50 protein-coding genes (2 of these 50 running past the window's edge) are annotated in these 56,217 nt (G+C 69.0%); 21 read left to right on the plus strand and 29 right to left on the minus strand.

The genetic code is table 11. The features are described from left to right. From sucC to C7416_RS09460, 5 genes are all read left to right on the plus strand, one after another. Positions 1–537, plus strand: the 3' portion of a protein-coding gene (gene sucC / locus C7416_RS09440; RefSeq protein ID WP_092307810.1) for an ADP-forming succinate--CoA ligase subunit beta. The gene continues 630 nt to the left of window position 1, outside the view; 537 of the gene's 1,167 nt are visible here — the last part of the coding sequence; its start codon lies off the left edge, out of view; it ends in the stop codon at positions 535–537. A gap of 88 nt (positions 538–625) precedes the next feature. Continuing rightward, positions 626–1,507 (plus strand): succinate--CoA ligase subunit alpha, encoded by an 882-nt coding sequence (gene sucD, locus C7416_RS09445; RefSeq protein ID WP_018008860.1) that lies wholly within the window; start codon positions 626–628, stop codon positions 1,505–1,507. A gap of 245 nt (positions 1,508–1,752) precedes the next feature. Continuing rightward, the gene (locus tag C7416_RS09450) at positions 1,753–2,448 is read left to right on the plus strand and encodes a TerC family protein (RefSeq protein ID WP_111518471.1); all 696 of its coding nucleotides are present in this window, start codon (positions 1,753–1,755) and stop codon (positions 2,446–2,448) included. Between the two features lie 312 nt (positions 2,449–2,760). Further along, positions 2,761–3,258 carry a pilin gene (locus C7416_RS29370; protein ID WP_111518473.1) on the plus strand — a complete coding sequence of 166 codons (498 nt, stop codon included), beginning with the start codon at positions 2,761–2,763 and terminating at the stop codon, positions 3,256–3,258. Between the two features lie 96 nt (positions 3,259–3,354). Beyond that, entirely contained in the window at positions 3,355–5,172 is a 1,818-nt protein-coding gene (locus tag C7416_RS09460) for a PglL family O-oligosaccharyltransferase (RefSeq protein ID WP_111518475.1), read from the plus strand. Between the two features lies 1 nt (position 5,173). On the opposite strand, the gene C7416_RS09465 is transcribed toward C7416_RS09460, so the two are convergent. The 3 genes from C7416_RS09465 to moaC all read right to left on the minus strand — a co-directional run bounded on the left by C7416_RS09465 (position 5,174) and on the right by moaC (position 6,862). Then, a complete protein-coding gene (locus tag C7416_RS09465; protein WP_092307818.1) occupies positions 5,174–5,689 on the minus strand; it encodes a hypothetical protein in 516 nt (171 codons plus the stop codon). A gap of 14 nt (positions 5,690–5,703) precedes the next feature. Next, complete coding sequence (locus C7416_RS09470) at positions 5,704–6,147, minus strand: hypothetical protein (RefSeq protein ID WP_111518477.1); 444 nt, start codon at positions 6,145–6,147, stop codon at positions 5,704–5,706. Positions 6,148–6,382: 235 nt separating this feature from the next. Further along, on the minus strand, positions 6,383–6,862 hold the full coding sequence (moaC, locus tag C7416_RS09475) for a cyclic pyranopterin monophosphate synthase MoaC (protein ID WP_018008866.1): 480 nt from the start codon (positions 6,860–6,862) through the stop codon (positions 6,383–6,385). 118 nt (positions 6,863–6,980) lie between these two features. Here moaC and C7416_RS09480 point away from each other — a divergent pair, with 118 nt between their 5' ends. Next, the gene (locus tag C7416_RS09480; RefSeq protein WP_111518479.1) at positions 6,981–8,801 is read left to right on the plus strand and encodes a beta-barrel assembly-enhancing protease; all 1,821 of its coding nucleotides are present in this window, start codon (positions 6,981–6,983) and stop codon (positions 8,799–8,801) included. Between the two features lie 10 nt (positions 8,802–8,811). Here the strand turns inward: C7416_RS09480 and C7416_RS09485 are convergent, their stop codons facing one another. The 6 genes from C7416_RS09485 to C7416_RS09510 all read right to left on the minus strand — a co-directional run bounded on the left by C7416_RS09485 (position 8,812) and on the right by C7416_RS09510 (position 13,400). Then, positions 8,812–9,402 (minus strand): DUF2946 family protein, encoded by a 591-nt coding sequence (locus tag C7416_RS09485; RefSeq protein ID WP_111518481.1) that lies wholly within the window; start codon positions 9,400–9,402, stop codon positions 8,812–8,814. A 37-nt stretch (positions 9,403–9,439) separates the two neighbouring features. After that, positions 9,440–10,519, minus strand: a complete 1,080-nt coding sequence (locus C7416_RS09490; protein ID WP_111518483.1) for a YheT family hydrolase — start codon at positions 10,517–10,519, stop codon at positions 9,440–9,442. A gap of 40 nt (positions 10,520–10,559) precedes the next feature. Next, a complete protein-coding gene (locus C7416_RS09495; protein WP_012351840.1) occupies positions 10,560–11,000 on the minus strand; it encodes a YybH family protein in 441 nt (146 codons plus the stop codon). A 48-nt stretch (positions 11,001–11,048) separates the two neighbouring features. Beyond that, complete coding sequence (waaF, locus tag C7416_RS09500) at positions 11,049–12,071, minus strand: lipopolysaccharide heptosyltransferase II (RefSeq protein ID WP_111518485.1); 1,023 nt, start codon at positions 12,069–12,071, stop codon at positions 11,049–11,051. A 118-nt stretch (positions 12,072–12,189) separates the two neighbouring features. Next, a complete protein-coding gene (locus C7416_RS09505) occupies positions 12,190–12,384 on the minus strand; it encodes a zinc-finger domain-containing protein (RefSeq protein ID WP_010812205.1) in 195 nt (64 codons plus the stop codon). 95 nt (positions 12,385–12,479) lie between these two features. Then, positions 12,480–13,400, minus strand: a complete 921-nt coding sequence (locus C7416_RS09510) for a branched-chain amino acid transaminase (RefSeq protein ID WP_111518487.1) — start codon at positions 13,398–13,400, stop codon at positions 12,480–12,482. Positions 13,401–13,563: 163 nt separating this feature from the next. On the opposite strand from C7416_RS09510, the gene C7416_RS09515 reads away from it, so the two are divergent. Together C7416_RS09515 and C7416_RS09520 are read left to right on the plus strand one after the other, a co-directional pair. After that, positions 13,564–16,581, plus strand: coding sequence for a DEAD/DEAH box helicase (locus C7416_RS09515; RefSeq protein WP_111518489.1), 3,018 nt, complete (start codon positions 13,564–13,566; stop codon positions 16,579–16,581). A 198-nt stretch (positions 16,582–16,779) separates the two neighbouring features. Beyond that, complete coding sequence (locus C7416_RS09520) at positions 16,780–17,796, plus strand: Bug family tripartite tricarboxylate transporter substrate binding protein (RefSeq protein ID WP_111518491.1); 1,017 nt, start codon at positions 16,780–16,782, stop codon at positions 17,794–17,796. Between the two features lie 58 nt (positions 17,797–17,854). Here C7416_RS09520 and C7416_RS09525 read toward each other — a convergent pair whose 3' ends face one another. Next, on the minus strand, positions 17,855–18,991 hold the full coding sequence (locus C7416_RS09525) for a helix-turn-helix transcriptional regulator (RefSeq protein WP_111518493.1): 1,137 nt from the start codon (positions 18,989–18,991) through the stop codon (positions 17,855–17,857). Between the two features lie 99 nt (positions 18,992–19,090). After that, entirely contained in the window at positions 19,091–20,194 is a 1,104-nt protein-coding gene (locus C7416_RS09530) for a helix-turn-helix transcriptional regulator (protein WP_111518495.1), read from the minus strand. Between the two features lie 415 nt (positions 20,195–20,609). Here C7416_RS09530 and C7416_RS09535 point away from each other — a divergent pair, with 415 nt between their 5' ends. From C7416_RS09535 to C7416_RS09565, 7 genes are all read left to right on the plus strand, one after another. After that, the gene (locus tag C7416_RS09535; RefSeq protein WP_111518497.1) at positions 20,610–21,806 is read left to right on the plus strand and encodes a phosphoglycerate kinase; all 1,197 of its coding nucleotides are present in this window, start codon (positions 20,610–20,612) and stop codon (positions 21,804–21,806) included. 91 nt (positions 21,807–21,897) lie between these two features. Continuing rightward, positions 21,898–23,334, plus strand: a complete 1,437-nt coding sequence (gene pyk, locus C7416_RS09540) for a pyruvate kinase (RefSeq protein ID WP_111518499.1) — start codon at positions 21,898–21,900, stop codon at positions 23,332–23,334. A gap of 50 nt (positions 23,335–23,384) precedes the next feature. Next, on the plus strand, positions 23,385–24,449 hold the full coding sequence (fba, locus tag C7416_RS09545; protein ID WP_018008879.1) for a class II fructose-bisphosphate aldolase: 1,065 nt from the start codon (positions 23,385–23,387) through the stop codon (positions 24,447–24,449). Between the two features lie 163 nt (positions 24,450–24,612). Further along, positions 24,613–25,521: a phosphoribosylaminoimidazolesuccinocarboxamide synthase gene (locus tag C7416_RS09550; protein ID WP_111518501.1), complete on the plus strand. Its 909-nt coding sequence runs from the start codon at positions 24,613–24,615 to the stop codon at positions 25,519–25,521. 82 nt (positions 25,522–25,603) lie between these two features. Further along, positions 25,604–26,101 (plus strand): 5-(carboxyamino)imidazole ribonucleotide mutase, encoded by a 498-nt coding sequence (gene purE, locus C7416_RS09555; RefSeq protein WP_111518503.1) that lies wholly within the window; start codon positions 25,604–25,606, stop codon positions 26,099–26,101. 41 nt (positions 26,102–26,142) lie between these two features. Continuing rightward, the gene (locus C7416_RS09560) at positions 26,143–27,387 is read left to right on the plus strand and encodes a 5-(carboxyamino)imidazole ribonucleotide synthase (RefSeq protein WP_111518505.1); all 1,245 of its coding nucleotides are present in this window, start codon (positions 26,143–26,145) and stop codon (positions 27,385–27,387) included. An 18-nt stretch (positions 27,388–27,405) separates the two neighbouring features. Then, on the plus strand, positions 27,406–28,395 hold the full coding sequence (locus tag C7416_RS09565) for an L-threonylcarbamoyladenylate synthase (RefSeq protein ID WP_111518507.1): 990 nt from the start codon (positions 27,406–27,408) through the stop codon (positions 28,393–28,395). Positions 28,396–28,598: 203 nt separating this feature from the next. Here the strand turns inward: C7416_RS09565 and C7416_RS09570 are convergent, their stop codons facing one another. The 7 genes from C7416_RS09570 to C7416_RS09600 form a co-directional block, all read right to left on the minus strand. Then, a complete protein-coding gene (locus C7416_RS09570) occupies positions 28,599–28,925 on the minus strand; it encodes an AzlD domain-containing protein (RefSeq protein ID WP_111518509.1) in 327 nt (108 codons plus the stop codon). After that, positions 28,922–29,758 carry an AzlC family ABC transporter permease gene (locus C7416_RS09575; protein ID WP_111518511.1) on the minus strand — a complete coding sequence of 279 codons (837 nt, stop codon included), beginning with the start codon at positions 29,756–29,758 and terminating at the stop codon, positions 28,922–28,924. The genes C7416_RS09570 and C7416_RS09575 overlap by 4 nt, the downstream gene beginning before the upstream one ends. A gap of 177 nt (positions 29,759–29,935) precedes the next feature. Continuing rightward, complete coding sequence (gene dacB, locus C7416_RS09580; RefSeq protein WP_111518513.1) at positions 29,936–31,549, minus strand: D-alanyl-D-alanine carboxypeptidase/D-alanyl-D-alanine endopeptidase; 1,614 nt, start codon at positions 31,547–31,549, stop codon at positions 29,936–29,938. Positions 31,550–31,600: 51 nt separating this feature from the next. Further along, the gene (locus C7416_RS09585) at positions 31,601–32,188 is read right to left on the minus strand and encodes a MarR family winged helix-turn-helix transcriptional regulator (protein WP_111518515.1); all 588 of its coding nucleotides are present in this window, start codon (positions 32,186–32,188) and stop codon (positions 31,601–31,603) included. Further along, positions 32,185–33,336, minus strand: a complete 1,152-nt coding sequence (locus C7416_RS09590) for an ABC transporter substrate-binding protein (RefSeq protein ID WP_111518517.1) — start codon at positions 33,334–33,336, stop codon at positions 32,185–32,187. The genes C7416_RS09585 and C7416_RS09590 overlap by 4 nt, the downstream gene beginning before the upstream one ends. Before the next feature lie 43 nt (positions 33,337–33,379). Continuing rightward, a complete protein-coding gene (locus tag C7416_RS09595; protein ID WP_111518525.1) occupies positions 33,380–34,633 on the minus strand; it encodes a flavin-dependent oxidoreductase in 1,254 nt (417 codons plus the stop codon). 153 nt (positions 34,634–34,786) lie between these two features. Then, positions 34,787–35,251, minus strand: coding sequence for a PACE efflux transporter (locus tag C7416_RS09600; protein WP_111518527.1), 465 nt, complete (start codon positions 35,249–35,251; stop codon positions 34,787–34,789). 108 nt (positions 35,252–35,359) lie between these two features. On the opposite strand from C7416_RS09600, the gene C7416_RS09605 reads away from it, so the two are divergent. Continuing rightward, on the plus strand, positions 35,360–36,262 hold the full coding sequence (locus C7416_RS09605; protein WP_111518529.1) for a LysR family transcriptional regulator: 903 nt from the start codon (positions 35,360–35,362) through the stop codon (positions 36,260–36,262). Here the strand turns inward: C7416_RS09605 and C7416_RS09610 are convergent. The 4 genes from C7416_RS09610 to C7416_RS09625 are packed head-to-tail and all read right to left on the minus strand — an operon-like array spanning position 36,259 to position 45,703. Beyond that, on the minus strand, positions 36,259–37,752 hold the full coding sequence (locus tag C7416_RS09610) for an efflux transporter outer membrane subunit (protein WP_111518531.1): 1,494 nt from the start codon (positions 37,750–37,752) through the stop codon (positions 36,259–36,261). The genes C7416_RS09605 and C7416_RS09610 overlap by 4 nt on opposite strands. Before the next feature lie 17 nt (positions 37,753–37,769). Beyond that, entirely contained in the window at positions 37,770–41,069 is a 3,300-nt protein-coding gene (locus tag C7416_RS09615; protein WP_111518533.1) for an efflux RND transporter permease subunit, read from the minus strand. Positions 41,070–41,071: 2 nt separating this feature from the next. Then, positions 41,072–44,194 (minus strand): MdtB/MuxB family multidrug efflux RND transporter permease subunit, encoded by a 3,123-nt coding sequence (locus C7416_RS09620; protein ID WP_111518535.1) that lies wholly within the window; start codon positions 44,192–44,194, stop codon positions 41,072–41,074. A gap of 9 nt (positions 44,195–44,203) precedes the next feature. Next, complete coding sequence (locus C7416_RS09625; RefSeq protein ID WP_111518537.1) at positions 44,204–45,703, minus strand: MdtA/MuxA family multidrug efflux RND transporter periplasmic adaptor subunit; 1,500 nt, start codon at positions 45,701–45,703, stop codon at positions 44,204–44,206. A gap of 344 nt (positions 45,704–46,047) precedes the next feature. On the opposite strand from C7416_RS09625, the gene C7416_RS09630 reads away from it, so the two are divergent. Then, positions 46,048–46,791, plus strand: coding sequence for a response regulator (locus C7416_RS09630; protein ID WP_111518539.1), 744 nt, complete (start codon positions 46,048–46,050; stop codon positions 46,789–46,791). A 26-nt stretch (positions 46,792–46,817) separates the two neighbouring features. Next, positions 46,818–48,089 (plus strand): ATP-binding protein, encoded by a 1,272-nt coding sequence (locus tag C7416_RS09635; RefSeq protein WP_111518541.1) that lies wholly within the window; start codon positions 46,818–46,820, stop codon positions 48,087–48,089. A 140-nt stretch (positions 48,090–48,229) separates the two neighbouring features. Here C7416_RS09635 and plsY read toward each other — a convergent pair whose 3' ends face one another. From plsY to C7416_RS09665, 6 genes are all read right to left on the minus strand, one after another. Continuing rightward, entirely contained in the window at positions 48,230–48,838 is a 609-nt protein-coding gene (plsY, locus tag C7416_RS09640) for a glycerol-3-phosphate 1-O-acyltransferase PlsY (protein ID WP_111518543.1), read from the minus strand. A 124-nt stretch (positions 48,839–48,962) separates the two neighbouring features. After that, positions 48,963–49,454 (minus strand): aminoacyl-tRNA deacylase, encoded by a 492-nt coding sequence (locus C7416_RS09645; protein WP_111518545.1) that lies wholly within the window; start codon positions 49,452–49,454, stop codon positions 48,963–48,965. Between the two features lie 19 nt (positions 49,455–49,473). Then, entirely contained in the window at positions 49,474–50,412 is a 939-nt protein-coding gene (xerD, locus tag C7416_RS09650) for a site-specific tyrosine recombinase XerD (protein ID WP_111518547.1), read from the minus strand. Next, positions 50,409–50,888 (minus strand): methylated-DNA--[protein]-cysteine S-methyltransferase, encoded by a 480-nt coding sequence (locus C7416_RS09655; protein WP_111518549.1) that lies wholly within the window; start codon positions 50,886–50,888, stop codon positions 50,409–50,411. Before C7416_RS09655 ends, xerD begins: the two co-directional genes overlap by 4 nt. A 105-nt stretch (positions 50,889–50,993) precedes the next feature. Continuing rightward, on the minus strand, positions 50,994–51,962 hold the full coding sequence (locus C7416_RS09660) for a tripartite tricarboxylate transporter substrate binding protein BugE (RefSeq protein WP_018008901.1): 969 nt from the start codon (positions 51,960–51,962) through the stop codon (positions 50,994–50,996). A 103-nt stretch (positions 51,963–52,065) separates the two neighbouring features. Beyond that, the gene (locus C7416_RS09665; RefSeq protein ID WP_111518551.1) at positions 52,066–52,749 is read right to left on the minus strand and encodes a chalcone isomerase family protein; all 684 of its coding nucleotides are present in this window, start codon (positions 52,747–52,749) and stop codon (positions 52,066–52,068) included. A 157-nt stretch (positions 52,750–52,906) separates the two neighbouring features. Between C7416_RS09665 and C7416_RS09670 the strand changes: the two genes are divergently transcribed. Then, positions 52,907–53,800 carry an AEC family transporter gene (locus C7416_RS09670; RefSeq protein ID WP_111518553.1) on the plus strand — a complete coding sequence of 298 codons (894 nt, stop codon included), beginning with the start codon at positions 52,907–52,909 and terminating at the stop codon, positions 53,798–53,800. Between the two features lie 21 nt (positions 53,801–53,821). Here C7416_RS09670 and queG read toward each other — a convergent pair whose 3' ends face one another. Beyond that, on the minus strand, positions 53,822–55,036 hold the full coding sequence (gene queG / locus C7416_RS09675) for a tRNA epoxyqueuosine(34) reductase QueG (RefSeq protein ID WP_111518555.1): 1,215 nt from the start codon (positions 55,034–55,036) through the stop codon (positions 53,822–53,824). A 16-nt stretch (positions 55,037–55,052) separates the two neighbouring features. Between queG and tsaE the strand changes: the two genes are divergently transcribed. Beyond that, positions 55,053–55,565 carry a tRNA (adenosine(37)-N6)-threonylcarbamoyltransferase complex ATPase subunit type 1 TsaE gene (gene tsaE, locus C7416_RS09680; protein ID WP_026164566.1) on the plus strand — a complete coding sequence of 171 codons (513 nt, stop codon included), beginning with the start codon at positions 55,053–55,055 and terminating at the stop codon, positions 55,563–55,565. Continuing rightward, positions 55,559–56,217 carry the start of an N-acetylmuramoyl-L-alanine amidase gene (locus C7416_RS09685; RefSeq protein WP_111518557.1) on the plus strand. 856 nt of this gene lie beyond the right edge of the window, so 659 of the gene's 1,515 nt are visible here — the first part of the coding sequence; its start codon is at positions 55,559–55,561; its stop codon lies beyond the right edge, outside the window. Before tsaE ends, C7416_RS09685 begins: the two co-directional genes overlap by 7 nt.

A 56,217-nucleotide genomic window follows, 5' to 3' on the forward strand; every position in this document is an offset into this window, starting at 1 on the left:
GCGCTCGACGCCAAGTTCAACTTTGACTCGAACGCGCTGTTCCGCCATCCGGAAATCGTTGCCTACCGCGACCTGGATGAAGAAGACGCCAACGAAATCGAGGCCTCGAAATTCGACCTGGCTTACATCTCGCTGGATGGCAACATCGGCTGCCTGGTGAACGGCGCCGGCCTGGCCATGGCCACCATGGACACCATCAAGCTGTTCGGCGGCGAGCCGGCCAACTTCCTCGACGTGGGCGGCGGTGCCACCACCGAGAAGGTGACCGAAGCCTTCAAGCTGATGCTGAAGAACCCGAACGTGCAGGCCATCCTGGTCAACATCTTCGGCGGCATCATGCGTTGCGACGTGATCGCCGAAGGCGTGATCTCCGCTTCCAAGGCCGTGCATCTGACGGTGCCGCTGGTCGTGCGCATGAAGGGCACCAACGAAGAGCTGGGCCGCAAGATGCTGGCTGACTCGGGCCTGCCGATCATCTCGGCCGACACGATGGAAGAAGCCGCCCAGAAGGTCGTGGCTGCCGCCGCCGGCAAGTAAGCCGAGGCGCCGTTACCCAATACAAGCGAACTTCGGCAGCGCGCGTGGCCTTTGCCCGCGCTGCCAGAGTCAAGCAAAGGACGAAAGCATGTCGATTCTGATCAACAAAGACACCAAAGTCATTACCCAGGGCATCACCGGCAAGACCGGCCAGTTCCATACCCGTGGCTGCCGCGACTACGCCAACGGCAAGAACGCCTTCGTCGCCGGCGTGAACCCGAAGAAGGCCGGCGAAGACTTCGAAGGCATTCCCATCTACGCCAGCGTCAAGGACGCCAAGGCCCAGACCGGCGCCACCGTGTCGGTGATCTACGTGCCGCCCGCGGGCGCCGCTGCCGCGATCTGGGAAGCCGTTGACGCCGACCTGGACCTGGTGGTCTGCATCACCGAAGGCATTCCCGTGCGCGACATGATGGAAGTCAAGGACCGCATGCGCCGCGAGAACAAGAAGACCCTGCTGCTGGGACCGAACTGCCCGGGCCTGATCACGCCGGACGAAATCAAGATCGGCATCATGCCGGGCCACATCCACAAGAAGGGCCGCATCGGCGTGGTGTCGCGCTCGGGCACGCTGACGTACGAAGCCGTGGGCCAGCTGTCCGCTCTGGGCCTGGGCCAGTCGTCGGCCGTCGGCATCGGTGGCGACCCCATCAACGGCCTGAAGCACATCGACGTGATGAAGATGTTCAACGACGATCCGGAAACGGACGCCGTGGTCATGATCGGTGAGATCGGCGGTCCGGACGAAGCCAACGCGGCCAACTGGATCAAGGACAACATGAAGAAGCCGGTGGTGGGCTTCATCGCTGGCGTGACCGCGCCTCCGGGCAAGCGCATGGGCCACGCCGGCGCGCTGATCTCGGGCGGTGCCGATACCGCCCAGGCCAAGCTGGAAATCATGGAAGCCTGCGGTATCAAGGTGACCAAGAACCCGTCGGAAATGGGCCGCCTGCTGAAGGCAATGCTGTAACAGGCAGTCCAGCGCTTTTTCCGCCGCGGCGGAGAAAGCCCCGGCTTGAAATGCCCCCGCCCTGCGGGGGCATTGTCATTTCCGGCCCTCGAAGTGGTTCGTTTGCCACGCCTGACCCGAAGATTACAAAATTGAAATCTAATCGAAAGGTTGATGCGTTAAACAGTCATGTCTGCGCTTTCAGACATCCAAAATCCCGTCGGATGACGGGGCGCACCACCACATAGAACTCGAGGAGCCTCCCCGTGGAACTGCTGTCTTCCACCACTTTCTGGATTGCGTTGGGATCGATCATCCTGACCAATATCGTCCTGTCCGGCGACAACGCGGTAGTGATCGCGCTCGCCTCGCGCAACCTGCCGCCGGCCCAGCAGAAGAAAGCCATCTTCTGGGGCAGCGCCGCCGCCATCATCATGCGCGTGGTATTGACCGTGGCCGCGGTCAAGCTGCTGAGCCTGCCCTACCTGAAGATCATCGGCGCCGTGTTGCTGGTCTACATCGGCGTGCAGCTGCTGACCGGCGAGGACGACGAAGACGGCCATGACGCCAAGGACAATATCTGGGCCGCCATCCGCACCATCCTGATCGCCGACCTGGTGATGTCGCTGGACAACGTGGTCGCCGTGGCCGCCGCCGCGCAGAAGGGCCCGGAAGGCAGCCAGCTGCTGCTGCTGATCGTCGGCCTGGGCCTGTCGATCCCGCTGATCGTGTTCGGCAGCACCCTCCTGCTCAAGGTGATGGAGCGCTTCCCGGTCATCATCGTGCTGGGTGCCGCGCTGCTCGGCTATCTCGCCGGCGAAATGCTGGTCAGCGACCCGGTCGACGCGGCCTGGTTCGAAGTCCACGTGCCGCACGCCCACCTGGTCTTCGGCGCCGCCGGCGCGATCCTGGTTGTGATCATCGGCAAGCTGCTGAGCCGCCGGTCGGCACAGACGGCCTGACGCGTCAACATGAAGGGAAGGGCGGCCAGCTGGCCGCCCTTTTTCGTTGTGAGCGGCGCGCGCGTGTCGGTGCCCGCGCCAACTAACTCATGTGAGTGATCGCACTTTTTGTCGCGCTTGCCTGTGATAGCGGTCCCGGGTGACAATTTTTGGCGCAACCGGCAAGCCTCACCCCGACGGGTGACGAAATTTGTCGCTTTTCACCCCCTACCGATGGGGGATGCGCCTGGCACACTTGCTGCTCTATCGTCCCCGCGTCACGAAACCGAAGACGTGCAACGCTTAACCAAAATCTCTTCGAGGGGTCAAATCATGCAACGGGTACAACAACTGAAAAAGCTGGGCCGCCGCGTCCAGAAGGGCTTTACGCTGATCGAACTGATGATCGTGGTGGCGATCATTGGTATCCTGGCGGCGATTGCGATTCCGCAGTATCAGGATTATGTGACGAAGTCCAAATGGCAGAACAACATTTCGGACCTTGCGGCACTAAAAACGGCCGTGGCTCAATGTCTTCAGGTCAACGCCGGTGACGGCTCGCTGTGTGATACGGCTACCGAACTGAACATCACGTCCTTGCCGACGCCCAAGTATGCAACAGCCGCAGTTGCCCTGACTGGTACCGCTGCAACCGCTGGCCCGCCGGCCGCCCCTGGCAAAGTGAACGTGAAATTTACCGGCAAGGGTGAAGTCGGCGGCTATATCTACGAAGCCGACTGGGCCCCCGATGCAACTGGCACCCAGGTTACTTACACCAAGATCAACACGGACAATATTCCGACAAATATTATGCCCGCCACCAACCGCTAACCTGTAGCGATGAATCCGACATAAAGCGCCTTCGGGCGCTTTTTCTTTGCCCATCGCCCAAGCTATCATGCGCCTTTCCCATGAACAGGCGCCTAAATGCCGCCGTCCCGGACAACCCTTCCGTCGGCTGCCCTCATCGCAGCAATCGTCATCCCGCTGCTGGTCTCCCGGCACACGCTGCCACTAGCCACGTTCTACGGCGAATGGGCCGCCGCGCTGTGCAGCATTGCCGCGGTCGCTGCCGTTGCATTTCGAGCGACCCGCCGGCCGGTGACGACGATCGCCACGTCATCCGCATCGCTACCGCTAATCTCACTGCTATTCCCCTGGCTTGTCCTCGTCAGCCTGATCTTCGCGAGCCTGGGACACACCGACTTTTCCGGCAGCCGCCTGATGACTGTGCTGACGCTTTCGCTCGGCGCAGCCGTGGCCTCTGCCGCATGGTGGTACCGCAGCACGCAGTCTGGCAGCGAAGCGGAAACCGGTGACGCCCTCGCCGTTGCGGCCCTGATCGCCGGCCTGCTAGGCACCGTGTCGCAATGGGTGCAGTTGTTCCACCTGGAACCCCGCTCCTTCGGCCTAGTCTCCACCTACTTCTACGACACCAACCGCCGCCTCTGGGGCAACCTCAACCAGCCCAACCACCAGGCCACCGTACACGGTCTGGCACTGGTCGCATCAGTGTGGCTGGCCTCGCGTGGGCGTTTGCACTTTCCGATGTGGCTGGCGGCAGTGGCCTTGCTGGAAAGCGGTATCGTGCTGTCCGGCTCGCGTACCGGCGTGCTGCATGTTGGCCTTGCCGCGAGCTACGCAATGATCGCAGCGTGGCTGGCGCGAGGCGAGCGCCGCGGAGCGGATCCGATGCAGCGTCCGGTCGGGCTCGTGGTCGCTGCCGCTGCCATGGTGGCGATGCTCTTGATACTGCAACCCGCCATCAAGGCCGCAGGGCAGGCCTTCGACTGGCGCCTGTTCGACACCATCGCCCAGCTCGAAGCCGAAGACCAGATCTCAGCGCGCGGCGCGCTGTGGGCGCACGCCATCGCCATGTTCCGCGCCCATCCCTGGTTCGGCGTCGGCTGGGGCGAGTTCGGCTGGGCGCAGTTCCAGCAGCTCGATCAGGTCGGTGTGAAGGTCGAGATGTCCCTGCACGCCCACAACGCGATTCTCGATCTGCTGGCGAAGACCGGGATCGTCGGCACCACCGGCGTCGGCGTGATCTTGCTGGCGTGGCTGTGGCGCGTGGTGCGGGTGCGCTTGTGGCATGGCGATGCCGAAGAGCGCAGGCAAACCGTGCTGGTGCTGACCTGGCTGGCGATGCTGTGCGCGCATTCGATGCTGGAATACCCGCTGCATTACCTGTATTTCTTCCTGCCGTTCTGCTTCATGCTCGGCTGGCTGGAGCCGTCTGGCTTCGGGCGCTGGCGTCTTCCGTTACCGTTGGCGCGGGGACTAGTGCTCGCCTTTGTCGCGGTGGCCGCGGTGGTGCTGGGCACCATGTGGCAGGACTATCGCCGCGCGGAAGCGCGCGAGTATGCCAGCAGCGAAGGCCGCCAGGCCTTGCCGATGCCGCGCTTCTGGTTCCGCCAGCATGCGCAGGCCGATGCGGCCGGGCAGGCCGCGATCACGCCGGAGAATGCCGCGGCGCTGTTGCCCGTGCATATCGCGGCGGTGCATCTGCTGCCGACGCCGACCATGATCGCGCGCACGGCATGGCTGCTGGCGCTGACGGGCGATGCCGCGCAAGGCCGGCAGTGGATGGAGCGCCTGCGCTGGTACTACCTTGGCGACGAGGCCACGCAGTACGCGACGATCGCGCAGGCGTGCCGCGGCGTGACGGCGGACCAGCGCCCGCAGGCGTTCTGCGGCTGGGTGGTCGACCGCTCGCGGCGGCTTGCGGAGCTGGGCCGGGACTGACCTAGTAGTACGGATACGGGCTGTAGTAGACCGGCGGCGGGGGCGGCGGATAGTAGTACCGCGGCGCCGGCGCCGGGACGGCGGCCACGCGCCCCGGCACGGGCACGCGATTGCCGCTGGCGTACATGCACTGCACGTAGGCGGCGTCGTATTGCTGCTGCGTGCCATAGCCGGCGTATTGCGCATTGCCGGCGCCGACTGCCGCGCCCGTCAGCAGGCCGATGCCCGCGCCCACGGCAGCGCCCGAGCCACCGTTGAAAGCCGCGCCCGCCGCGGCGCCCAGTGCGGTGCCCACCGCGGCGCTGCCCAGCGCGGCGTTGTTGGCCGCCTGGGCCGAAGACACCCCGCCGACGCGCCCGAAGGCGAATTGCCGGCAGTTGTAGTCGTCGGCGCGGAACTGGTCGAAGTTCTTGCCGGTGCCCGGCAGCGCCATCACGCTGGGTCCGGACGGCAGCACGGCGCAGGCGCCGAGGGCGAGGGTGGCCACGGCCAGCGTGGCACGGATCAGGGCATGCATGGTGTCACCCCGTGTCAGGAATTGGCCGGCGGCTGTGCCGGCACGCGTTGCCAGCCGCCGGGGCAGGATGCGACGTAAGGGTAGTAGCCTTCCGGCTGGCTGCAGTGGTACCACCAGCCCTGCTGCGGCATGACGCCGTCCGGGCCGGGGGCCGGCACCGGGCCGTTCGGGCCTTGCTCGATGTACTGCGGTGGCGCCGCGGGTACCGCGACCACGGCGGGCGGATAGTAGTACGGAGCGGGGTAGCCGTAGGGATAGCCACCGTAGAACGCGCCGGGCCCGAGATAGATACCGACGCCTACGCTGGTGCGCGTCTTCACCATGCCGTCGCGCACATTGCCGACATTGCCGCCATGCCAGGCGGCATCATGGAGATCGGCCCGCCCGGCAAGGGCGGCGCCGCTGGCGGCCGTGGCCGCGAGTGCCAGGGCGATCTGGCTTAGCATGCGCCCGTTCATGGTATCCACCTCATCCCCGCGCGCGTCGCGGACAGGGTCACCCGGCCGCCATCCCGGGCGGCCCGCAATCATATTGAATACCAAATTGTCGCGCGCGGATGGCGCCGACGGCGCGTGTGGAAATGCGGCGTTACCTTTATTACCAGAGAAGGAATATGGCGTAAGAAGAGGCCGCGTGCGCCCTCGCCGGGCGTACCGCGGGCATCACGTAAGCGCCGTGCCGCGACGGCTGGGATCAACCGGCCGCCACCCAATCCCCCGACTTGCCGCCATGCTTCTCCAGCAGCTTCACATTGCCGATCACCATCCCCCGGTCCACCGCCTTGCACATGTCGTAGATCGTCAGCAGCGCGACCTGCACCCCGGTCAGTGCCTCCATCTCCACGCCGGTCTGGCCGCGGGTCTCGGTGCGCACGGTGCAGGCGACGGTGGCGCTGGCCTCGTCCAGCGCGAACTCGACCGCCACCTTGGTCAGGCCGATCGGGTGGCACAGCGGGATCAGGTCGGCGGTGCGCTTGGTGGCCATGATCGCCGCCACGCGGGCGATGCCGATCACGTCCCCTTTCTTGGCGCTGCCGTCGCGCACCAGGGCGAAGGTGGCGGGCTGCATGGTGATGGTGCCGGTGGCCACCGCGACGCGATGGGTGCTGGCCTTGTCGCCGACGTCGACCATGTGGGCTTGTCCGGCGGTGTCGAAATGGGTGAGCTGGGTCATGATCGAGAGCTTCGGGCGAACTGCGTGCATGGGGCCGCCGGTGCCGCCAGTGTCGCCCCGAAGGGTCCGACCGACGCGTCCGATGGGAACGGCCACGGGAGGCCGCTATCATAGCAACATGCCAAAACACCCATCGCTTCGCAGGTCTGCCGCATATGGCCGTGGCGCCGTGGCGGATGCCGTTCCTGCCGGTTCCGCGTCACATCGCGAAGCCGGCAGCCGCCGTGCCGGTGGCGCCTGGGCGCCATGGCGACGGCCGCTGGCGGCGCTGCTGGCGCTGACGTTCGCGGCACCGGCCTGGCCACAGGGTACGCCGCGCCCGGCAGCGGCACCAGCGACGCCGGTGGCTGCGCCCCGTGCGCCGGCGCCGGCCACCTCGGCCGAGGCCGCGGACCAGGTCTACGACAACCTGAACCGCAGCGTGAAGGCGGGCCAGAAATCCGAGTTCGGCCTGCGCACCAACAACGCGGTGGTGGAGGCCGGCGGCGTGCAGCTGCCGGATCTGGGCGACCCGTCCACTGCATCGCTGTCGCCCGATATGGAAAAACGCTTGGGCGATCGCATCATGCGCGATATCCGGCGCGATCCGCTGTACGTGCCCGATCCGCTGCTGTCCGACTACCTGAACGCGCTCGGCTACCGGCTGGTGCAGGCCGCGCGGCGCCAGAACATCTCAGGCTCGACCGGCGCCGGCACCTTCGCCACCGGCTTCGACCTGTTCGCGGTGCGTGACCGCAGCATCAACGCCTTTGCGCTGCCGGGCGGCTATATCGGCGTGCACACCGGGCTGCTGGTGCAGTCCGATACCGAATCCGAACTGGCCTCGGTGCTGGGCCATGAAATCGGCCACGTGATGCAGCGGCATATCGCGCGCGGCATCACCCAGCAGGACCAGTCGATGTGGATTGCGCTGGCGTCGATGGTGCTGGCCGGGCTGGCTGCGACGCGCAGCCCGGATGCGGCGGCGGCGCTGGCGATGGGCGGGCAGGGCGCCGCCATTGCCAACCAGCTGTCGTTCTCGCGCGGCGCGGAGCGCGAGGCCGACCGGGTCGGCTTCCAGATCCTGACCGCGGCGGGCTTCGATCCGCAGGGCATGCCCGATTTCTTCATGCGGCTGCAGCGCGCATCGGGCACCGCCGAGAACTCGGTGCCGTCCTATGTGCGCACCCACCCGCTCACCTCCGAGCGCATCGCCGACATGCAGGACCGCGTCAGCCATGCCAGCCAGCGCAAGGTGCCCAACACGCCCGAATACGAGTTCGCGCGCATGCGCGCCCGAGTGATCCAGGAAGCGTCGCCGAGCGACCTGCAGAACCTGCGCGCGGCGCTGCGCACGCAGCTGGCCGGGGCGTCGGCGCTACGCGCGCCGGCGGTTCACTACGCGCTGGCGTTCGTCGAGCAGCGCCTGCGCCGCTATCCGGCCGCCGAACAGGAGCTGGCCGAAGCCCGCCGCCTGTACGGCAACATCCCCGGCGCCAGTTCAGGCAGCCCCATGCTCGACGTGATGGCCGTGGAACTGGCACGCGCGCAGGGCCGCGTGCCCGAGGCGCTGGCGCAGGCCAGCGCGTCGATGAAGGCGTTCCCGCTTTCGCACGCGGTGGCGGTAGCCTACGCGGAGACGCTGATCGGCTCCGGCCGCCATGACGAAGCGGTGCGCTTCCTGCGCGAGCGCACGCGCCAGGAGACCGGCCGCAGCGAATGGTGGGAGATGCTGGCGCGCGCCTACGCCGGCCAGGGCAAGCGGCTGCAGCAACACCAGGCGCTGGCCGAGAAATATGCGATGGATGGCGCCTACCAGGCCGCCATCGAACAGCTGCAGATCGCGCGCAAGGCCGGCGACGGTGATTTCTACACGCTGTCCGAGGTCGATGCGCGTCTGCACCAGCTGGAGCGCCAGTACCGCGAGGACAAGCAGGACAACAAGGGCATGCCTAACTGATGGGGGCAGCTCAGCCGGCCGGCGCCGCCGGCTGGCGCACGAAACCAAAGCGCTTCGGCACCTCGCTCTCGGCGATCGGCTCGATCGGCAGGTCGCGGCCATCGTGGTGGAATGCGCCCAAGTCGGCGCCGCAGGCTTCGCCATGCCAGGTGCTGGCGCCGCTGAACTGCTCCAGGTCGTGGTCGTGCAGCAGCGCCGCCTGCAGCGCCGGCGCGGTGCCCGGTGCTATGCCGGCGACGGTGCCTGCCAGCACCACGTTGCCGTGCTCGTCGGCAAAACACGCCTGCGGCGAGAACGCCTGCCCCGTGGTGGTCTGCAGCGCGCCCTGGTGCAGCCGCACGATCCAAGGCGCATAGCCCAGCGTCACGAAGACGCGCTGCGGCCCGTTCTGGAAATACCAGCAGCCGCGTTCGTCGCACTGGTAGTTGCGTTCGATAAAGCCGATCAGCGCCTCATGGCGGATGGGGTCGCCCGAGAGCCCGTGCTGCTGCGCATATTCATTGCGCAGGCGCCACTGCCCGCGGCGGTCCAGCGTGAGCCAGCCGTAGGCATTGGGCACGTTGGGCCAGCGTGCCATGGCCTGCCTGACGATGTCGTCCATCTCTGTCTCCCCGGCGGGCGGTCGGATCGGTGCCCGCCTACTTCATGCTGTCGAAAAATTTCAGGATCCGCGCCGGCAGCCATTCGATATGGCCGCCGAAGCGTCCGTCGGCCTGCAGCGGCAGGTGCCGGCGCCAGCCCGCGGGCGGGGTCATGAAGCCGACATGGCCGCCGTGCTCGGGCTGTTCCAGCCAGACCTGCGCGCTGGCGTCGGCAGGGCCGGGCAGGTGCCGCGCGGGCAGGAAGGGATCGTTGCGCGCGTTGAGCACCAGCGTGGGCACGGCGATGTCGCGCAGCACGGGTTTGCTGGCGGCGCGGCGCCAGTAGTCGTCGGTATCGGCAAAGCCGTGCAGCGGCGCGGTAACGACATTGTCGAAGGCGTACAGGTCGCGGCTGGCCAGCATGGTGTCGCGGTCGAACAGGCCCGGGAACTGCTGCAGCTTGGCCAGCGACTTGCGCTTGAGCGTCTGCAGGAACATGCGCGTGTAGACCAGGTTGAAGCCTGCCGACAGCGCGGCACCGCCGGCGGCGAGATCCAGCGGCGCGGAAATCGCCGCGGCCGCATGCACGTAGCCCGCCTGGCTGCCGTCTTCGCCCAGCATGCGCAGCAACGCATTGCCGCCCAGCGAGATCCCCACCACCAGCAGCTTGCGGCCGCCGGCGCAGTGGTGCTGGCGCATGCGCTCCAGCACCCAGCGGATCTCGGCCGAATCGCCGGAGTGGTAGAAGCGTGGCGCCAGGTTGAGTTCACCCGAGCAGCCGCGGAAATGCGGGATCACGCCCTGCCAGCCGCGCAGCGACAGCGCATGCATCAGCGCCTGCGCGTAGTGGCTGCCGGAGTCGCCCTCGAGGCCGTGAAACATCACCACCAGCGGCGTATCCGCCTGCACCGCGTGGGTGGTCCAGTCGAGGTCGATGAAGTCCTGGTCGGGCGTGGCCCAGCGTTCGCGGTGAAAGCCGACGCGCGGCGGGCGGCGCGTGAAACGCGCGGGGATGATGGTCTGGGCGTGGCCGCCGCGCAGCCACCAGGGCATCGGCGTGTCGTCGCCATAGCCGTGCGCGCCGACGGGATCTGCCTGGACGGCGTAGGGCAGGCGGTGGTGCGGAAGCTGCGTCATGCCGGCTTGTGTTGCAGCAGGCCGCTGCGCGGCCGCGGGTTCAGTGCAGCGCCTGGCCCGGCGTGGCGGCCACGGCGGCAACCTGTACCGCGTTGGCGGGGCTGCAGTGGATGTGGGCCAGGCGCCAGCCTTCGTGGTTCTGCATCAGCACGTAGGTGGTGTGCACGTACAGGTCGGCCTCGACGCGGTCGCTGCCGAAGCGCAGCGCCTCGGTCACGTCGAAGATCGACACGGCCATCGACGCATGGCTGCTGGTCTCGATGGCGTCGACCAGCACCGGCTGTTCTTCCAGCAGCTGCGAGAAGGCCTGGCGCAGCTGCTCGTGGCCGATCAGGCGCTGGCCGTCGGGCAGCACGCAGGTGATCGAGTCTTCGTCCAGCCACAGGCGCAGCGCGCCTTCGGCGTCGCGCAGCTTCAGCGCTTCGCGGAAAGCGTCGACGATGTCTTCGGCGGAATCGAACAGGCGGGCAAAGCGAGGCATGTTGGCAATGGACGTGGCTAGGGCAGGGGCGTCAGGGACGTCAGGCGGTCAGGGCCGGTGCAGCAGCTTGCGCAGCTCGACGAACACCATTTCCGGTTCGATCTCTTTCAGGCAGCGCAGGTGGCCCAGCGGGCACTCGCGCTTGAAGCACGGACTGCACTCCAGCTGCAGCCACATGATACTCGCTGCCTGTGACAGCGGCGGCGTGTGGCGCGGATCGCTCGAGCCGTACACCGCCACCTGGGGCCGACCCAGCGCCGCGGTCACGTGCATCAGGCCCGAATCGTTGCAGACCGCGGCTTCGGACAGCGCCAGCAGGTCGACCGCGTCGTCGAGCGAGGTCTGGCCGCACAGGTTGCGCACGAACGGCGCCTCGCTGTCGATCTCGGCGGCGATCTCGGCGTCCTTGGCCGAGCCCAGTGTGATCATCTGCGCGTACGGATACGAGCGCCGCAGCATCTGCGCCAGTTTGGCGAAATGGGCCGCGGGCCAGCGCTTGGCAGGGCCGAACTCAGCGCCCGGGCAGAACGCGATCACGCGCGTGTGCGGCGCCAGGCCAAAGCGCTCGGCGGTGGCGGCCACGCGCGCCGGGTCCACGCGCAGGCGCGGCTCGCTCAGGTTCTCTGGCAGGCGCCCGCCGGGCTTGAGTGCCAGGCGCGCGTAGTGCTCCACCATCGGCGGGCGGTGGTCGCGCGGCGGATTGGCGTGGCGCACGTTGAGCATGCCGAAGCGCGCTTCGCCGCGGTAGCCGATGCGCAGCGGAATGCCGGCCAGCCACGGGATCAGCGCCGACTTGAGCGAGTTCGGCAGCACGTAGGCGAGGTCATAGCCTTCGTTCTTCAGCTGCTGCGCGAACATCAGCCGCGCCGACAGCTGCAGCTTGCCGTGCGCAAGGTCCGACGGGAACACGCGGCCGATTTCCGGCATGCGCGCGAGCACCGGCGCGACCCACTTGGGCGCGAGGGCATCGATGACCAGGCGCGGATGGCGCGCCTTGAGCAGCGCGAACAGCGGCTGCGCCATCAGGGCGTCGCCGATCCAGTTGGGGGCGATGACGAGGGCTTTCTTCATGGAAGGGGCGCAAGGAGCCGGCACGGGCGCAGCGGCGCGGGCGCCGGCAACGCCAACGCTCCGGGGCGCCAGTGGGCGGCCCGGAGCGTCAGGGAGGTGCGATGGCAGGCGGCTCGGGTCAGTGGTGGCCCTTCAGCACGGTGCCCGGCTTGAGCTTGTACACGGTGCCGCAGTACGGGCACTTGGCTTCGCCGGTGTCGGCCACGTCGAGAAACACGCGCGGATGGTAGTTCCAGGCCGGGGTGTTGGCGGTCGGGCAGTGCAGCGGAATGTCTTCGGCGCCGATTTCGATGATGGTCGCGGTTTGCGTCATGGTGTTGCAGGGAATAAAACGTATTGTTCGTCAAAACAAGGCGCGTGCCGCGCCCGCACGGGCGGGCGACTGGCACGCGGGCTGCCGGCCGGTGCTTACACCAGCGTCAGCCACTTCTTGTACTTTTCGTCGGTGCCGCCGACGGCGGCAAAGAAGGCGTCCTGGATCTGCTTGGTCACCGGGCCGCGGCGGCCTTCGCCGATGATGCGGTCGTCCAGCTCGCGGATCGGCGTGACCTCGGCGGCGGTGCCGGTGAAGAAGGCTTCGTCGGCGCAGTACATCTCGTCGCGGGTGATGCGCTTTTCGCGCACTTCGATGCCCAGGTCGCGCGCGATGGTCAGGGTGGCGTCGCGGGTGATGCCGTCCAGGCACGAGGCCAGGTCCGGGGTGTAGATCACGCCGTTGCGCACGATGAAGACGTTCTCGCCCGAGCCTTCGCTGACGTAGCCGTCGGTGTCGAGCAGCAGCGCTTCGTCGTAGCCCAGGCCGGTCGCCTCCTGGTTGGCCAGGATCGAATTGATGTAGTAGCCGCTGGCCTTGGCGCGCACCAGCGACACGTTGACGTGGTGGCGGGTGAACGACGAGGTCTTGACGCGGATGCCGCGCTCCATGCCTTCCTCGCCGAGATAGGCGCCCCACGGCCACGCCGCGATGGCGACATGGATGGTGTTGCCCTTGGCCGAGACGCCCAGCTTTTCCGAGCCGATCCACACGATCGGGCGGATGTAGCAGGATTCCAGGTTGTTGGCGCGCACCACTTCGCGCGTGGCGGCTTCCAGCGTGGCCTCGTCGAACGGCATCGCCATCTGGAAGATCTTGGCGGAATTGAACAGGCGGCGGGTGTGCTCCTTCAGGCGGAAGATGGCGGTGCCCGCGGGGGTCTTGTAGGCGCGCACGCCTTCGAACACGCCCATGCCGTAGTGCAGCGTATGCGTCAGCACGTGGATCTTGGCGTCGCGCCACTCGATCAGCTTGCCGTCCATCCAAATCTTGCCGTCGCGATCCGCCATCGACATGTCTGTTCTCCCTGCGCCGTGGAAATAGCAAAAACGATATTGTAAGCCCCGGGGGCATGGGTCACAACGCGGCGCGGGCGCCGCGGCGGTCTAGAATGCGCTTTTTCACGTCATCGTCGCTGCACTGGCGGCGGCGTGCCGCCCGTCGACCTTCCTGCAAGCCGTGCCTTCGAGCCCACATTCCAGCCCCGATCGTCAGCCTGACGCGCCACCGGACGCCCCTGGCGCGCCGCAGGCCGGCTGGCAGAAGGCGCTGGACGCGCTGCGCGCCCTTGCCGGCACCGACCCGGTCACCGCGCAAGGTGCGGCGGCACCGGCCCGGCGCCTGCTGTGGGCGCTGACGCTGGACGCCGACGGCGCGCCCGGCACGATCGAGCCGCTCGAGCAGGTGCGCGGCCCCAAGGGCTGGGGCAAGCCGCGCCCGGTGCCGCTGGCGCGCATCGCCGAGGACGAGCGGCTCGAGCCGTGGGATGCGCGCGTGGCGCGCGCCATCCGCCGCGATGCCTCGCACCACCGCCGCTACGTGCTCGACCGCGCCATGGCCCTGATGGCGCTGGCCGGGCACCCGGGCGTGGTGCTGGCCCACGCGCCCACGCAGACGCTGGACGTGGTCGAGGACGCGCCCGCGCTGGAGGCCGTGCGCAGTGCCGGCCGCTACGTGCTGCGGCTGTTCCCGCCGGTGCGCGAGGCGCCGGCGCTGGAGGCGCTGCTGCCCGCCGCCGCGCGGCAGGAGGCCGAGGCGCTGCGCCAGTTCACGCTGCTGCGCGACGGCCCGCACCGGCTGCGGCTGGTCCGCTATACCCCCGCGCAGTTCGAGGCCGCGCGGCTGATCGGCAACGGCCTGGCCGTTCCCGAGGAAGGCCACGCCCGGCTCGACCAGACCCTGCGCGCGCTGGCCGGCCAGTTCCAGATCCAGGCCGATGCCGCGGCCGGCACGCGCGCGGTCGAGGCCGAGGCACGGCTGCGCGCCGAAGTGGCGCCGGTGGGGCGCGGCATCTCGCTGCGGCTGGTGGTGACGCCGCTGGGCCCGCTCGGGCCGCGGCTGGCGCCCGGCGCCGGACGCGAACGGCTGATGGCGACGGTGCGCGGCGAGACCCTGTCCACGCAGCGCGACCTCGACGCCGAGCTCGCCAGCGTGGCCGAAGTCTTCGCCGCGCTGCCGCAGCTGGTGGCGCTGTCGCCGCCGGGCGGCGAGTACACCTGGACGCTGGACGATCCCGAGGATGCGCTCGCGGTGGTCGAGGCATTGCCCACGCTGCCTGCGGTGCAGGCGGTCGAATGGCCGCGCGGCAAGGAATTGCGCGTGCTGCCCGCCGACCTGCCGCAGCTCGGGGTGCAGATCGAGAGCCGCGGCGCCTGGTACAAGCTGGCGGGCGAGCTGCGCGTGGCCGAGGGGCTGGTGCTGGAACTGGGCAAGCTGATCGACTGGACCGGCAGCCATGCCGGGCGTTTCGTGCCGATGGGGCAGGGCGTCTACGTGGCGCTGACGAAGATGCTGCGCGGCCGGCTGCGCGATCTTGCCAGCGTGGCCGAACCGGTGCCCGACGGCATCCGCGTGCCGCAGATGGCGACGCCGTGGCTGGACGACGTGCTGGCCGGCGCCGGCGTCGATCCCGACGCGCACTTCCGCACGCGCATCGCCCGGCTGCGCGCCGCGCGCGAGAGCGAAATCGCGCTGCCGGCCACGCTGGCGGCCGAGCTGCGCCCGTACCAGGAAGCCGGCTACCGCTGGGCCATGACGCTGGCCGCCTCCGGCCTGGGCGCCTGCCTGGCCGACGACATGGGCCTGGGCAAGACCCTGCAGGCGCTGGCGGTGCTGGTCGCGCGCGCCGCCGGCGGCGCGGCGCTGGTGATTGCGCCGACCTCGGTGTGCGGCAACTGGGCCGCCGAGGCGCGGCGCTTCGCGCCCACGCTCAACGTCCACGTCTATGCCGAGGGCGATCGCGACGCGCTGCTGGCGCAGGCCGGGCCGCATGACCTGGTGATCGTCTCGTACACGCTGCTGCAGCAGGCCAGCGACGATTTCTGCGTGCGCGCCTGGCATACCGTGGTGGCCGACGAGGCCCAGGCCTTCAAGAATGCAGTCACGCGGCGGGCGCAAGCGATGTTCGCGCTGCCGTCGGACTTCCGCATGGCGCTGACCGGCACCCCGGTGGAAAACCGGCTGGCCGAGCTGTGGTCGGTGATGCGGTTCTGCAATCCGGGCCTGCTGGGCTCGCTGGCCCGCTTCAACGAGCATTTTGCCAACCCGATCGAACGCGCCGGCAGCCGCGAGGCGCGCCTGCGGCTGCGCCGCATGATCGCGCCGTTCGTGTTGCGCCGGACCAAGGCGCAGGTGCTGGACGAGCTGCCGCCGCGTACCGAGCTGGTGATCCGGGTCGAGCCCGAGCCGGTCGAAGCCGCGCACTACGAGGCGCTGCGCCGCCAGGCCCAAACCGAAGCCGAGGCCGCGCTGGCCCGCGTCGAAGCCGCGCGCAAGGCCACCCGCGATGCGCCCGCCGGCGCCAGGGCGCGCGCGCTGGCGCAGGCCCAGCACCAGGCGCAGGCGCGCCTGCATGTGCTGGCGCAGCTGATGCGGCTGCGCCGCGCCGCCTGCGATCCGCGCCTGGTCACGCCCGAAGTGGGCGGGCAACTGAGCGGCCAGCTGAACGAAGGCGCCAAGGTGCGCGCCTTCGTCGAACTGGCCAGTGGACTGGCCGCCAGTGGCCACAAGGCCCTGGTGTTCAGCCAGTTCGTCGATTTCCTGCAGCTGCTGCGCCAGGGGCTGGAGCGCGCCGGGCTGGCGCTGCAATACCTGGACGGCGCCACCCCCCCGGCCGAGCGCACGCGCCGCGTGGCCGCGTTCCAGGCGGGCGAGGGCGATGTCTTCCTGATCAGCCTGAAGGCCGGCGGCTTCGGCCTGAACCTGACCGCGGCCGACTACGTGATCATCGCCGACCCCTGGTGGAACCCCGCCGCCGAGGACCAGGCCATGGGCCGCGCGCACCGCATCGGCCAGCAGCGCCCGGTTACGGTGTACCGGCTGATCAATGCCGGCACCATCGAGGAGCGCATCGTCGAGCTGCACCGCGACAAGCGCGCGCTCGCCGACGGCCTGCTGGAGGCCGACGACGATGCCGCCGCGGGCACCGGCGCGCCGCTGCCGGACGTCGACGAACTGGTGGGGCTGCTGCGGCGCTGAAGCGCAAGCCGCGCCGAGGCGGGTTGCCATATGCCCGCACGGCATACCTTCAGGCAAACTCAGTCGTTTGGTTTTGGCAGGAACCTTGCTATCTTGTTGCGCTGGCCCGGGGCTCAGATCCCGGCCATTGCTCAGGTCCGCCGCGAAGTCCGCCGCGCCGGGCCGCTTCCTTGTGACATTCACCCGACGGTGCCCCCCATGCCCAACTCGTCCCGCCTGCTTCCGCGCTTGTCCTTCCGTTCCGCCGCCCGCGTGGCCGCGCTGTGCGCCGCCGCCATCGGCACGGCCAGCCTGCCCGCCCACGCGCAGGGCGAATGGCCGACGCAGCCGGTGACGATCCTGATGGGCTTCACCGCCGGTTCCGGCGTCGACATCGTCGGCCGCACGCTGCAGGAATCGCTGCAGAAGTCGCTGAAGACCACCATCGTCTATGACTACCGGCCGGGCGCCGGTGGCAACGTTGCCTCCGAGGTGGTGGCGCACGCCAAACCGGACGGCTACACGCTGCTGCTCGGCACCGCCGCCACGCACGGCATCAACCCGGCGCTGTACAAGACCCTGCCGTTCGATGCCGACGCCGATTTCACCCCGATCGCGCCGCTGGTCGAGGTCTCCAACGTGCTGACCGTCAACCCGGCGGTGCTCGACGTCAAGTCGGTCAAGGAGTTCATCGAGAAGGTCAAGGCCAATCCCGGCAAGTACAACTTTGCCTCCACCGGCAACGGCACCGGCACCCACCTGGCGTTTGCCGAGTTCAATGCGCGCGCCGGGCTGGACATGGTGCACGTGCCCTACAAGGGCGGCCCCGATGCGCTGCAGGCAGTGGTGAAGGGCGAGGTCTGCTGCATCTTCAACCAGGTGCAGAGCGTGCTGCCGCAGTTCCGCGCCGGCAAGGTGCGCCTGCTGGGCGTGACCACCAAACAGCGCGTGCAGGTGATCGCCGATGTGCCGACCATTGCCGAAAGCGGCCTGCCCGGCTTCAACAGCACCATCTGGTTCGGCCTGTTCGGGCCCAGGGGACTGGACCCGAAGATCGCGCGCAAGGTCAATGACGCGGTCAAGGTGGCGCTGGAAACGCCGGCGATCCGCCAGAAGCTGATCGATGCCGGCAACACGCCGCGGGTCGAGACCGTGGAGCAGTTCAAGGCGACGGTGAAGGCCGACCGCCAGAAGTGGGCGGGCGTGGTCAAGACCGTGGGCGCGTCCATCGACTGATCCGTCGACTGATTCGTCCGCTGATCCGCCCCCGCGCGGCTGGAGCCTGCCTGCGCCGCTAGGCGCGCACGCCCAGCCGCGTCAGCAGGTGCGCCAGCTGCGCCTGCGTGCCGGTGCCGGTCTTGGTGAAGATCGCCTTGAGCTGGGTGCGCCCGGTTTCGCGCCGGATGCCGATCAGCTCGCAGGCCTCCGGCAGGCCGATGCCCGAAGACAATTGCAGCGCCAGCCGGATCTCCGCCGGCGTCAGGCCGTAGAGGTCGCGCAATACCGTCGGCAGCGTCATCGGCACGGCGCCCGGTTCGTGGATCGCCACCAGCACGCTGGGGCGCTGCCAGTCCAGCGCCAGATGATGTGCCGGGGCCAGCGGCAGCAGGATCACCTGCGCCTGCCGGCCCGCGCCGTCGACGGCCCGCAGCGCCTGTGCCGGCTGCGCGCTGGCGGGGTTGCTTACCGCGCGCAGCGCTTCCGCGAACGGGCGCGACAGGGTCCAGCCGCCATCGTCGCGCGCGGCCAGCGGCGCCGCGAGGCTGGTCTCGATCGACACCGCCGGCAGCAGCCGGCGCACCCAGGTTTCGCCGATGCTGTTGGCCAGCAGCGGCTTGCCATCGTCGCGGAACACGATCACGCCGAACGGCAGCCGTTCCATCAGCTGCGACGACGCATGCGCCAGCGCCGACACCTGGTGGGTGCGCTCGCGCAGCGCCATGGCCTGGCGCACGTGCGGGATGGCCCAGTCGAGCGCGCGCGCGTCCTCGGGCGAGTAATGGTCGTGGCCATGCGGGCGCTGCAGCGACAGGAACACGTCGTAATGCGGCTGGCGCTCGATCAGGCAGGCCATCACCGACGACTGTTCGATCGGCCGCAGGAACTCGCCGTAGAAGGGCGACTGCCGCATGACCTGCGGCCCCAGTTCGCGCGAATCGATATACCAGCTGCCCACCGCCATGCGCCGCGCGAACGGCAGCGCCGGGTCGATCGCGGCGAACTGTTCGCGGTAGGCGGCCACGGCCTCGGGCATCGGGTTGACTTCCTGGTGCACCAGCACGCGCTCGTGCACGGTGTCGAGCACGAGCAGGTGCGCGTGGCTGCTGCCGCTGGCCTGGCACAGCGCGCTCAGGCTGCGCTGCCAGGCATCGGCGTCGAAAATCCCCTCGTACAGCGCGCGAATGGTGTCGTGCATCTGTGTGTCGCTCATGGCTTCCCTTCTTTCTACTTCTTGTATTTTTAGCACTTTACTCGCGTGGCAGCGCGCGTGCCGCCGGCGCGGCGCCGGTCCGTTGCGGGGCTTGCGGGTTCAGTCCTGTTCCAGCGCCGCGCCCAGGCGCGAGAGCAGGTGCGTAAGCTGGGCCTGGCTGTTGCAGCCGGTCTTGTGGAATACCGCCTTGAGCTGCGTGCGCGCGGTTTCGTGGCGGATGCCGAGCTGCTGGCTGGCTTCGGGCAGGCCCTGGCCATGCGCCAGCTGCACGCTCAGCCGGGTCTCGGCCGGCGTCAGCCCGTAGAGGTCGCGCAGCACGGGGCCGAGCAGCAGCGGCGCGCGGTCCTGCTCGTGCACGATCACCAGCGCGGCCGGTTCCTGCCACTGCGCGGCAAAGGCGTGCGACGGCGGCAGCGGCAGCACGATGACCTGCGCGCTGGCGTCGCCGCTGGTGGCGCGCGCCGCCTGCGCGGCCACGGCGTGGCGCGGCTCGCAGGCGGCCTGGACCATGTCGGCGAACGAGCGCGACAAGGTCCACTCCGAAACCTTGCCGGCCGGGTCCAGCCGCCGCGCCCAGCGTTCGCCGGCGCGGTTGCACAACAGCACGTGGCGCTGCGGCGAAAATACCAGCAGGGCGAAATTGAGCCGCTCCACCAGCTGCGTCGACAGCCGCGCCAGCACCGTCAGCCCGAGCGTGCGGTCGCGCATCGCCATGGCGCTGCGCATATGCGGGATGACCCAGTCCAGGCCGCCGGTGTCGACGCTCGAGAACAGCGGCTGCCGGCGCGCGCGCTGCATCGAGAAATAGACTTCGTAATGGGGCTGGCGCTCGACCAGGCAGGCCACGTAGGAGCGCAGGCCGTAGCGGTGGAAGAAATCGCGGTAGAACGGATGGCGCGCCATGGCGCCTTCGCCCAGCTCGCGCGCATCGATATACCAGTCGCCCGGTTGCATGCGCGGCGCGAACTGCTTGGCCGGGTCGATCGCCTGGTAATCCGATTCGTATTCGGTGAACAGCTCGACCACCGGGTTGACGATCTCGTTGACGCTGATCTGGTCGCGCACCGTATCCCAGACCATCATTGAGGCATGTGCCGCCCCCGCCAGCGCGGTCAGGGCGCGCAGGCTGTCCTGCCAGGCCCCGGGATCCAGAATGCCCTCGTACAAGCCGCGGATGGCTCCGTGGATGTCGGCTTCATTCATCTGACTTACCCCTTGCATTCGCGACAAAGTAATGCGCGGCGCCGGTGGTGCGTCCGCTCGCACCCCGGCATGCTTTGTTGTTCTGGCTGCTTGCAGTGGGCCGTATGGTTAGCCTCTTGTCGGCCGCCGCTTGTCTTGGCCGTTTGTAGACCGGCTCTGGCGTGATTGTGTGTCTGATGTAGCAGACGTTGCGTACATTACCGCACTTGGGGGTCTCGCGGAAAACGCGAGCGCCCCTTCTTTGGTGGGGAGTCGGGTCAGGCGCAGCACCCATTCGCGCTGGCTGACGGACCGTTTGTGCCTTGCGGGGCGCATCATGGTGCGCCACAGTCCGGATTCGGCAAAGCCCCCATCGCGTTCAGGTAAAATGCCGGTTTCCCCGAGTCCGCAGCGAAATCTCGCGCCATCCACCGTCATGACCTCTGTCCTGCGTCTTTCCGATCTGATCTCCCAAGGCAAACTCTCCGGCAAGCGTGTGTTCATCCGTGCCGACCTGAACGTGCCGCAGGACGACGCCGGCAACATCACCGAAGACACCCGCATCCGCGCCTCCGTGCCCGCCATCGAAGCCTGCCTGGGCGCCGGCGCCGCGGTGATGGTCACGTCCCACCTGGGCCGCCCGACCGAGGGCGAGTTCAAGCCCGAAGACTCGCTGGCGCCGATCGCCGCGCGCCTGTCCGAACTGCTTGGCAAGCCGGTCAAGCTGGTGCAGAACTGGGTCGACGGCGTCGAAGTGGCGCCCGGCCAGCTGGTGCTGCTGGAAAACTGCCGCGTCAACAAGGGCGAGAAGAAGAACAGCGACGAGCTGGCGCAGAAGATGGCGCGCCTGTGCGACGTCTACGTCAACGACGCCTTCGGCACCGCGCACCGCGCCGAAGCCACCACCCACGGCATCGCAAAATTTGCGCCGATCGCCTGCGCCGGCCCGCTGCTGGCCGCCGAGATCGACGCGCTGGGCAAGGCGCTGGGCCAGCCCGCGCGCCCGCTGGTGGCGATCGTGGCCGGCTCCAAGGTTTCGACCAAGCTGACCATCCTGAAGTCGCTGGCCGACAAGGTCGACAACCTGGTGGTCGGCGGCGGCATCGCCAACACCTTCATGCTGGCCGCCGGCCTGAAGATCGGCAAGTCGCTGGCCGAAGCCGACCTGGTCGGCGACGCCAAGGCCATCATCGACATCATGGCCAGGCGCGGCGCCTCGGTGCCGATTCCCGTCGACGTGGTCTGCGCCAAGGAATTCAGCGCGACCGCCGCGGCGACCGTCAAGGACGTCAAGGACGTCGCCGATGACGACATGATCCTCGATATCGGTCCGAAGACCGCCGCGATGCTGGCCGAGCAGTTGAAGGCCGCCGGCACCATCGTCTGGAACGGCCCGGTGGGCGTGTTCGAGTTCGACCAGTTCGGCAACGGCACCAGGGTGCTGGCCGAGGCCATCGCCGAATCGAAGGGGTTCTCGATCGCAGGCGGCGGCGACACGCTGGCCGCCATCGCCAAGTACGGCATCGCCGACCGCGTGGGCTATATCTCGACCGGCGGCGGCGCGTTCCTGGAATTCCTGGAAGGCAAGAAGCTGCCCGCCTTCGAAGTGCTGGAGCAGCGCGCCGCAGGCTGACGCAACCGCCCCGCGCCTGGCGGAGCCGTCGGCCCGCCGGTCGCGCCAACCGGCCGTCGGGCCATCGAGCGCTGAAACCAGGAAACCCCGCATGACCCGTTCCACCAAGATCGTCGCCACCATCGGCCCCGCCTCCAGCTCGCTGGAAATCCTGACGCGCATGATCGCGGCGGGGGTCGACGTGGTGCGGCTGAACTTTTCGCACGGCACCGCCCAGGACCATCTCGACCGTGCCCGGCTGGTGCGCGAGGCGGCGCAGGCGTGCGGGCGCGAGGTCGCCATCATGGCCGACCTGCAGGGCCCCAAGATCCGCGTGGGCAAGTTCGAGCACGGCAAGGTCCTGCTCAAGGCGGGCGCGCCCTTTATCCTCGATTCCAACTGCAAGCTCGGCAACGAAGAGCGCGCCGGCCTGGACTACCAGGACCTGCCGCGCGACGTCGGCCCGGGCGACCTGCTGCTGCTCAACGACGGCCTGATCGTGCTGGTGGTCGACCGCGTGCTGGGCAACGAGATCTTCACCACGGTGCGCGTGGGCGGCGAGCTGTCCAACAACAAGGGCATCAACCGCCAGGGCGGCGGACTGTCGGCGCCGGCGCTGACCGCCAAGGACATGGACGACATCAAGACCGCCATGGCCCTGGGCGCGGACTACCTCGCGGTGAGCTTTCCCAAGAACGCCACCGACATGGAAATGGCGCGCCAGCTGGCCGCCGTGGCCGGCCAGCCGCACGGCCACCGGGCCCGCATGATCGCCAAGATCGAGCGCGCCGAGGCCATCCATCCGGGCGTGCTGGAAGAAATCCTGCAGGCCTCCGACGGCATCATGGTGGCGCGCGGCGACCTCGCCGTGGAAGTCGGCAATGCCGCCGTGCCGGCGCTGCAGAAGCGCATGATCAGGCTGGCGCGTGAGGCCAACAAGCTGACCATCACCGCGACGCAGATGATGGAAAGCATGATCGTCAACCCGGTGCCGACCCGCGCCGAGGTCTCGGACGTGGCCAACGCCGTGCTGGACGGCACCGACGCCGTGATGCTGTCGGCCGAGACCGCCGCCGGCCGCTATCCGGTCGAGACCGTCGAGGCCATGGCCGCGGTCTGCATCGAGGCCGAGAAGTCCGAGGTGGTGCAGCTCGACACCGATTTCCTGAACCAGACCTTTTCGCGCATCGACCAGTCGGTGGCGATGGGGGCGCTGTTCACCGCCTATCATTTGCAGGTGAAGGCGATCGCGGCGCTGACCGATTCCGGCGCGACCGCGCTGTGGATGAGCCGGCACCGCATCCATGTACCGATTTACGCGATGACGCCCAACCTGGCGTCGCAGCGCAAGATGCAGCTGTACCGCAACGTGGTGCCGCTGCCGCTGCAGTCGAGCACCGACCGCGATACCGCGCTGGAGCAGGCCGAGGAACTGCTGCTGGCGCAGGGCGTGGTGCAGCGGGGCGATTTCATCGTGCTGACCATCGGCGAGCCGATGGGGCAGCCGGGCGGTACCAACACCCTGAAGATCGTCAGGGTGGGGCATTGAGCGCCGACAGAAGAATACCGAGACATCCCATTTTCATTTAGGAGTTAGACATGCCACTCGTTTCGATGCGCCAGCTGCTGGACCACGCAGCCGAGAACAGCTACGGCCTGCCGGCCTTCAACGTGAACAACCTCGAGCAAGTGCAGGCCATCATGCAGGCGGCCGACGAGGTCAACGCTCCGGTGATCATGCAAGCCTCGGCCGGCGCCCGCAAATACGCCGGCGAGCACTTCCTGCGCCACCTGATCGAAGCCGCGGTCGAAGCCTATCCGCACATCCCGGTGGTGATGCACCAGGACCACGGCCAGTCGCCGGCGATCTGCCAGGCCGCGATCGATCTGGGCTTCTCGTCGGTGATGATGGACGGCTCGCTGCGCGAAGACGGCAAGACCCCGGCCGACTACGAATACAACGTCGACGTGACCCGCAAGGTGGTGCAGCTGTCGCACGCCATCGGCGTGACCGTCGAGGGCGAGCTGGGCTGCCTGGGCTCGCTCGAAACCGGTGAAGCCGGCGAGGAAGACGGCATCGGCGCCGAAGGCAAGCTGGACCACTCGATGCTGCTGACCGATCCCGAGCAGGCCGCCGACTTCGTCAAGGCCACCCAGCTCGACGCGCTGGCGATCGCCATCGGCACCTCGCACGGCGCCTACAAGTTCACCCGCAAGCCCACCGGCGACATCCTGGCGATCAACCGCATCAAGGAAATCCACGCGCGCATCCCCAACACCCACCTGGTGATGCACGGCTCGTCGTCGGTACCGCAGGAACTGCTGGAAGAGATCCGCAAGTTCGGCGGCGACATGAAGGAAACCTACGGCGTGCCGGTCGAGGAAATCCAGGAAGCGATCAAGTACGGCGTGCGCAAGATCAATATCGACACCGATATCCGCCTGGCCATGACCGGCGCGATCCGCCGCTTCTTCGTCGAGAACCCGAGCAAGTTCGACCCGCGCGAATACCTGAAGCCGGCCCGCGAAGCCGCCAAGCAGGTGTGCAAGGCGCGCTACCTCGCGTTCGGCTGCGAAGGCCAGGCCGGCAAGATCAAGCCGGTGGCGCTGAGCGAGATCGCGCAGCAGTACAAGTCGGGCAAGCTGGCGCAGGTCGTGCAGTAAGTCTTAATCGTCGTTCCCGCGCAGGCGGGAACCCAGCGTCTTTAACGCGGCGCTGACCAAAGGCAAAAGTCACTGGGTCCCCGCCTCCGCGGGGACGACGCATTTTTAAGCGTCAGTGTTTTTTGCAGACGCTGTGCTTTACCTCCGTTCGATCGGAACCATCATGACCAACGCTCTCTACCAGTCCTCCATCAACTCGCTGCCGCTGCTGGGCCACGGCAAGGTGCGCGACAACTACGCCGTCGGCAACGACAAGCTGCTGATCGTCACCACCGACCGCCTGTCGGCGTTCGACGTCATCATGGGCGAGCCGATCCCCGACAAGGGCCGCGTGCTGAACCAGATGGCGAACTTCTGGTTCCGCAAGCTCGCCCACATCGTGCCGAACCACGAGACCGGCATCGCGCCCGAGACCGTGGTGGCCGCGGATGAAGTGGAGCAGGTCAGGGGCCGCGCGGTGGTGGTCAAGCGCCTGAAGCCGATCCTGGTCGAGGCCGTGGTGCGCGGCTATCTTGCCGGCAGCGGCTGGAAGGACTACCAGGCCACCGGCAAGGTGTGCGGCATCGAGCTGCCGCCGGGCCTGCAGAATGCGCAGAAGCTGCCCGAGCCGATCTTCACGCCGGCGGCCAAGGCCGAGATGGGCGAGCACGACGAGAACATCTCGTTCGCCGAGGTCGAGGCCCGCATCGGCATCGCGCTGGCGCGCCAGATGCGCGAGATCTCGATCCGCCTGTACAAGGAAGCGGCCGAGTTCGCCGCCACGCGCGGCATCATCATCGCCGATACCAAGTTCGAGTTCGGTCTGGACGACAACGGCGTGCTGACGCTGATGGACGAAGTGCTGACCGCCGACTCGTCGCGCTTCTGGCCGGCCGATTCGTACCAGGTGGGCACCAACCCGCCGTCGTTCGACAAGCAGTTCGTGCGCGACTGGCTCGAAGCCGTGCGCATCGACGGCAAGCCCTGGCCCAAGACTGCGCCGGCGCCGCAGCTGCCGGACGACGTGATCGAGAAGACCGCGGCGAAGTACCGCGAGGCGCTGACGCGCCTGACGGGTGAAGAGTTGAAGTAAGTTTCCCTTCGGCTTCGCGCAAGCCGACGGTGCTCCCCGCTCCCGCCAGCCGGGGAGGGGAGCAAACAAGCAAGGATCAAACGTGAGCAAGCAAGAAAAGCCATTGGTCGGCGTCGTCATGGGCAGCAGTTCCGACTGGGACGTGATGCAGCACGCCGTGGCGATGCTGAAGGATTTCGGCGTGCCGTTCGAAGCCCAGGTGGTGTCCGCGCACCGCATGGCCGACGACATGTTCAGCTATGCCGAGAGCGCCCGCAGCCGCGGCCTGCGTGCCATCATCGCCGGTGCCGGCGGGGCCGCGCACCTGCCCGGCATGATCGCCGCCAAGACCATCGTGCCGGTGTTCGGCGTGCCGGTGCCGTCGAAGTACCTGCGCGGCGAGGACTCGCTGCTGTCGATCGTGCAGATGCCCAAGGGCGTGCCGGTGGCCACTTTCGCCATCGGCGAAGCGGGCGCGGCCAACGCCGCGCTGCACGCGATCGCCACGCTGGCCACTGCCGACGACGCGCTTGCTGCCGCGCTGGAAGCCTTCCGCGCGAAGCAGACCGAAGCCGCGCGCGCGATGACCTTGCCGCTGTAATGCTGCCGCTGTAACCCTCCGGACCCACACGGAACCGAGCAATGCCTACCGATATCCATCCCCACCTCTCCGAAGCCCACACGCCGGAATCGCGCGCCGAATTCGGCGTCGACCGTCCCGACGCGCCCATCCTGCCCGGCGCGTGGCTGGGCATGCTGGGCGGCGGCCAGCTCGGCCGCATGTTCACGCATGCGGCGCAGGCGATGGGCTATCGCGTGTGCGTGCTCGACCCGGACCAGGACAGCCCGGCCGGCGTGGTCGCCGACAAGCATATCTGCGCCCAGTACACCGACGAGGCCGCGCTGGCCGAGATGGGCAAGCTGTGCCAGGCGGTCAGCACCGAGTTCGAGAACGTGCCGTCGCTGTCGCTGGACCGGCTCGAGCAGCTGGGCGCGTTCGTCGCGCCGCGCGGCTACTGCGTGTCGATCGCGCAGAACCGCATCGGCGAGAAGAAGTTCTTCGCCGCGTGTGCCGAGCGCACCGGCGTGCCGACCGCGCCGCACTGGGTGATCCAGCACGACGCCGACGTCGACCAGCTGCCCGACCACGTGCTGCCCGGCATCCTCAAGACCGCGCGCATGGGCTATGACGGCAAGGGCCAGGCGCGCGTGAAGACGCGCGACGACGTGCGCGCCGCGTGGAAGGCGATGCAGCACGTACCGTGCGTGCTGGAGCAGATGCTGCCGCTGGCGTACGAGGTGTCGGTGCTGGCCGCGCGCGGCGCGGACGGCGCCACCGCGACCTGGCCGCTGGCCGAGAACGTGCACCGCGACGGCATCCTGTTCTCGACCGAGATGCCGTCGACCAGCGTCTCGCCCGAGATCGCCGAGCGCGCCCGCGCCGCCGCCGCCGCCATCGCCACGGAAATGGGTTATGTCGGTGTGCTGTGCATCGAGTTCTTCGTGCTCACCGATGGCTCGCTGGTCGCCAACGAAATGGCGCCGCGCCCGCACAACTCGGGCCACATCACCATGGACGCGTGCGAGACAAGCCAGTTTGAGCAGCAGGTGCGCGCCATGGCGCGGCTGCCGCTGGGCAGCACGCGCCAGCATTCGGCCGGCAAGATGCTGAACCTGCTGGGCGACGTGTGGTTCGAGTTCGGCCTGGAACGCACCCCGGCCTGGGACGAAGTGGTGGCGCAACCCGGCGCCAAGCTGCACCTGTACGGCAAGAGCGATGCGCGCCCGTCGCGCAAGATGGGGCACGTCAACTGCATCGGCGAGCATGCCGAGGCGGCCGACGCGGCCTTCACCGCGGCCGCGCAGGCGCTGCATATCCCGCTCTGAGTGGACGCAAGGAACACCATGTCGCCGCGCACGCCAACGGCTGCCGAACTGGATGAGGCCGTCCGCCTGCTCGAGGCCGGGCAACTGGTAGCTTTCCCGACCGAGACCGTCTACGGCCTCGGCGCCGACGCCGAGAACCCCGCGGCGGTCGGGCGCATTTTTGCGCTCAAGGGCAGGCCGTCGAACCATCCGGTGATCGTCCACGTGGTCGACGGTGCCGACATCGGCTACTGGACCGACGACGTCCCCGCGGCCGCGCAGCAGCTGATCGACGCCTTCTGGCCCGGCCCGCTGACGCTGATCCTGAAGCGCGCCGCGCATATCGACGCCGCCGTTGCCGGCGGGCAGGACAGCATCGGCCTGCGCTGCCCGTCGCATCCGGTGGCACAGGCGCTGCTGTCGCGCTTCAAGCGCGGCCGCGGCGGCATTGCCGCGCCGTCCGCCAACAAGTTCGGCCAGGTCAGCCCGACCACCGCGCAGCATGTGCGCGAGGAATTCGGCGACGCGGTCTATGTGCTGGAGGGCGATGGCGTCGAGGTCGGCATCGAATCGACCATCGTCGACCTGTCGCGGCTGGACCAGGGCATCGGCCCGGTGCTGTTGCGCCCGGGCGCGGTCACGGTCGGGATGCTGGCGCAGGTGCTGGGCGAAGCCCCGCTGCCGCCGGACGCCGCCGCGCCGCGCGCGTCGGGCACGCTCAAGGCCCACTACGCGCCGCACACGCCGCTGCTGCTGGCCGATGCGCAGGCCGCCGCCGCGCGCCTGCAAGCGCTGCCGGCGGATGCCCGCTTGGCATGGGTCGGGCGCGCGCCGCTGGCGGACCAGCGCTGCACCTGGGTACAGGCGCCTGCCGATGCCGCAGCGTATGCGCAGGAGCTGTACCGGCTGCTGCGCAAGCTTGATCGGCAGGGGTATACGCAGCTGGTGTTCGAGGTATTGCCCGAAGGGCAGGACTGGGCCGGGGTAAGGGACCGGCTGGAGCGGGCGGCGGCGGCGTTCGGGGGGTAGGCGGGACGGTGGTTTGCTTTGGGGGATTACTTCGTTGAAGCTTCGGCCCTCTCCCCCACCCCTCTCCCGCAAGCGGGCAAGGGAAGCGATTGCGAGGGATGTCGGCAAGCTCCAACGCTCTCGCATACCAGCGTCTTGCTCCCGCCTGCGGGAGAGGGGTCGGGGGAGAGGGCCGGCGTGTGCCAAGCACGCCTACGCCAACATTACCCCCCCAGCAACCGCAACGCCGTATACACCGCCATCCCCACCGCAATCATCCCCACCATCTTCCTGGTCACCAGGTAGAACACCGTCGCGGCCACGCCCGCCATCAGCTTGTAGTTAGAAAACGCCACGGTGAAATGCCCCTGCCAGGTCATCAGGTCCGGCAGGATGATGGCGGCCAGTGCCGCTGCCGGCGCATAGCGCAGCGCGCGCTGGATGCGGTCCGGCACGGTGATGTGCTCGCCCGCCATCAGAAACAGCGCGCGCGTGATCACGGTGACGACCGCCATGCCGACGAGCGCGATCCAGACTTCGGTATGGCTCATGCGCGGTCTCCCGGTACGTCCGCCGGCCCGGGTGCTGGCTTGGAAGCGGGCTTGGGCAGCGGTGCCTGCTTGCGCCGCTGGATGCCGCGCAGCGCGGCGCGCGCGGCCAGTTCGTCGCTGGCCATGCCGGCGGCGATCGCACCCACCACGGCCACCACCAGCCCGAGCCGGTACGGCAGGTCGAAGCACAGCAGCGCCAGCACCGCGGAGATCACCACCGCCATCAGCGTCGAGCGCGAGTTGATGGTGGCGATCATCACCGGGATCAGCGCCATGGTGCCGGCCAGCCCCAGGCCCCAGCTGTCGGGGAACAGGCTGGCCAGCACGATGCCGATGATCGACGACACCTGCCACATGCAGAAATTGGTCAGCGCCATGCCCCAGAAGTAGCCTTCCTTGCCCGGCTCATAGCCTGGCGTGCTGTACTTCTGCAGGAAGTAGACGAAGTGCAGGTCGCCGTTGAAGAAGCCCAGCACCGTGCGCCGCGCCAGCGTCAGGTAGCTGAAATGCGGCTGCATGCCGGCGCTGAAGATGACGAAGCGCAGGTTGACCATGGCCGCGGTCAGCCAGATGGTCCATAGCGGCAGCCCCGCGGCGAACAGCGGCAGCACCGCCAGCTGCGCCGAGCCGGCGTAGACCAGCAGCGACATGCCGATGGCCTCGGGCACGGTCAGCACGGATTTGCTCATGGCCACGCCGGTGACCAGGCCCCAGGAAAATACCGCGGGCAGGGACGGGGCAAAGCGGCGCGCGCCGTCGATAAAGCCGGCGCGTTCGGCCGGTGCGAAGCGATGCCAGAGGCGCAACCACACCGGGGGTTGTCGGGAAGTCATGTCAGAGGAAGCGGGGGCGATGCGGCCCGGGGCCGAAGGCCGGCCCGGAAGGCTGCCGCCGCAGGACGCGGCCGGCACCCTGGCATTATAGGGTGGGATGGCGGGCTGGTAAGCGAGCGCTTAACAAAATGCCGTCGCGGCGTTGGCGGCAGGCCACGGCGCCGCGCCGCCGCGGCGTCAATGCGCTCCGCGGTACACCCACTGCAGCAGCGCGTCGTGCGCCTCCTGCGCCTGCGCGGCGTTGGCATGGTTGATCATGCTCACCACCACGTAGCGGCCGCCCTCGGCCGCATCGACATAGCCGGCCAGCGCGCGCACATCGGCCAGCGTGCCGGTCTTCAGGTAGCCGCTGCCGGCCGCGCTGGCGCGGGTCAGGCGATTGCGCAGCGTGCCGTCGACGCCCAGCACCGGCAGCGAGTCGATCAGCACCGGCCCGACCGGGCTGGCCGCGGCCTGCTGCAGCAGCCGCGCCATGTCATAGGCGCTGATGCGTTCCGCGCGCGACAGGCCCGAGCCGTTGTCCAGCACCAGCCCCGGCATGTCCAGCCCCTGCCGCGCCAGCCAGCGCTGCACCACGCGGATCGAGCGCCCGGTGCTGGCGGGCCCGCCGCGGTCCATCTCGGCGCCGAGGGTCAGGAACAGCTGCCGCGCCATCACGTTGTTCGAGAACTTGTTGATGTCGCGCACGATGTCGGCCAGCGGCAGGCCGTAATGGCGCGCCAGCAGTACCGCGCCGCGCGGCACCTTGCCGCTGCGCAGCGCGGGCAGACGGGCAAAGCGCCCGCCGGCGCGCTGCCACTCGGCGACAAAGCCGCCCCAGGTGAATTCCGCATGCGACAGCGTGGCGATATTGAGCACGTGCTCGCCGCAGTCGCTGGAATAGTCGCCCGAGAACGAGGCCAGCACGGTGCCGTCGGCCTGCGGCAGCACGGTCGGGCTGGCGCTGCTCTGCCAGTCGCCGCAGCGGCCGTTGGTCAGCGTGAGGCGGTTGTCCAACTTCAGCTGCGCCAGCTCCGGCGTGACGCTGACCGCCACGGTCTGCGAGGCCGGGTCCGGTGTCAGCGTGAATGACAGGGTCTTGAAGGCGTACAGCAGCGCATCGGGGCCGACGTTGTAGGCGCGCTGCACCTCGCCGTCGATGGTGCCGTTGCCGTCCAGGCCATCGGCGAAGTAGCTGCGGTCCAGCACCAGGTCGCCGTTGATGGTATTGGCGCCAGCGGCGCGCGCCCGCGCCACCAGCTTGGCCATTTCCTCGGGCACCAGCTTGGGATCGCCGTGGCCGCGCAGGTAGACGTTGCCGTTGACGGTGCCGTCGAAGCCGGGCTGCGCGTCGGCGTAGAGCGAGGTCTGCCAGCGGTAGTCTGGGCCGAGCAGCTGCAGGCCGGCGAAGGTAGTGACCAGCTTCATGGTCGACGCCGGGTTCATCGGCTGCTGCGCGTTCCAGCTGGCGCGCGCGCTGCTGTCGCCCAGCCGCACCACGTAGAAGCTCGCCGCCGCGGCCGGCACGCCGGCGCGGCGCAGGGCCGCGGCCACCGGGGCGGGCACGCCGGCGCTGACCAGCGCCGGATCGGCTACGGCCTTGGTGCTGGCCTTCGGCGCTTTGGCGGGCTTGCTCGCCTTGGTTGCCTTGGCCGCCTTGGCCGGCGGCTTGGCGTAGGCCGGTGTCAGTGCCGGACCGCCGGCCAGCAGCACGGCGGCAAGGAGGGGCGAGAGCAGCGGCGACAGGCGGCGCAGCAGCGCGCCGGGTCGCGCTGCGGTGGGCGCGGCGAGGGTTCTTGGCATGGCGGCCATGTTAACGCATGGCCGCCCGCAAACGGATGACAGTTGCGACGGCGCGGCGGTTCAGCCGGCGCGCGGCGGGCCCAGCCGTGCCAGCAGCGCTTTCAGCGTGGCCTGTTCGGCATCGCTGAGCGCCGAGCTGACGTGCGCGTCGTGCGCCTGCACCGCCTGCGTCGCGGCTTCCAGCGTGCGGCGGCCGGCCGGGGTCAGCACCAGGCTGTAGGCGCGCCGGTCGCCCGCGGCCGGGCGGCGCGCCACCAGCTTCATGGCCTCGAGCGCATCCACCAGCAGCACCGCGCCCGAGCGCGCGATGCCCAGGATCTGCGCCAGCTCGGTCAGCTTCAGGTGCGGGTTGCGCGAGATGATCACCAGCGCCGAGAAGCGCGGCGGGGTGATCTGCCACTGCGCCAGCGATTGCACGAAGTCTTCGTAGATGCGGATCTGCGCGCGGCGGATGGCGTAGCCGACCAGGTTGTCGAGCACGCCGTAGTCGATGTTCGGCACATGCGGGTCGAAGCCGCCATCGGCGCCGTCGCCGGCGGCCGGGTCGGGCGCCAGCGGGTCGCGCGTCCTGCGCCGCGCGGTCACTGCGGCGGTGCGGGCCCGCCGCGCGGGGGTGGCGGGCGGGGTGCCGGATGCGTCGGGAATCATTTGAGCAGTTTCCAGTTGCCGTTCTCAATTGTCACCATAACCCGACCACGCTGGTCAAAGCCATAGTGGTCTTGCGCACTGAAATTCAGCACCCCGTGCGAGACCACGATGTCGCGCTCGGTTTCCAGCGCGTGGCGCAACGCCTGGCGGAAGGCCGGCGTGCCGGGGCGCGCCTGCTTCAGCGCCACCGGCACAATGCGCTCCAGCACCAGCCCGGCATCGTAGGCATGGGCGCCGAACTGCGTGCGGGTCTCGGCCCCGTACTGCTTTTCATAGCGGGTGACGTAGTCCAGCCCGGGCTTGCGCACCGGATCGCCGGCGGGCAGCTGCTCCGGCACGATCACCGGGCCGGCGGGCAGGATCGCGCCGTTGACCAGGCGTCCGCCGATGCGGATCAGGTCCTTGGTGGCCGCGCCGTGGGTCTGGTAGAGGGTGCCGCCGTAGCCGCGCTCGCGCAGCGTGGTGTGCGGCAGCGCGGCGCCGGTGCCGGCGCCGGCGATCAGGATGGCATCGGGCTTGGCGGCGATCAGCTTGAGCGCCTGCGCGGTCACGCTGGTGTCGGCGCGGCCGTAGCGCTCGGTGGCGATCAGGCGGATGCCGTTGGCGGTGGCGGCGGCGGTGAAATCCTTCAGCCAGGTCTCGCCGTAGGCATCGGCAAAGCCGATAAAGCCGATAGTCTTGACGCCCTGGTTTTTGGCGGTGGCCGCCACCGCATTGGCCATCAGCCGCACCGGCTGCGCCAGCCGGAAGGTCCATGCGCCGCGCCCGGGCTTCAGTTCGATCGGCGAGAACGCCAGCTGCACGGTCTGGGCTTCGTCGGCGACCTCGGCAATCGCGATCGACGGCGCCACCGCGGACGAGCCCAGGATGATGTCGACCTTGTCCTCGGCGACGAAGCGGCGTGCCGTCTTGGCGCCCTGGGTCGGATCGGAGGCATCGTCCAGCACGATGTAGCGCACCGGCTCGCCGCCGATCCGCTGCGGCAGGTAGGCCAGCGAGTTTTTCTGCGGGATGCCGAGCGAAGCGGACGGGCCGGTGGTCGACAGGCTGACGCCGACGGTGATGTCGGCGAGGGCGGTGGTCGCGGTGAAGGCTAGGGCGATGCCGAGTGCGAGGCGGGTGCGCCTGGCAGGGGTGTGGGACGCCATGGTGGTTCTCCTCGAAGCTGAATGATCTTATGTGTTTTCTAGCTTACGCCTTGCCCTGCATCGACTGCCGGTCGAAACCCGCCAGCTGCTTGTACCGCAGCGAAATCGCTTCCAGCTCCGCGCGCGGGATCACCTGGTCGATATCGCTGAACCCCTGCGGCGCGCGCTCCTCGGCCAGCTGCATCACCTGCTCGGGCCCGTTCATGCGGTTGCGCAGCACGATGCCGGCGGTGCGCGGCAGGCGCTCGGCCTCGTATTCGCGCAGCGCGTAGCCGGTGTCGCGGGTGCCGAGCAAACTGTCGACCAGGTAGCGCGCGTCGAGGATGGCCTGGGCGCTGCCGTTCGAGCCGATCGGGTACATCGGGTGCGCGGCGTCGCCCAGCAGCGTGACGCGGTCGAAGGTCCAGCGCGGCAGCGGGTCCTTGTCGACCATCGGGAATTCGTAGATGGCGTCGGCGCCGTCGATCAGCGCGGGAATGTCGATCCAGTCCCACTGCCAGCCGGCAAACTGCGCGCGGAACACGGACTTGTCGACCTGCTTGTTCCAGTCGCTGCGCGGCGGCGTGTCGGACACGCTGTCCGGCACGCGCAGTTCCGCAATCCAGTTGACCAGCGAGCGGCCCTGGCGGCGCAGCGGTTCCGAGATGGGGTAGGCGACGAACTTCTGGTCCTGGTGCCCGGCCATGAACATCGAGCGGCCGTCCAGGTAGGGCGGCGCCTCGGTGACCGCGCGCCACAGCAGCCGGCGCGAGAAGCGCGGCAGGTCGCCGCCGGGATAGAAATGGCGGCGCACCGCCGAATGGATGCCGTCGGCGCCGACCAGCACGTCGGCGCCGGACTCGAACGCGGCGTTGTCGGCGCGGCGGCGCAGCACGAAGCGCGCCTGGCCGCGCGCGCCGGTATCGAGCACCGACTCGAAGCTGTGGCCGGTATGGACCGCGCCGGCCCCAAGGCGCTCGACCACGGTGCGGTGCAGCAGCATCTGGAATTCGCCGCGGTGGATCGAAAACTGCGGCCAGTCATAGCCGGCGGCCAGCCCGCGCGGCTCATGCCAGATGCGCTGGCCCAGCTTGTTGTAGTACGACAGCGACGAGGTCTCGACCGCGAGCGCGGCGAGCGCATCGCGCAGGCCCAGCTCGGACAGCACGCGCACCGCGTGCGGCAGCAGGTTGATGCCCACGCCCAGCGGGCGCAGTGTTTCGCTGGCCTCCCAGACCTCGGCCTCGATGCCGTGGCGGTGGCACAGCAGCGCCAGCGTCAGGCCGCCGATGCCGCCCCCGGCGATTGCGATCTTCATGGTGTCTCCCCGCGTTCAGGTGGCGCCGGAGGCCACGCGCAGGGCTCCGCCGCCGGCTGATCGAATTTGTTATGGAGTATAACGATTCGGCCGGTGGCGGCAAGACGGGAAAGACCCCGGCAACTGGCATCCGGGGTCGGGAAAAACCCGCGCTCAGCTGAGCGCGGCGTTTTCCGGATTGGCCGGGGCCGCGGACTGCGCCTTGAGCGACGGCACCGGGAACACGATGTCGTAGAGCCAGTTGTAGACCAGCGCGTAGACCATGTAGAAGCCGGCCACGGCGATATCCATGATGAGCGCGTCGACCAGGCTGATATCGAGGTACCACGCCAGCGACGGCAGGAACACCACCAGCAGGCCCAGTTCGAACAGCAGCGCGTGCAGCATGCGCACCGGCACCGACTTGCGCAGCTGGCCGGTGAAACGCAGCATGCCCTTGTCGAACAGCACGTTGTACAGGTAGTTCCAGCCAGTGGCGATCAGCGAGGCGACCGCGCCGATCAGCCCCATCTGGTGCAGTTCGTAGCCGAAGGCCCAGCTCGCCAGCGGGGCGAAGATCAGCAGGCCGACCACCTCGAAGCCAACGGCATGGCGGATTCGGTCCCAGGTTTTGCGCATGGTTTCTCCTTGCGGGCAAAGACGATGGGGCCTAGTCTATCTGCTGGGCAGGGATTGCCAAGTTGGATACCATCGCTTTAACAGATACATGAGGGGGCGAAGATACGCATGAGTCTCTCGCTGGAGCAATTGCAGGCCTTTGTCGCGGCGGCCGACACGGGCTCGTTCTCGGCCGCCGCGCGCCGGCTCGGCAAGGCCCAGTCGGTGGTCAGCGCGGCCGTGTCCAACCTCGAGATCGACGCCGGCAGCGCGCTGTTCGACCGCAGCGGCCGCTACCCGGTGCTGACCCCGGCCGGCGAGCGCCTGCTGGCCGAGGCGCGCGTGATCCTGGAGCGCTGCGAGCATTTCCGCGGCGTGGCCAAGAGCCTGGGCGAGGGCGTCGAGACGCGGCTCGTGCTGGCGGTCGACGAGCTCTATCCGGAAGAGACGCTGGGCGCGCTGCTGGTGGAGTTTTCCGGGCGCTTCCCGGCGGTCGAGCTGGAACTGCTGTTCCCGCTGATGGAGGATGTCAGCCGGCTGGTGCTGGAGGGCGGCGCCGACCTCGGCATCATGTGGCGCCAGGAGGTGCTGCCGCCTGAGCTGGGCTTCCATGCGCTCGGCTGGATGCCGATGCAGATCCTGTGCGCGCCCGACCATCCGCTGGCGTCGCAGCGGGTGGACTGGGAAGAGCTCAAGCGCTACCGCCAGCTGATGGTCGCGACCCGCACCGACAGCGAGGAAAAGATGCGCCTGCGCGTGGCCGCCGACGTGTGGTGGGTGGAAAGCCAGTGGGTGATCGTCGAGCTGGTCAAGCGCGGACTGGGCTGGGCCTTCGTGCCATGGCACGTGGTCGCCAATTCGCCGGCGGCGGCGCAGCTGGTGTCGCCGCCGCTGGCGTTCCAGCAGCAGGACTGGCCGGTGGCGATGGAACTGGTCTGGCACAAGCAGCGTCCACTGGGAAAGGCCGCCACCTGGCTGCGCGAGCGCATCTGCGCGCAGCCGCTGCCGAGCGCGCCGCAGCGCGGCGCCTAGCGCTGCCCGACGGTGGCGGGCGCGGCGGCTGGCCCGCTGCCGCTGTCACTACCGCTACCGCTTGCAGGCTGCGCGTGCCAGCCGCCCCCCAGCGCCTTGATCAGCACCACCGCCGCGGTGTACTGGCGGCCGGTGATCGACAGCGCGGTGCGCTCGGCGGTGTAGGCGCTGGTCTGCGCCGTCAGCACGTCGAGCAGGCCGGCGGTGCCGGCGCGGTAGCGGTTGTTCACCAGCGCCAGCGCCTCGCGCGCCGAGCGCAGCGCGTCGTTCTGCACCACCGCCTCCTGTTCCAGCAGCCGCTGCGCGGCGAGGTTGTCCTCGACTTCCTGGAACGCGCCCAGCACGGTCTGGCGGTAGTTGGCCACGGTCTGGTCGTAGGCCGCCACGGCCTGCGCCTTGGCGGCGCGGCGCGCGCCGCCGTCGAACAGGGTGCCGGCCAGGCCGCCGCCGATCGACCAGATCCGGTCCGGCAGCGACATCCAGCGCGCCAGCGTGCTGGCGGTCAGCCCGCCGCTGGCCGACAGCGACAGGGTCGGGTAGTAGGCTGCCTGCGCCACGCCGATCTGCGCATTGGCCGACGCCATGCGCCGCTCGGCCGCGCCGATGTCGGGGCGGCGCTCCAGCAGTTGCGACGGCACCGCGGCCGGCACGCGCGGCGGCGCGGCGCGGAACTCGCCGGCGGCCAATGACAGCGCCGCGGGCGGCTTGCCCACCAGCACGGCGATGGCATGCTCCAGCTGCGCGCGCGTGATCTGGATGTCGATCTGCTGCGCCTGCGCGCTCTTGAGCTGGGTCTCGGACTGCAGCACGTCGGAGCGCTGCGCGGTGCCCGCCGCGTACTGGTTCTGCACCAGCTGCAACGACTTCTGGTAGTCCGCCACGGTGCGGTCCAGCAGCGCCTTCTGCGCATCGGCCACGCGCAGCAGGAAGTAGCTCTGCGCCAGCGTGGCCTGCGTCGACAGCAGGGTCGAGGCCAGGTCGGCCTCGCTCGCCTGCGCGCTGGCCTCGCTGCTTTCGACCTGGCGCCGCACCCGGCCCCAGACGTCGAGCTCCCAGGTCGCGCCGAGCGTGGCGCTCTGGCCGTTGAGCGTGTTACCGGTGGCATTGCGCGCGCGCGAGGCGCCGGCCTGCGCATCGACCAGCGGGAAGAAGCCGGCGCGGGCCGCCTGCAGCGACGCCACCGCCTGGCGGTACTGGGCCTCGGCGGCCTTGATGTTCTGGTTCGAGATCTGCACCTCGGCCATCAGCGCATCGAGCTGCGCATCGCCGAACACGGTCCACCAGTCGGGGCGCGCCAGCGCATCCTGCGGCTCGGCGGGCTTCCAGTCGCCGGTCCAGGCCGGGGTGGCGGCGTCGGCTTCCTTGAAGGCCTCGGACACCGGCGCGTCGGGACGCTGGTAGTCGGGGCCGACGGCGCAGCCGGCCAGCAGCAGCGCGCATGCCAGTGGTACCGGCAGGGCGCGGGACAGGAAACGGGCAAAAGCATTCATGTCGAGTCTTCGCAAATCTAGACGGCGGCCGGCTGGTCCGGCGTGCCGGCACCGCGGCGGCGCTGGCGCCAGGCCTTCACCTTGAGGCGCCAGCGGTCCAGCGTCAGGTAGACCACCGGCGTGGTGTACAGCGTCAGCAGCTGGCTCACCACCAGTCCGCCGACAATGGAAATGCCCAGCGGCGCGCGCAGCTCGGCGCCGTCGCCGCGGCCCAGCGCCAGCGGCACCGCGCCCAGCAGCGCGGCCATGGTGGTCATCAGGATCGGGCGGAAGCGCAGCAGGCAGGCGCGGTAGATGGCGTCGCGCGGCGACAGCCCCTCGCGCCGCTCGGCGTCGATGGCGAAGTCGATCATCATGATCGCGTTCTTCTTGACGATGCCGATCAACAGGATCACGCCGATCAGCGCGATGATGCTGAAGTCGGTCTTCGAGGCCAGCAGCGCCAGCAGCGCGCCCACGCCGGCCGACGGCAGCGTCGACAGGATCGTCAGCGGGTGCACGTAGCTCTCGTAGAGCACGCCCAGCACGATATAGATCGTGACCAGCGCCGCCAGGATCAGGATGGGCTGGCTCTTGAGCGAGTCCTGGAACGCCTTGGCGCCGCCCTGGAAGTTGGCGCGCAGGGTCTCGGGCGCGCCGATGCGCGCCATCTCGCGGTTGATGGCGTCGGTCGCCTGCGACAGCGAAGTCCCTTCGGCCAGGTTGAACGAGATCGTCGACGCCGCGAACTGGCCCTGGTGGTTCACGCCCAGCGGCGTGCTGCTGGGCGTCACGCGCGCGAACGCGGCCAGCGGCACGCGGTTGCCGTTGCCGGTGACCACGTAGATATCCTTGAGCGCATCGGGCCCCTGCAGGTATTCCTGGCTCAGCTCCATCACCACGCGGTACTGGTTCAGCGGATGGTAGATGGTCGATACCAGCCGCTGCCCGAAGGCATCGTTCAGCACCGCATCCACCTGTTGCGCGGTCACGCCCAGGCGCGAGGCCGCGTCGCGGTCGATGATCACCGAGGTCTGCAGGCCCTTGTCGTTGGTGTCGGTGTCGATATCCTCCAGCCCCTTCAGGTTGGACAACGCCGCGCGCACCTTGGGCTCCCACGCGCGCAGCACCTCCAGGTCGTCGGACTGCAGCGTGAACTGGTACTGCGAGCTGCTCTGGCGCCCGCCCACGCGGATGTCCTGCACCGATTGCAGGAACAGGCTGGCGCCGGGCTCCCTGGCCAGCTTGCCGCGCAGCCGGGCGATGATGGCGTCGGCCGATTCCTTGCGCTCCGACAGCGGCTTGAGCGTGACGAACATCTGCCCGGTATTGCGCTGCGAGCCGCCGGTAAAGCCGGTCACGTTGACCACCGCCGGATCGGACTGCACGATCCTGATGAAGTTGTCGAGCTTGCCGCGCATGGCCTGGAACGAGGTGGCCTGGTCGGCGCGGATAAAGCCGATCAGCCGCCCGGTGTCCTGCTGCGGGAAAAAGCCCTTGGGCACGATCACATACAGGTACACGTTGAGCGCGATGGTGGCGAGCAGCACCAGCCATACCAGCGGGCTCAGCCGCAGCGCGGTCGACAGCGAACGCGCATAGCCGTCATGCAGCCACTGGAACATGCGCTCGGTGGCGCGGAAGAAGCGTCCCTGCTTTTCCGGTTCCACCGGCCGCAGCATGCGCGCGCACATCATCGGCGTGGTGGTCAGCGAGACCACCAGCGACACCAGGATCGCCACCGACAGCGTGATCGCGAATTCCTGGAACAGCCGGCCGACGATGCCGCCCATCATCAGCAGCGGAATGAACACCGCGATCAGCGACAGGCTCATCGACAGCACCGTGAAGCCGACCTCGCGCGCGCCGCGCAGCGCCGCCGCCAGCGGCTTCATGCCTTCCTCGATATGGCGCGAGATGTTCTCCAGCACCACGATGGCATCGTCGACGACGAAGCCGGTGGCGATGGTCAGCGCCATCAGCGACAGGTTGTTCAGCGAGAACCCGGCCAGGTACATCACCGAGAACGTGCCGATCAGCGACACCGGCACCGCCACGCTGGGAATCAGCGTGGCGCGCACGTTGCGCAGGAACACGAACACCACCATGATCACCAGCGCCACCGAGATCATCAGCGTGTGCTCGACCTCGCGCAGCGAGGCGCGGATGGTGGGGGTGCGGTCCATCATCACGTCCATCGAGATCGCCGCGGGGATCATCTTCTGCAGCTGCGGCAGCATCTCGTTGACGCGGTCGACGGTCTCGATGATGTTGGCGCCGGGCGAGCGGTTCAGCACCAGCAGCACCGACGGCTTGCCGTTGGCCGAGCCGGCGTTGCGGATGTCCTGCACCGAATCGACCACGTTGGCAACGTCGCGCAGCCGCACCGGCACCGCGAACGAATTGGGGCCGCTGGTGGCGCTGGTGCCGCCGGTGGCGCCGCTGGTGATGGTGGTGGTGCCGCTGCTGGTGGTCAGCGTGGTCACGGTGACGCCATTGACCACCTTGGTGCTGACGCCGCCGCTGGCGGTGGCGTTGGCGGTGCTGGCGATCAGCGCGCCTGCCGACGCCGACGAGTACGTGCCCGGCGTGGCGTAGCGGATGATCAGCGGCATGTAGTCTTCCGCCTTCATCGCCTGGTCGTTGGCGCAGACCTGCCAGTTGTTGCTGGCGTTCTCCAGCGTGCCCAGCGGCCGGTTGGCATTGGTCGCGCTGATGGTATTGCGCACGTCCTCGAGCGAGATGCCGTAGTTGTTCAGCGCGGTCGGGTTCAGTTCGACCCGCACCGCCGGCAGCGACGCGCCGCCGATGGTGACCTGGCCCACGCCCTCGACCTGCGACAGCTTCTGCGCCAGGATGGTCGAGGCCGCATCGTAGAGCTGCCCGCGCGTCATGGTCGGCGAGGTCAGCGCGATGATCATGATCGGCGCGTCGGCCGGGTTGACCTTGCGGTAGGTCGGGTTGTTGGGCAGGCTGGTCGGCAGCGTCGCGCGCGAGGCGTTGATGGCGGCCTGCACGTCGCGCGCGGCGCCGTCGATATTGCGCGACAGGTCGAACTGCAACGTTACCCGGGTCGAGCCCAGCGAGCTGCTCGAGGTGATCTCGGTCACGCCGGCGATGGTGCCGAGCGCGCGCTCCAGCGGCGTCGCCACGGTGGCGGCCATGGTTTCCGGGCTGGCGCCGGGCAGCGACGCCGACACCGAGATGGTGGGGAAGTCCACCTGCGGCAGCGGCGACACCGGCAGCAGCCGCAGTGCCGCCAGCCCGGCCAGCAGGATGCCCAGCGTCAGCAGCGCGGTCGCGACAGGGCGATGGATGAAGGCGGCCGAGAGATTCATGCTCAGACCGGCTCCTCGCCCGTGCCGCCTTCCTCCGGATCACCGAAGCGGCGCTTGCGCCAGCCCTTCACGCGCGTCGCCACGCGGTCGAAGGCCAGGTAAATCACCGGCGTGGTGAACAGCGTCAGCACCTGGCTCACCAGCAGGCCGCCGACCATGGTAACGCCCAGCGGCCGGCGCAGCTCGCTGCCGATGCCCGAGCCCAGCATCAGCGGCAGTGCCGCCAGCAGCGCCGCCATGGTGGTCATCAGGATCGGGCGGAAACGCAGCAGGCAGGCCTGGAAGATCGCGTCGCGCGGGCGCATGCCTTGTTCGCGCTCGGCCTCGAGCGCGAAGTCGATCATCATGATCGCGTTCTTCTTGACGATGCCGATCAGCAGGATGATGCCGATGATGGCGATGATGCCCAGGTCCATCCCCGCCACCAGCAGCGCCAGCAGCGCGCCGACGCCGGCCGAGGGCAGCGTCGACAGGATCGTGACCGGGTGGATGGTGCTTTCATACAGCACCCCCAGCACGATATACATCGTCACCACCGCGGCCAGGATCAGCCACAGCGTGTTCGACAGCGACGCGCGGAACGCCAGCGCCGCGCCCTGGAAGCTGGTCTGCATCGAGATCGGCAGCCCCAGCTCCTGTTCCACCCTGGTGATCTTGTCGACCGCGGCGCCGAGCGACTCGCCATGCGCCAGGTTGAACGAGATCGTCGCCGCCGGGAACTGCCCCTGGTGGTTGATCACCAGCGGCCCGGTGCGCTCGGTGATGCGCGCGAACGCGCCCAGCGGCACCTGCCCGCCGGACGAGGACGGCAGCCGCAGGTCGGCCAGCGATTGCGGGCTGGTGCGGAATTCCGGCATGGTCTCGAGCACCACGCGGTACTGGCTCGACTGCGTAAAGATGGTCGACACCAGCCGCTGGCCGAAGGCGCTGTACAGCGCGCTGTCGATCACCGCGGTGGTGATGCCGAAGCGCGCCGCGGCGTCGCGGTCGATATCGACATAGGCGCGCAGGCCGTTGTTCTGCTGGTCGCTGGTGACGTCGCGCAGTTCCGGCTCCTGGCGCAGGCGCTCGACCAGCTTCGGCACCCACGCGGCCAGCGTTGCGGGATCGGGATCTTCCACCGTGAACTGGTACTGCGTGCGCGAGACCTTGTCCTCGATGGTCAGGTCCTGCACCGGCTGCGTGAACAGCGACACGCCGCCGAGGTCGTGCACCGCCTGCTGCAGCCGCTGCGTGACCACGTCGATCGGATCGCGCTCGTCCTTGGGCTTGAGGTTGATCAGCATGCGCCCGGCGTTGAGTGTGGTGTTGCTGCCATCCACGCCGATGAACGACGACAGGCTGGCCACCGCCGGGTCCTGCATCACCACCTTGGCCACCGCTTCCTGCTTGCGCGCCATGGCGCTGAACGAGGTGGTCTGCGCGGCCTCGGTGATGCCCTGGATCACGCCGGTGTCCTGCACCGGGAAGAAGCCCTTGGGCACCAGCAGGTACAGCAGCACGGTCAGCGCCAGCGTGGCCACGGCCACCACCAGCGTGGCCTTCTGGCGGTCGAGTACCCACTCCAGTCCGCGGCCGTAGCGCTCGATCACGTTGTCGAAGAAGCGGCCGGTGGCGCGGTGGAAGCGCGACAGCTGGTCTTCCGGCACATGGTGCAGCAGCCGCGCGCACATCATCGGCGTGAGCGTCAGCGACACCACCGCCGAGATCAGGATCGACACCGCCAGCGTGATCGCGAACTCGCGGAACAGGCGCCCGACCACGTCGCCCATGAACAGCAGCGGGATCAGCACCGCCACCAGCGAGAAGGTCAGCGAGATGATGGTGAAGCCAATTTGCCTGGAACCCTTGAGCGCTGCCTGCATCGGCGAGTCGCCCTTCTCGATGTAGCGCATGATGTTCTCGATCATCACGATCGCGTCATCGACGACGAAGCCGGTGGCGATGGTCAGCGCCATCAGCGTCAGGTTGTTGATCGAGAAGCCGGCCAGGTACATCACGCCGAAGGTGCCGACCAGCGACAGCGGCACCGCCACGCCGGGGATGATGGTGGCCGGGATATTGCGCAGGAACAGGAAGATCACCAGCACCACCAGCGCGATCGCCAGCAGCAGCTCGAACTGCACGTCCTCGACCGAGGCGCGGATGGTGGTGGTGCGGTCGGTCAGCAGCTGCACATGCACCGATGCCGGCAGCGCGTTCTGCAGCTGCGGCAGCAGCGCCTTGATGCGGTCGACCACCTCGATCACGTTGGCGCCGGGCTGGCGCTGGATGTTCAGCACGATCGCGGGCTTGTCGTTGGCCCATGCGGCCAGCCGGCTGTTCTCGGGGCCGTCGACGATCTCGGCCACGTCGGTGATGCGGATCGGCGCGCCGTTCTTGTAGCCCAGGATGATCTGGCGGTATTCGTCAGCCGAGCGCAGCTGGTCGTTGGCGTCGATGGTGGAGGCGCGCTGCGGGCCGTCGAAGCTGCCTTTGGCGCCATTGACGTTGGACGCGCCGATGGCGGTGCGCAGGTCGTCGATAGACATGCCCAGCGACGCCAGCGCGGCCGGGTTGGCCTGGATCCGCACCGCCGGGCGCTGGCCGCCGCTGATGGTGACCAGGCCCACGCCCTGGATCTGCGAAATCTTCTGCGCCACGCGCGTGTCGACCATGTCCTGCAGCTTGGGCAGCGGCATGGTGTCGGAGGTCATGGCGATGGTCATGATCGGCGCGTCGGCCGGGTTGACCTTGCTGTAGACCGGCGGCATCGGCAGGTCCGACGGCAGCAGGTTGCTACCGGCGTTGATGGCGGCCTGCACCTCCTGCTCGGCCACGTCCAGCGGCAGCGTCAGCTCGAACTGCAGCGTGATCACCGACGCCCCCCCTGACGAGGACGACGACATCTGCTTCAGCCCCGGCATCTGGCCGAACTGGCGTTCCAGCGGCGCGGTCACCGACGAGGTCATCACGTCGGGGCTGGCGCCGGGGTAGAGCGTGGTGACCTGGATGGTGGGATAGTCGACCTCGGGCAGCGCCGACAGCGGCAGCAGCCGGTAGGCGACCAGCCCGGACAGCAGGATGGCCAGCATCAGCAGCGCCGTGGCGACCGGGCGCTCGATGAAGAGGCGGGACGGGTTCATGCGGCGTCCTTACGGCTGCGGCGCGCGCGCGGCCGGTGCGCTGGCGCCGGCTTCGCGCTGGCGGCGGCGTTCGCCTTGCGGTGCCGAAGCGCTTGCAGCGCCTGTAGCGCCTGCAGCGCCTGTAGCGCCTGTAGCGCCTGTAGCGCCGGCATCGGCCTGCGCGCCGCTGGCACCGCCCGCACCGCCAGCGCCATCGCGATGGCGCCGACCGCGCGCGCGCGGCTGGCTGGCCGGCACCACCGCGGCGGCGCGCGCCGCCGGGTCGACGGTTTCGACTGTCATGCCTTCCTTGAGCCGGTCGGCGCCGTCGACCACCACGCGCTGGCCCGGCTGCAGGCCCTTGAGCACCGCGGCACGGGTGCCGTCGCCGGGGCCCAGCTCGACCACCTGCACCTTGACCTTGCTGGCTTCGTCGACGGTATAGACGAAGGTGCCCTGCTGGCCGCGCTGGATCGCCGCCACCGGGATCACGGTGGCGTCCCGCAGCGTGTCGACGCGCGTGCGCACGTTGACGAACTGGTTGGGAAACAGCATGCCGTCGGCATTGGGGAACACCGCCTTGAGCTTGACCGTGCCGGTGGTGGTGTCGATCTGGTTGTCGGTGGTCAGCAGCGTGCCTTCGCCGAGCTGGTTGCGCACCTGGCGGTCCCAGGCCTGCACCGGCAGCTTCTCGCCGGCGTTGAGCTTCTTCAGCACGGACGGCAGGTTGTCCTCGGGGATGGTGTACATCACCGCGATCGGCTGGATCTGCGTGATCAGCGCGATGCCGTTGGTGTCGCTGGTATTGACGATATTGCCGGGATCGACCTGGCGCAGGCCGATGCGGCCCGACACCGGCGCCACGATCTTGGTGTAGCCCAGCTGCAGGCGCGCGTTGGCGACATTGCCCTGGTCGGTCTTGACCACGCCCTCGTACTGGCGCACCAGGGCGTCCTGGGTATCGACCTGTTGCTTGGAGATCGAATCCTGGCCCAGCAGCGTGCGGTAGCGCTGCTGGTCCAGCCTGGCGTTCTGCAGCAGCGCCTGGTCGCGCGCCAGCTGGCCCACGGCCTGGTCGAGCGCGGCCTGGAACGGGCGCGGGTCGATCTCGGCCAGCACGTCGCCGGCCTTGACCATCTGGCCTTCCTTGAACAGCACCTTGAGCAGCGGCCCGGACACCTGCGCGCGCACGGTCACGTTGGAGACCGGGGTGACGTTGCCGAGCCCGTTCAGGACCACGTCCATGTCGCGCTGGGCCACGGTGGCGACCACCACCGGCGAGCGCGGCATGCCTGCGCGGCTGCCGGGACCGACCGGACCGCCCGGGCCTCCCGCCGTGGGTCCGCTGGCACCGCCGGGGCCTGCCGCGGTGCCTTTGGTGGCGTCGCCGCGCTGCGCATACCAGTACCAGCCGCCCCCGGCCAGCACCAGCACCAGCAGCCCGGCATAAAGCCGGCGCCGGTTCCTGCGCGGCGGGCGCGAAGACGGGGAGGGGGAGGGGTTAGGCTGGCCTTGTTCGGGGTTGGACATGTCCGCAATCCTGGGAACGGTGCGCCGGGCGCACCGTCGTGTTCTGCTGGCAAGTGACGATGCCGCAGTATGCCGCATCGCCATGGGCGCCGGCCGGCCTGGCGGGCAGCCGCGCACAGCCGCCCGCGGGCCGCCGGCGTGCCGGCGCGTGCCGTGCGGCGCGCACGGGGCGGCGCTGACGGCAAAGTCATGCGGCAAGGATAATGTGCGGGCGCGGACGCCCGTATTTCGGCGCCCGGCGCTTTTATTACAGAGGATTACCAGCGGCCCGGGTGTAACCTCCGGAAACAATACCGCCCGGCCGAACCGGCGTGTGCGCCGCCCGGGCTGACTATCATGTGCCTATGCGAACGAACCAGCCTACCCAGATCCTTGTCGTCGACGACGATCCCGAACTGCGCGACCTGCTGCGCGAGTACCTGACCCAGCAGGGCTTCGCGGTCTCGGTGATGCATGACGGCGACGGCCTGCAGGCGCGCCTGGAGCGCGAGCGGCCGGCGCTGATCGTGCTGGACCTGATGATGCCCAAGGTCGACGGCCTGACCGCGCTGCGCAACCTGCGCGCCCGCAACGACGATATCCCGGTGATCCTGCTCACCGCCCGCAGCGACGAGATCGACCGCATCGTCGGCCTCGAGATCGGCGCCGACGACTACCTCGGCAAGCCGTTCTCGCCGCGCGAGCTGCTGGCGCGCATCAACGCCGTGCTGCGGCGCAAGCTGGCGCGCCCGGCGGCGGCGCCGGAGGACCGCGAGTCGGTCGCGTTCGGCCCGTTCCGCGTCAACTTCCGCCAGCGCACGCTGACGCGTGCCGGCCAGGCGCTGTCGATCAGCGACACCGAGTTCGCGCTGCTCAAGCTGCTGCTGATGCATCCGCTCGAAGTGCTGTCGCGCGAGCGCATCGTCGAGCTGATGTACGGCAGCGCCAGCGGCATCAGCGACCGCGGCATCGACGTGCAGATCTGGCGCCTGCGCCGGCTGCTGGACGAGGACGCGCAGCGCCCGCGCTATATCCAGACCGTGCGCGGCCGCGGCTACACCTTCGTGCCCGACGAAGCGGAAGAGATTCCCGCGGGCCTCCCCGAATAACCCGGCGCCGCCAGAACCGCTTCCCGATGAAGTTGCGACGTATCGATACCCTGTTCGGCCGCATTGCGCTGCTGATCGCCGCGGTGCTGGTGATCAGCCATTTCTCGTGGCTGGCCATCCTGCGCATGGACCGGCGCCAGCAGCAGGTCGACTATTCGGTGGAGCAGATGCTGTTCCAGCTCGACAGCATCGAGCGCGCGCTCGATGCGCGGCCCCCGGCGAAGCTGCCCAGCCTGGTGGAAACCGCCAACACCGCCGATGCCGACGAGCATGCCACCGCACCCAAGGGCGGCCGCTCGCGCCGGCTGGTGGAGCAGTTCATCAGCCGGCTGCCGCAGGGCACCGAGATCCGGCTGGAGGACGAAACCACGCCGCGCATCTGGATCAAGCTGCCGAGCCGCGCCGACTGGATCGCGATGCCGATCCTGTGGGTCCACAACCCGCCGCCGGACAACCGGCTGGTGCCGGGGGTGATGCTGGTGGTGGGCGTGGCGATCGTGTTCGCCGTGCTGATCGCGTGGCAGATCCAGCGCCCGGTGCGCGACATGGCCAACGCGGCCGCGCTGCTGTCGCGCCAGCACGCCGTGCCGCCGCTGCGCGAGCGCGGCCCGCACGAGCTGCGCCAGCTGATCGAGCGCTTCAACCGCATGGTGGCCGACCTCGCGCGCATCGACCAGGAACGCAACACCATGCTGGCCGGCATCGCCCACGACCTGAAGACGCCGCTGGCGCGGCTGCGCCTGCGCGCCGAGATGCTGGCCGATCCCAAGGCCGCGGCCGGGGTCACGCGCGACGTCGACTCGATGGCGGCCATCGTCGAGCAGTTCCTGAGCTTCGCGCAGACCAGCGAGTCGACCGCGCGGCCGGTGCCGGTGGACCGGCGCGTCAACGAGCTGGCCGCTTCGCTGGCCGAGCAGGAGCGCCAGGTGGTGCTGTCGCTGGGCGCGGGCGAGGGCTTCCGCATGATCGCCACGCAGCTGGACCGCATCGTCGGCAACCTGGTCGACAACGCCTACGCCTATGGCAAGCCGCCGGTCTGCATCGCGACCTCGCGCACGCCGGACGGCTACATGCTGGTGGTGGAAGACCAGGGCGACGGCATTCCCGACCACGACAAGGAACGCGCCACGCTGCCGTTCGTGCGGCTCGACCCGGCGCGCGGCGGCAATGCGCATTCCGGGCTGGGCCTGGCGATCGTCGACCGGCTGGTGCGGCAGGCGGGTGGGAAGCTGAACCTGGTGAATGCCGAGGGGGGCGGGCTGCGGGTGGAAATGCTGTTTGGGGCGGCTACGGTCTAGTGACCGTTTCGTAAAAAACGTGTAGTGCGGTACGGCTGGGGCTTGCCACCACCCCTGGCAAAGGCTCCCCTCTCCCGCAAGCGGGCGAGGGGAGCAAACCAGCAGCGGTCGGACGCTCTCAGCAGTTTGCGTTCACGCCTTCAAACCTTCTTCTTCTCCCCGATCCGGCTTTCCTTCCCCGCCAGCAGCTTGGCGATGTTCTGCCGGTGCCGCGCGATCAGCAGCACGCTGATGGCGAAGATCGCGCCGGCCATCACGTCGACGCCGTTCATCAGCACATGGAAGAACGGCGCGAAGATCGCCGCCACCAGCGCCGCCAGCGACGAATAGCGGAAGAAGAAGGCGATGATCAGCCAGGTGGCCAGCGTGCCCAGGCCCAGGATGGGGTTGATCGCCAGCAGGATGCCGGCCGCGGTGGCCACGCCCTTGCCGCCGGCGAAGCGGTGGAATACGGGGAACAGGTGGCCCAGGAACACCGCCAGCGCCACCATGGCCAGGCCGGTGTCGGTGAGGCCGTGCGCCGGGCCGAAGCGCGCCGCCAGCCAGACCGCCAGCCAGCCCTTCAGGGCATCGCCGATCAGCGTCAGGATCGCCGCCTTCTTGTTGCCGGTGCGCAGCACGTTGGTGGCGCCGGGGTTGCCCGAGCCATAGGAATGCGGGTCCGGCAGCCCCATCAGCTTGCTGACGACCACAGCGAAGGAAACGGAGCCGATCAGGTAGGCGGCAAGGGCAAAAAGCAGATTGGCCATGTGGAGTGGGATGTTTTCAGGCTGGCGCGATTGTAGCGCGGCAGGGGCTTGGCCACGACCGTGACTACCCGGATTGGCGTGGAGGCTTGCTTCGGTCTGGCGCGGCGCCGTGCGGCCGGCAAGGTCAGTCCGGCAGCGCGCACTGCACCGGCTGGGCGTCGAGCAGCGCGGGCAGCAGCCTCGGGTCCAGGCTGACCAGGTAGCCGCGGCGCCCGCCGTTGATATAGATGCGCGCCAGTTCCAGCACGGTCGCTTCCACGTACACCGGCATTCGCTTCTTCGTGCCGAACGGCGAGGTGCCGCCCACCAGGTAGCCGCTGTGCCGCTGCGCCACCTCGGGCTTGCACGGCTGCACGCTCTTGCGCCCGGTCTGGCGTGCCAGGTTCTTGGTCGAGACCGAGCAGTCGCCGTGCATCAGCACCACCAGCGGCTGCGCGCGCTCGTCTTCCATGACCAGCGTCTTGATCACGTCATGCTCAGGCACGCCGAGCTGGCGCGCCGATTCGCCGGTGCCGCCGTGCTCGACGTAGTCATAGGGGTGCTCGCCGAAGGCCACGCCTTGCTTGCGCAGGAACTGGGTGGCAGGGGTTTCGGAGACGTGCTTGGTCTTGCTCATGGCGATCGCTGGGTGCCGCTCAGCCGCGCGGATGATGCTGCTGGTGCAGCTCGCGCAGGCGTTCGCGGGCGACGTGGGTATAGATCTGGGTGGTGGAGATGTCGGCGTGCCCCAGCAGCAGCTGCACCACGCGCAGGTCGGCGCCGTGGTTGAGCAGGTGCGTGGCGAAGGCATGCCGCAGCGTGTGCGGCGACAGCGGGGCATGCACGCCGGCGTCGCGCGCATGGCGCTTGATCAGGTGCCAGAACGCCTGCCGCGTCATGCCCTCGCCGCGCTGCGTGACGAACAGCGCGTCGCAGGCGCGCCCCGCCAGCAGCAGCGGACGCGCGCCGGCCAGGTAGCGCCGCAGCCAGTCGCCGGCCTGCTGGCCGAATGGCACCAGGCGCTCCTTGTCGCCCTTGCCGCCGACCACGCGCGCGACCCCTTCGTTCAGGCCGACCTCGACGGTCTTCATCTGGGTCAGCTCCGATACGCGCAAGCCGCTGGCGTACATCAGCTCGAGCATGGTGCGGTCGCGCAGGCCCAGCGGCGTGGCGGTATCGGGCGCCTCCAGCAGCGCGTCGACCTGGGCCTCGGTCAGGGTCTTGGGGTAGCGCGGCGGCTGCTTGGCGGGGCGCAGCAGCAGGCAGGGGTCGGTCTGCACCAGGTGCTCGCGCAGCGCCCACTGGTAGAAGCGGCGGAACACCGCCAGGCGCCGGTTGGCCGACGAGGCGCGGGTCTGCGTATGGCGCGCGCTGAAGTACGCCGACAGCGCGCCGTCGTCGGCGCCGAGCAGCTCGCCGCGCTGCTCGTGCTGCAGCCAGCGCGCCAGCAGCGTCAGGTCGCGCCGGTAGGCATCGATGGTGTTGCGCGAGAGCCCGTCTTCCAGCCACAGCGCATCGCAGAAGCGGCTGACCAGGGCCGCGTCGGCAGCGCTGGCGACGGCGGTAAGCTCGGCTGCCGCCGGGGCGCCGCTCATATCAGCATGGCGCCCTCATGGCGCAGCAGCCAGCGTTTGACGTCGAGGTAAAAGCCGTCCTCGGCATGGTGCGAGAACCCGCCGATGCCGCGCGCCGAGACCACGCGATGGCAGGGCACCAGGATCGGGAACGGGTTCTGCCCGCACGCCTGGCCGACCGCGCGCGGCATCGCGCCGATGGCTTCGGCGATGGTGCCGTAGGTGGTGGTGGCGCCGCGCGGCACGGCGCAGATGGCCTGCCACACGCGCTGCTGGAAGGCGCTGCCGGCGGCGGCCAGCGGCACGTCGAAGGCGCTGTTGGGATCGTCGTAATAGGCCGCCAGCTGCGCCGCGAGGCGCTGCGTCAGCGCATCGGCGGGGGCAGGACCCTCGACGTGCCCGGGAAGGTACACGATGGCCCGGATGCGCGCGCCGTCCGTGCGCACGCCGATCTTGCCGAACGGGGCGGTAAGGATGGCGTCGTAGGGTGCGGGCATGGCGGTCAGGCTGGGGCGAATGCTGGATTTTAGTGCTTTTTGGCGGGGGCAGAAAAAAGGCCGCCTCGCGGCGGCCTTATGGGGTATGACGTCACACCGGCCGGATTACTGCTCCAGCTTGATGTTCTGCACCTTGACCAGGTTCTTCATCTTGTCGAATTCCTTCTTGATCTCGGCCGCGTGCTGCGCCGGCGTGTTGCCCGACGGCTCGGCGCCGGCGGTGCGCAGGCGCTGCTGGAAGTCCTTGTCCTGCAGGGCCTTGACCGCGGCTTCGTTGAGCTTCTTGATGACTTCGTCAGGCGTGCCGGCCGGCGCAACCAGGCCGTACCAGGCCGGATCGTTCGGCTCCTTCAGGCCCATTTCGCCGAAGGTCGGCACATTGGGCAGCGACTCCAGGCGCTTGTTCCAGGCCACCACGATCGGGCGCAGCTTGTTGGCCTTGATGTAGGGCATCGACGACGGCAGGTTGTCGACCATGATCGGCACCTGGCCGGCCAGCACGTCGTTCAGCGCCGGGCCCGCGCCGCGGTACGGGATATGGACCATGAAGGTCTTGGTCGAGACCTTGAACTGCTCGCCCAGCATGTGGCCGAAGCCGCAGGTGCCCGACGACGCGTACGAATACTTGCCCGGGTTGGCCTTCAGCACGGCCAGGAATTCCTTGTAGTCCTTGGCCGGGAAGCTCGGGTTCACCGCGATCACGTTGGCCACGTTGGCCAGGTTGGTGATGGGCTTGAAGTCCTTGATCGGGTCGTACGACAGCTTGGGGTTGCAGGCCGGGTTCACGGCCATGGTCGAGACCGTCGAGATGCCGATGGTGTAGCCGTCGGGCGCGGCCTTGGCGATGGCGTCGGCGCCGATCGAACCGCCCCCGCCGGCGCGGTTTTCCACCACCACCGGCTGGCCCAGGATGCGGCTCATCTGGTCCGCCGCGCCGCGGCCGACGATGTCGGTGGTGCCGCCGGGGGCGAACGGAATGATCAGGCGGATCGGCTTGGTGGGGTAGCTCTGGGCTTGCGCCGCGGTGGCGGCGGCCGCCAGGGCCAGGGTCAGTGCGAGTTTGCCAGCTTGCATGAGATCATGTCTCCCGTCATAAATCCGGGCAGGGTGCGGCCCGGAAGCAAAAAAACCGTCGCAGTGCCACAGGTCGGGCGGTGCGGCGGCAGCGTAATCTGGGTCAGCCGCCCAGCAGGCCGCGCTTGACGCCGGCGTCGACCGGGCGTTCGCCCAGGAACACCCGCAGCAGCGCCTGGTAAAAGTCTTCGCCGGGAATCGGCCGGCCGCGCGGCGTGCCGTTGATGGCGACGACCGTCCCCGTTTGCGGGGAAAAATCCAGGTTGATGACATCGCCCTTGTGCGCGGTGCCGATCTCGCCCAGGGTGCGCTCGAACTGTACCAGCCGCGCCGCCAGCCCCTGCATCTGCGCCTCGCTGTGGTTGTCGCGCATGCCCTGGCGGATCGCGCGCACCACCGCCGGCGGCTCGGTCTCGCGCAGGATGCGTAACTGTAGCCGCTTGGCCCCGGACGTGCCCAGTACCACGGTCGCGTTGCGGGCCTTTTCCTCCAGGTACAGCGCGGCCACGTAGCCCTTGGTCAGGAAGCCGGTGCGCAGCGCCGCGCCATTGAGCTGCAGTTCCTTGCCGCCCACGCGCGCCGCATCGTCGAAGCGCACGCCGGCGATCTCGACCGCGCGCGCCGGCCCCGGCACGGCATGCACCATGGCCGCGGCGCCGAGCGCGGCCAGCACGACGGCCAGGCGCAGGCGGCGGCCAGGGCTGAGTCGGGAGCGGAGGAGGGTGTCCACGCGCAGGCGCGCGGAACGGATGCGGGACAACATGGCGGCAGGCGTACAACTTGGCATGCCATGCTGCCCGAAATCTGGAAAAATACCTATCCGTATCTGCCCTAGTCTGCACATTCCGGCTTTTTTGCCGTTATCGCTCCCCGCCGCTGTTTCTGTGCGACGGCTGCCCGGGCAGTGCCGCGCCATGCCACTGCCACCACAACAACAACCCTAGATGTCTTCCGCCCTCCTGCTGGTCCCGGACTTCAGCCTGATCCTGATCGGCTGGCTGCTGGTGCGCTATTCCCCCTTCGACCGCGCCTTCTGGAGCGGGGTGGAGCGGCTGGTCTACTTCGTGCTGTTCCCGGCGCTGCTGCTGCAGTCGACCAATACCGCGGTGCTCGATTTCTCGTCGACCTCGGCCATGCTGGGGCTGGCGCTGCTGGTGCTGGCCACCGGCCTGGCCGGCGGCTATGCCGTCAAATGGGTGCTGCGGCCGGACCCGGTCAGCTTTGCGTCGGGGCTGCAGACCGCGTTCCGCTTCAATTCCTATATCGGGCTGGCGCTGGCCGCGCGGCTGGGTGGCTCCGAAGGGCTGGCGCTGATGGCGGTGATCGTCGGCTGCACCGTGCCGCTGTGCAACGTGGCCGCGGTGTGGGCGCTGGCCCGCCATGGCCAGGCCGCGCTGTGGAAGGAGCTGGCGCGCAACCCGCTGATCCTGGCTACCGCCGGCGGGCTGGCGACCAACCTGATGGGGCTGCACGCGCCCGAGGTGCTGGGCATGACGCTGAACCGGCTGGGCTCGGCGTCGACCGCGCTGGGGCTGATGACGGTGGGTGCCGGGCTGCAGATGAGCGGCGCCACCGGCACCGCCGGGCCAGTGGCGTGGTGGACCGGGGTCAAGCTGCTGGCGATGCCGTGCGTGGCCTGGCTGGTGGGGCGGCACCTGCCGCTGACCGCGCTGCAGTACCAGATCGTGGTGCTGTACGCCTCGCTGCCGACCGCCTCCAGTGCCTACATCCTGGCCGTGCGCATGGGCGGCAACGGGCCGATGGTGGCGGCGACGATCTCGCTGATGACGGTGGCGGCGATCGTCACCACGCCGCTGTGGCTGGCGCTGGTGAGCTGACCTGGCCGGGAAGCCGGGAGATCAGCCGGCCCGTTGCACCGGCGGGCCGCCCTGCGCCAGGGCCCAGTCGATATGTTCCTGCACCATGGGGGTGGCGGTCTCGCGCCGCGCCAGCAGTGCGCCGCGAATGCGGGCGGCGAGTGCCGCGTCCTCGGCGCGCGAGCCAGACAGTGCCGTGCGCAGGCTGTTGCCCAGTCCCACCGCCAGGTTGCGCAGCCAGCGCTCGTGGCCGATGCGGCGGATCGGGCTGCCCTCGAGGCGCTGGTTGAATTCCGCTTCGGTCCATTGGAACAGCGCCACCATGTCGGGCGCGTCCAGGCCATTGCGCACATCGAAGTCCGGCACCGTAGCCACGTGCGCGAACTTGTTCCACGGGCACGCCAGCTGGCAGTCGTCGCAGCCGTAGACGCGGTTGCCCATCGGCGCGCGAAATTCCACCGGGATCGCGCCCTTGTGCTCGATAGTGAGATAGGAAATGCAGCGGCGCGCATCCAGCCGGTAGGGCGCGACGATGGCGCGCGTGGGGCAGATGTCCACGCAGCGGTGGCAGCTGCCGCAATGGCCGGATTCGGGCGGATCGGCGGGCAGCGGGATGTCGACCAGGATCTCGCCGAGAAAGAACATCGAGCCGCCGTCGCGATCCAGCAGCAGCGTATGCTTGCCGCGCCAGCCAAGGCCGCCCTGGCTGGCCAGCGCAACTTCCATCACCGGGGCCGAATCGGTAAAGACGCGGTAGCCGAACTTGCCGATCTCGGCCTCGATCCGGCTGGCGAGCTGCTGCAGGCGGCTGCGCAGCACCTTGTGATAGTCGCGTCCGCGTGCGTACAGCGACACCACCGCAGTGGCCGGGTCGTCGAGGCGCGCGAGCTCGTGGCGGCGCCAGTCGGCGGCCTGCGCGTGCGCGCCGGCGACCGGGACATAGGGCATGCGCGCCACGATCGCGCGTACCGTGCCGGGCACCAGTTCGGCCGGACGGGCGCGCCGCAGGCCGTGGTTGGCCATATAATCCATGTCGCCGTGGTAGCCCTGCGCCAGCCAGGCCAGCAGTCCGGGCTCGGCATGCGCGAGGTCGACATCGGCAATGCGCACCGAGGCAAAGCCCAGCGCCGCGCCCCATGCGCGGATCGACCCGGCCAGCGCCGCAAGCTCCCCCGGGCCCGCGGCCGCATGGCCGCTGGTGTCTGGTACTGGTGTGGGCGGCGCATCCGCCTGCCCGGGGGCGACTCGGTCGATCATTCCTGAATTGTACGCAATGCCCTTGCTCGAAGAACGCACCCTGACGCTGCCCGACGAAGCCGCCACCGCGCGCCTGGGCGCCGCGCTGGCCGCCGCCGTGCAGGCCATGCCGCCGCGCACGGTGCATGTGCAGCTGTCCGGCGACCTGGGCGCCGGCAAGACCACGCTGTCGCGCGCCGTGCTGCGCGCGCTGGGCCATGCGGGCAAGGTCCGCAGCCCAACGTACACGCTGTGCGAGCCCTATGACGTCGCCCGCGCCGACGGCTCGCCGCTGACGGTCTACCACTTCGACCTGTACCGCTTTGCCGATCCCGAAGAGTGGCTCGACGCGGGTTTTCGCGACTGCTTCGCCGAACCGGCCTTCAACCTGGTCGAGTGGCCGGAAAAGGCCGGGCGCCTGCTGGGGGAACCGGACCTGCACGTGTTGCTCCAATCGGACATGGCCGGCGCCGATGACGCCGGCGAGCGGCGGATCGCGACGCTGCGCGCCTATACTCCCACTGGACTTACCTTGCTGAACGCATGCTGATCAAGCGACTTGCCACCGACCGCCCCGATGGACCCGACGGCCTGCTGCAGGCGCGCCGCAAATGGATGGCGCAGGCGCTGAAGCTGGGCGCCGGCACCGCCGTGCTGACGCTGGCCGGTCCGCAGATCGCGTTCGGCGCCGGCATCGTCGCGGTGCGCGTGTGGCCGGCCGAGGACTACACCCGCGTCACCATCGAATCGGATTCGCCGCTGGCCGCGGTGCACCAGATGATCCGCGACCCCGACCGGCTGGTGGTGGACATCGACGGCCTCGACCTGTCGCCCACGCTGCGCGAGCTGGTGGCCAAGATCACGCCTAACGACCCGTATATCCAGACCGTGCGCGTCGGGCAGAACCGCCCGCGCGTGGTCCGCATGGTGTTCGACCTGAAGGAAAACGTGGCGCCGCAGGTATTCACGCTGGCGCCCATCGGCAGCTACCGCAACCGGCTGGTGTTCGACCTGTACCCGGTCAACCCGCCCGACCCGCTGTGGAAGCTGGTGCGCGACACCGAGGAAAAGCAGCGCCGCTTTGCCACCTCGGACCCGGCGCCGGGCGCCGAAGGCATCGCCGGCGCGCCGGCCGGCGCCGAGGAGGACGCCATCGGCGCGCTGGTGCGCCGCTTCGACGAGAAGGGCGAGGTGCCGCCCAC

Source organism: Cupriavidus phytorum (assembly GCF_003254285.1).
Lineage (GTDB): Bacteria > Pseudomonadota > Gammaproteobacteria > Burkholderiales > Burkholderiaceae > Cupriavidus > Cupriavidus phytorum.

What these genes read in the sequence shown, in the direction of transcription:
- sucD (WP_018008860.1), top strand. Translation starts at nt 626, where the DNA reads ATGTCGATTCTGATCAACAAAGACACCAAAGTCATTACCCAGGGCATC.
- C7416_RS29370 (WP_111518473.1), top strand. Translation starts at nt 2,761, where the DNA reads ATGCAACGGGTACAACAACTGAAAAAGCTGGGCCGCCGCGTCCAGAAG.
- C7416_RS09460 (WP_111518475.1), top strand. Translation starts at nt 3,355, where the DNA reads ATGCCGCCGTCCCGGACAACCCTTCCGTCGGCTGCCCTCATCGCAGCA.
- C7416_RS09465 (WP_092307818.1), bottom strand. Translation starts at nt 5,689, where the DNA reads ATGCATGCCCTGATCCGTGCCACGCTGGCCGTGGCCACCCTCGCCCTC.
- C7416_RS09470 (WP_111518477.1), bottom strand. Translation starts at nt 6,147, where the DNA reads ATGAACGGGCGCATGCTAAGCCAGATCGCCCTGGCACTCGCGGCCACG.
- moaC (WP_018008866.1), bottom strand. Translation starts at nt 6,862, where the DNA reads ATGACCCAGCTCACCCATTTCGACACCGCCGGACAAGCCCACATGGTC.
- C7416_RS09480 (WP_111518479.1), top strand. Translation starts at nt 6,981, where the DNA reads ATGCCAAAACACCCATCGCTTCGCAGGTCTGCCGCATATGGCCGTGGC.
- C7416_RS09485 (WP_111518481.1), bottom strand. Translation starts at nt 9,402, where the DNA reads ATGGACGACATCGTCAGGCAGGCCATGGCACGCTGGCCCAACGTGCCC.
- C7416_RS09490 (WP_111518483.1), bottom strand. Translation starts at nt 10,519, where the DNA reads ATGACGCAGCTTCCGCACCACCGCCTGCCCTACGCCGTCCAGGCAGAT.
- C7416_RS09495 (WP_012351840.1), bottom strand. Translation starts at nt 11,000, where the DNA reads ATGCCTCGCTTTGCCCGCCTGTTCGATTCCGCCGAAGACATCGTCGAC.
- waaF (WP_111518485.1), bottom strand. Translation starts at nt 12,071, where the DNA reads ATGAAGAAAGCCCTCGTCATCGCCCCCAACTGGATCGGCGACGCCCTG.
- C7416_RS09505 (WP_010812205.1), bottom strand. Translation starts at nt 12,384, where the DNA reads ATGACGCAAACCGCGACCATCATCGAAATCGGCGCCGAAGACATTCCG.
- C7416_RS09510 (WP_111518487.1), bottom strand. Translation starts at nt 13,400, where the DNA reads ATGTCGATGGCGGATCGCGACGGCAAGATTTGGATGGACGGCAAGCTG.
- C7416_RS09520 (WP_111518491.1), top strand. Translation starts at nt 16,780, where the DNA reads ATGCCCAACTCGTCCCGCCTGCTTCCGCGCTTGTCCTTCCGTTCCGCC.
- C7416_RS09525 (WP_111518493.1), bottom strand. Translation starts at nt 18,991, where the DNA reads ATGAGCGACACACAGATGCACGACACCATTCGCGCGCTGTACGAGGGG.
- C7416_RS09530 (WP_111518495.1), bottom strand. Translation starts at nt 20,194, where the DNA reads ATGAATGAAGCCGACATCCACGGAGCCATCCGCGGCTTGTACGAGGGC.
- C7416_RS09535 (WP_111518497.1), top strand. Translation starts at nt 20,610, where the DNA reads ATGACCTCTGTCCTGCGTCTTTCCGATCTGATCTCCCAAGGCAAACTC.
- pyk (WP_111518499.1), top strand. Translation starts at nt 21,898, where the DNA reads ATGACCCGTTCCACCAAGATCGTCGCCACCATCGGCCCCGCCTCCAGC.
- fba (WP_018008879.1), top strand. Translation starts at nt 23,385, where the DNA reads ATGCCACTCGTTTCGATGCGCCAGCTGCTGGACCACGCAGCCGAGAAC.
- C7416_RS09550 (WP_111518501.1), top strand. Translation starts at nt 24,613, where the DNA reads ATGACCAACGCTCTCTACCAGTCCTCCATCAACTCGCTGCCGCTGCTG.
- C7416_RS09560 (WP_111518505.1), top strand. Translation starts at nt 26,143, where the DNA reads ATGCCTACCGATATCCATCCCCACCTCTCCGAAGCCCACACGCCGGAA.
- C7416_RS09565 (WP_111518507.1), top strand. Translation starts at nt 27,406, where the DNA reads ATGTCGCCGCGCACGCCAACGGCTGCCGAACTGGATGAGGCCGTCCGC.
- C7416_RS09570 (WP_111518509.1), bottom strand. Translation starts at nt 28,925, where the DNA reads ATGAGCCATACCGAAGTCTGGATCGCGCTCGTCGGCATGGCGGTCGTC.
- C7416_RS09575 (WP_111518511.1), bottom strand. Translation starts at nt 29,758, where the DNA reads ATGACTTCCCGACAACCCCCGGTGTGGTTGCGCCTCTGGCATCGCTTC.
- dacB (WP_111518513.1), bottom strand. Translation starts at nt 31,549, where the DNA reads ATGGCCGCCATGCCAAGAACCCTCGCCGCGCCCACCGCAGCGCGACCC.
- C7416_RS09585 (WP_111518515.1), bottom strand. Translation starts at nt 32,188, where the DNA reads ATGATTCCCGACGCATCCGGCACCCCGCCCGCCACCCCCGCGCGGCGG.
- C7416_RS09590 (WP_111518517.1), bottom strand. Translation starts at nt 33,336, where the DNA reads ATGGCGTCCCACACCCCTGCCAGGCGCACCCGCCTCGCACTCGGCATC.
- C7416_RS09595 (WP_111518525.1), bottom strand. Translation starts at nt 34,633, where the DNA reads ATGAAGATCGCAATCGCCGGGGGCGGCATCGGCGGCCTGACGCTGGCG.
- C7416_RS09600 (WP_111518527.1), bottom strand. Translation starts at nt 35,251, where the DNA reads ATGCGCAAAACCTGGGACCGAATCCGCCATGCCGTTGGCTTCGAGGTG.
- C7416_RS09605 (WP_111518529.1), top strand. Translation starts at nt 35,360, where the DNA reads ATGAGTCTCTCGCTGGAGCAATTGCAGGCCTTTGTCGCGGCGGCCGAC.
- C7416_RS09610 (WP_111518531.1), bottom strand. Translation starts at nt 37,752, where the DNA reads ATGAATGCTTTTGCCCGTTTCCTGTCCCGCGCCCTGCCGGTACCACTG.
- C7416_RS09615 (WP_111518533.1), bottom strand. Translation starts at nt 41,069, where the DNA reads ATGAATCTCTCGGCCGCCTTCATCCATCGCCCTGTCGCGACCGCGCTG.
- C7416_RS09620 (WP_111518535.1), bottom strand. Translation starts at nt 44,194, where the DNA reads ATGAACCCGTCCCGCCTCTTCATCGAGCGCCCGGTCGCCACGGCGCTG.
- C7416_RS09625 (WP_111518537.1), bottom strand. Translation starts at nt 45,703, where the DNA reads ATGTCCAACCCCGAACAAGGCCAGCCTAACCCCTCCCCCTCCCCGTCT.
- C7416_RS09630 (WP_111518539.1), top strand. Translation starts at nt 46,048, where the DNA reads ATGCGAACGAACCAGCCTACCCAGATCCTTGTCGTCGACGACGATCCC.
- C7416_RS09635 (WP_111518541.1), top strand. Translation starts at nt 46,818, where the DNA reads ATGAAGTTGCGACGTATCGATACCCTGTTCGGCCGCATTGCGCTGCTG.
- plsY (WP_111518543.1), bottom strand. Translation starts at nt 48,838, where the DNA reads ATGGCCAATCTGCTTTTTGCCCTTGCCGCCTACCTGATCGGCTCCGTT.
- C7416_RS09645 (WP_111518545.1), bottom strand. Translation starts at nt 49,454, where the DNA reads ATGAGCAAGACCAAGCACGTCTCCGAAACCCCTGCCACCCAGTTCCTG.
- xerD (WP_111518547.1), bottom strand. Translation starts at nt 50,412, where the DNA reads ATGAGCGGCGCCCCGGCGGCAGCCGAGCTTACCGCCGTCGCCAGCGCT.
- C7416_RS09655 (WP_111518549.1), bottom strand. Translation starts at nt 50,888, where the DNA reads ATGCCCGCACCCTACGACGCCATCCTTACCGCCCCGTTCGGCAAGATC.
- C7416_RS09660 (WP_018008901.1), bottom strand. Translation starts at nt 51,962, where the DNA reads ATGCAAGCTGGCAAACTCGCACTGACCCTGGCCCTGGCGGCCGCCGCC.
- C7416_RS09665 (WP_111518551.1), bottom strand. Translation starts at nt 52,749, where the DNA reads ATGCCAAGTTGTACGCCTGCCGCCATGTTGTCCCGCATCCGTTCCGCG.
- C7416_RS09670 (WP_111518553.1), top strand. Translation starts at nt 52,907, where the DNA reads ATGTCTTCCGCCCTCCTGCTGGTCCCGGACTTCAGCCTGATCCTGATC.
- queG (WP_111518555.1), bottom strand. Translation starts at nt 55,036, where the DNA reads ATGATCGACCGAGTCGCCCCCGGGCAGGCGGATGCGCCGCCCACACCA.
- tsaE (WP_026164566.1), top strand. Translation starts at nt 55,053, where the DNA reads ATGCCCTTGCTCGAAGAACGCACCCTGACGCTGCCCGACGAAGCCGCC.